The sequence below is a fragment of the Tissierella pigra genome (assembly GCF_018917845.1).
Classification (GTDB): domain Bacteria; phylum Bacillota; class Clostridia; order Tissierellales; family Tissierellaceae; genus Tissierella; species Tissierella pigra.
In genome coordinates, this window is the sequence record NZ_JAHLPJ010000001.1 from 3,342,262 (window position 1) to 3,399,932 (window position 57,671).

Below are 57,671 nucleotides of genomic sequence, written 5' to 3' on the forward strand. Positions count from 1 at the left end.
AAAGTAGCTGCCGCGTTGGTGCTTCCTCCTGCTAAACCTGCTGATACTGGTATTCTCTTATTTATATTTATATAAACTCCCCTATTTATTCCAGTTTTCTCCTTAATCTTTTCCCAAGACTTATATACCAGATTTCTAGAATCTAGTGGTACATCTCTATGGTTACTTTCTAGTTTTATACCTTCTTTTATATCCTTTATGGTCAATATATCACTTAAATCTATTTGCTGCATTATGGTACTTAATTCATGGTAGTTATCTTCTCTTTTATATAATACATCTAAACCTAAGTTTATTTTCCCATAAGATTCTATTTTTATCTCTTTCATATAGGTTACTCCTTAAAAATTTTCACCTCTATATTATACCATAGTTTTTAAGATATTTTAAAGGTTTAAATTTAGAAGGATATATCCACCGTCTTTTCAATGATAATCTTTTCTCCTGCTATTATATTGTTTGGATTAATATTATCATTTGCCTGAAGTATTTCTTCTATGGTTGTGTTATATCTCTTTGCTATGTTCCATAGCTTATCATTTCTTTGTACTATATATATTGTTATACTAGGTCGGTTTTTCTTATCTATTATTTCTCCTGTTTCCTCCAGAGATTTGATTAAGGATAAGGACCTCATTCTATTGATTTTAATATTATGTTTGACAGAAGCTTCTACTACGAACATATCTTTAGATATATTTGCCTTAATAGTTTCTAAATCAAGACTAACTTCTGCTACAAGGTCTGGATTCTTTTCTTCTAAAGATAAGTAATATTTATATGGTACTTCTTCCCTTAAAGTATTTATATCTTCTGTTGTATCATCTAAGTAGATTCCTTGTACCATAAGGATACCTTCTATTATAAACTCTTCATCTACAAATCTACTATCTATAACTGAAGGATAAGCCGTTAGGTCATAGATTTCTCTTATTCTATAAGAGGATAAATCCTTAACTATATTTTCCTTATGGATTATATTCTTTATATTTTCTACTAAATTTACTTCTTCTTTTTCAATATTTATTTTTTCCCTAGTAGAATAAGCATCTACTATTAGTTTCTTTTCATTTTCTGAATAAGCTAATCCTGATACTCTAATTTTTGCCTCTAAATCTAATACTTTTAATTCCCCTTCATCATTTTCTAGTACCTCATATCCACCCTCTACTACTTCTATAAGAATTTCTCCCTTAGAATCAGATAAGGCTCCTGGAATCTCTAGGAAATGATTAAATGGCATTTCCTCTTCTATTGTGGCAATTTGACCCTCTCCATAATATACTACCCTAGCATTTACCATACCTGATATGATTATCCTATCTTCTGCAACAGTAGCTTCTTCTTCATATGCCTGAATAGATAATTTAAGTATTTCCTCTATGGCTGGTTTATCTTCCATTAATTCAAATGCTTCCTTTACAAAAGCATAAGCTGTTTCTCTGCCTTGAATTTCTTTGTATTTAATTGTTTCTTTCAAAGTTTGAAGATTTTCTTTTTCTTCTATATCTTTGATTATTTCTATATTATTTACTTCTTCTACTTTTCCTTCTAAACTAACTAATGCTTTTAATGATACCTTTCTTTCATCTAATAGTTCATGTTCAATATATTCTATATTTGTCTTTATGGTTGCTGACATATCTTCTGTTATTCCTTCAATTTCTATTTCTTCTCTAAAGTCTGCATTGGAGTCTACAGTATGTATCCTCTTTTCTTCTTCACCTGATTTATATACTACTTTAAACTTCACTACTCCTGATACCACTAGCCTATCTCTAATTACCTTTGTACTAAGTATTTCTACGACTCCATCTGTCCAAAGTATACTTTCTAAATCTGGTCTTGATGGGTTTAGGTATATTTCTGTTTCTACTAAGGCTTGGGTATCTTCTTTTCCTCGTAGTTCTTCAATTCTTAAAATATCTTTTATTAACTCTATAGACATATTATCCCCCCTAATTTTTTCCTATAACTATCCTATGAGAATATATATGCTTTAATGTCCAAAATAATGAATAAAAAGATGTTACTATTAACAATCAATAAGAAAAATAATAAAAATCCACGCTCACGGTTTCGGACACGAATAATTCTATAGCTCATTCCAGCTAAAAATCCTACAGTTTGCAAACTCGCTACGCTCAAACAGTGCAAACTGTTTAACGGATTTCTAGCTTACATTCGCTAAGAATTAAATCGCGTCCTGCAAATGTTCCCTTAGTATTTTTATTATTTTTCAGTGTACCTATGAATAGCAACAAAAAATAACTGTACAAATTACTGTACAGTTATTTTTAAGATATTTTCACTTTTTCTTGAGTCTCTGAGTAAACAGTTACTTCTACTGTTCCTGTCAATACATCAGTATAGGTATATGATACTTTTCTTGAGCTATCGTATTCATTACAAATCCTTACTACAAATAAGTTAGGATATGCTGCTTCTAATATTCCATCTCTAACTACTGTTCTTTTTCTACCTTTATTTGCTCTTAATTTTACCTTTTTACCAACGCATTTTTCGATGTCCTTACGAATTCTAATTAGTATGTTCTTTTCCAATATAGCAAACCACCTTCCATTAGTTCCTCCTTAAAAAAGGGCAGAAAGAAGTGTTTGGGACACTCATGTCTATATGATACCATATTATATGGTTTTTGTCAAATAAATAAATTATTATACTATAACTTCATATAAATTGTCAATTGGAAAAGCAAAAAATCTTTTATTAATTTTTGTTTGATATGGAATTTAACTTCAATAAATCATTTTCCGTAAGTTGTATGTGTTCCATCATTAGGTTAACTGCCTTTTCAGGATTTCTCTCTTTTATGGCATCTAACACATTTCTATGTTGTTCAACGAAATAATATGTTTTTAAATAATCATCATGTTCCTTGTATATTTCTCTTATGGACTTTATAAAGGGCTGCATAAGGTTAGAAACTGACTCTGATATTATTTGAAACATTACATTATTCATCATCCCTATTAGCTTCCCGTGAAATTCTATATCTAGTTGTGATTGTTCCTCTTCATCTGCTGCATTTTCCATTTTGTTAACAATGGCTTCTAATTCCTCTATTTGATCTTCTGTCGCTTTTATTGCAGCAGTTCTTACGGCCTGAATTTCTAAGGAATGTCTTAGTTCCAATATATCTTCTATTGTTCCATTATTTAATTTATATGCAATAGATATGGATTTCAAAATAGTTGAATTTACATTGTTAGATATATAACTTCCCTCACCTTGTTTAGATTCAATAAGACCCAAAACTTCTAATGCCTTTAGGGCTTCTCTTAGGGATGATCTACTTACACCTAGTTTAGTTGTTAATTCTCTTTCTGGTGGTAATTTGTCTCCCTTTTGAAAAGTGCCATCTAAAATAAGTTCTTGGATTTGTTCTACTATTTGTTCATAATTTTTCTTTGTATTTACCGATTCAAACAAGGTCAGCACTCCTTCTTTTATAAAGTATCGTTACATTTTTGTCTATATTTATTATATGATTTATATGCCCTAGTATCAAGGATTAATTAATTTTATTATGACTTAAATACTTTTCAATCTTTTCTTTATCTATTTCTGAAGGTTTTGTAATTAAAGACATTGGTATAAATACTAAGGCTGAAACCAATAGTCCAGGCCATAATGGATCTATATTAAATACAGATCCTAAATTAAAGCTACTACCTAAAAACCATAATACAACTGTAATTAAAGATAATGTCATACTCCAAAAAGCAGATTTACTATTTGCCTTTTCCCAGAAAAATATTCCTATTGTAGGTAAAAATAATCCTGCTGAGTTTATGGTAAAGGCTAGATAAAGTATATTTACTATATCCATCATTTTTATTGCCATAATTGTACTTAACGCCCCAATTAACATAGAACTAATGGTTCCAAGTTTTAACAAATGTTTTTCTGAAGCCTCGGGATTAATATATCTCTGATAAATATCTCTAGTGATATTTGCAGATGCAGTTAAAGTAGATATATCACTGGTTGACATTAAGGCTGATATAATTCCTATTAACATTATTCCCTTTACACCAGTGGGAAGCACTTCGCTTACTATGGTAGCCAATATTGCACTAGTATCTCCTATATTTGGGAATATGATTCTACCTGCCATTCCTATATAAGTTGAAACTATGGCTATAAAAGCTGTTCCTATGATTGCAAGTAATGTACCATTTCTAGCTGTTTTTTCATCCTTTGCAGCAAAACATCTAGTATAACTGTCCATACTTGTAAAGAATGTTAAAGTAATTGATACTATAAATCCTAAAATTGTACTAGTTCCCCATGCTCCTAATTTAAAAAATGTTGGTGGCATTTGGGCCTGAAAACTAGCTATACTTCCTGAAGCATTATATATAAAAGGTATGACAATAACTAATGAGCCTAGAATCAATGTAGTTTGAGCCACATCAGTGTATGTGACTGCTAAAAGTCCACCTGTTGCAGTATATATACTAACTATAACAGCAGATAATATTATACAAAATGTAATATTCCATCCAGTAAAGGTATAGAGTATACCTCCTGCTGCCACCAATTGTCCAGCATTATATGCTATATTTGCCAATATAGTAGTAATTATGGAAACCATTCTACATCTACTATTATATCTATCTTCTATTAAATCTGGATAAGTTATATGACTAAACTTATCTCCTACTTTCTTTATCAATTTAGTAAATGTCAGCCCAAATATAGCAAAGCCTACACACATAGCACCTACATACCAAACAGCTGTAATACCTAATTCATAGGCATTGGCTGCTGTAGCAATAACTGCTGCTCCACCTACCCATGATGATAGCCATAGACACATCATTGAAATAGTTCCAGTTTTCTTTCCTCCAAGATAAAAATCTTCCATATTATTTTGCTTTTTACTTGCATAAAATCCTAAATAAAGCATAAAAATCAGATAAGCAATTATTAATATTATATCTATTATATTCATATCCGTTCCTCCCATAAGGATTTTCTCATTAGAATTAAGGCTCCAAGTAATGGAGCCTTATATTTTAGTTTATTTTTATTTTCTTACACCATTTACTATACTAAGCTTGTCATACTGACCTTTTAGGTAATAGTCAATATTCTTAGCAGATAGTTTTTGGATTTCATATTGTGATGTTTGAGAGTAGTAAGCTACGTGAGGTGTAATTATAACATTGTCTCTTCCAACTAATTTAGACTGTTGTAGGTTTGGAGCTTCTTCCTCTAGTACATCAAGTCCTGCTCCTCTAACTAATCCTTCATCTAAGGCTTTAGCCAAACACTCTTCGTCTATAATAGCTCCCCTACCTGCATTTATAATTAAAGGTCTCTTCTTCATCATATTATACCTTTCCATAGTGAAGTATCCCTTAGTCTCCTCTGTGAGAGGTGCATGGATAGATACAATGTCTGATCTTTCTAGTAATTCCTCCATAGTAACTACTTCTACATTTAACTGTTTAGCAAGTTCCATGTTCATATATGGGTCTGATGCAATAATCTTCATTCCAAAGGCATTTGCTCTCTTTGCAACTTCCCTTGCTATGTTTCCAAATCCAAATAGCCCTAATGTCTGTTCACTGAGTCTAGTAATTTCAGGACAAAGGTCATATCTCCACTCTTTATCTTCCTGTACATTTTTATCAAATTCTTTTATTCTTCTATCCAATGTTAAAATTAAAGCCATAGTATGGTCTGCTACTTCTGGTGTACAGTAATGAGGATTATTGATTACTGCTATGCCTCTTTCAGCTGCTGCCTCAATATCTACACTATTGAAACCTATAGCTGCTTGAGATATTATCTTTAACTTTGGTAAAGCATCCATTACTTTGGCTGTAAAAGGTTCATATGCAGATATTACTGCATCTACATCCTGAAGGTTTTTTATAAGGTCTTCTTCTGTAGGAGAATGTTTTATTTCGAGAGTCGCTCCTTCAGGAATAAATTTTTCTTCTATTTCTGCTGTTTCTTGGGGATGAGTCAAAACTATTTTATACATTTATCTCTTCCTTCCCATTTTATTATTCTTTTACGATGATTAAAGAGTCTGCTACAGATAGTCCTTCTCCCTTTTCATATAGGAATACTGGATTTATATCTATTTCTGCTACAGTATTTTTGTTTTCTATTGCAAAATTTGATACTTTAACGATTAAATCTACTAAGGCTTCTATATCTAATTTATTGCTGCCCCTATATCCTGTCAGAAGTGGATAACCTTTTAGGCATTTTACCATTTCCAGAGCTTCTTTATGATTTAATGGTGCTGGATATAATGAAACATCTTTAAATATTTCTACAAACACTCCACCTAATCCACAAAGAATCATAGGGCCATATAATGAATCGTTATTTACTCCTATTATAAGTTCAGTACCCTTTGGCAACATCTCCTGCATTAATATTCCGTTTATCTTTGCAGTGGAATTATATTTTGTTACACTATCCATTATTTCATCATATGCTTTTTTGACATCTTCTTCTGAATTAATATTCAGTTTAACCCCACCTGCATCTGATTTGTGAGGAATATCTGCTGATTCGATTTTCATTACTAAAGGATAACCAATTTCACTTGCCATTTTTATAGCTTCTTCCTTATCTTTTGCAATATCTTCCTTTGGTACTGGTATTCCCACCTTACCTAACATAATTTTACTTTCATGTTCTGATAAAAACCTTCTAGTTTCCTTTTTATCATCGGTTGGTAAGCCTATATCCAATGTATGTTCATCTGGATTATACTCTATAAACTCACTGAATTTCTTCAATATTTCCATAGCATAAACAACTGGCGGTAAAATAGAAACTCCTGCTTTTTCCAGTCTTTCTGCATATTCAGGATTTCTTGTATTTTCAACGTAAGGAATCATTACCATAGGCTTTGTATTACCCTCTTTAACTACCTTTTCTATTCCTTCTGTCATATAGTATATACAAGGGTCTGCTATATTTAGCAGTAGAGTATATCCTATTAAAACCATATCTATATTAGGATCATCCATTACTGCCCTCAAAGCTCCTGCATACTTTTCACTATCATAGGATAAGCTCGCTGTCATATCCAGTGGATTGTTTGGAGTTGCATAGCTTGGCAACATTTCTGTTAGTTTTTTCATTGTATTATCTGTAAAGTCAGGATAATTTATTCCCTTTAAAGAACCTATATCTGCTGTAATTATGGTTTCTCCACCAGAAAGATTCATAGCTGCAAATCTTGCACTCTTTGGATATTCTTTTATGGTAGATAATAAATGGGTCATGGATAATAATTCTTCCATATCATTTACCCTTATTACCCCAAACTTCTTAAATAACGCATCATAAGTCTTATCAGATCCAGATAAACTTCCTGTATGAGATGCAGATATTGCTGAACCTTTTTCTGATCTACCAGTTTTTAAAATTACAATTGGTTTTCTTTTTAATGCAGCTTTTTTAAGAGCATTTACAAATATTTCTGGTTTTGAAACTCCCTCTAAATATGCCGCTACAACTTTTGTCTCTTCATCATCTACTAAGAAGTCTAAGTATTCTTCTACCTTTACTAAAGAACTATTTCCAGAAGAGATTACATAGGAAAATTTCCCCTTTGGGTTGTCCATTAGCGAAAGTGCTAATTGTCCACTTTGAGATACTAATCCTACTGTGCCTTTTCTGTCTCTTTTTTCTGCCACAAATGCAAAGCTATAAACATCATCTATATAGTTAATAAATCCACCACAGTTTGGTCCAAGAAGAGCAATTCCTAGTTCCTTACAAAGGTCTATTAGCTTTCTTTCTTCTTCTCTTCCTTCTTCTGTTCCAGTTTCAGAATATCCACTGGCATATACTACAGCTCCCTTACATCCTTTTTTATGGGAGTCTTTTAATATATCTAAAACTGTAGATTGTGGTGTACAAATAATTACCATGTCAATATTATCTGGTATATCACCTACTGATTTATAGCATTTTTGTCCAAATACTTCTTCCCTCTTAGGATTTACAAAATAATATTTAGACAAATCACTGAAGTCCATTATATTTTTACAAGTATCTCCTCCGAAGGAGCCTTCCCTTTCACTAGCTCCTACCAAGGCGATTTTTTTTGGTTTTAAAAGGTTAGATACATTCATTAATCTTCCTCCTAGTTTTCTACTGAATTATATCCCATTTCAAAGCAAACTTGATTTGCTGGATTTACTTTTCCTTTATCTGCAAAGAAATTTTCAATTCCTTTAGCAAAAGTGTCTTTATCAAGAAGATTTGTTGCTTTTATAAAAGCACCTAAAATTGCAATATTTACTCCTCTAGGATTATTTGCTTCATGGGCAATATCATTTGCTGGTACTTCAACTACTTTTATATCGTCTCTATATTGTCTATCTTTTACCATAGAGGAATTTACTATTAAGATTCCATCTGGTTTCATATTTTTTTCAAACTTGTCTATGGAAGGTCCATTCATGGCAATAAGTACATCTATGTTCTTAACAAAAGGACTGGCAATTTCATCGTCACTAATTTTTACTCCACAGTTAGCCGTTCCTCCACGCATTTCTGAACCATAGGATGGAATCCAAGTAACATTTTTACCATTATCCATGGCAACCTTTGCTAAAATCAATCCTGCTGTTAAAACTCCTTGACCTCCGAAGCCCGCTGATATAATTTCCATCATTACTTTGTTCCCTCCTTATCAATATACTCACCTGTATTGAAAAGCTCTTTAACTACACCATCTATTCTTTCAGAACAAGCTACAGGTGCCATACCTAAGTTAGTTGGGCAAGGTGAAAGTATTTCTACTAGACAAAACCCTTCATTATTCATATGCTTTTCAAAAGCCTTTTTTATATATTTTTTTGTTCTTCTAATATCTCCTAGGTTAGATACTGAACCTCTTGCTAAATATGGTATATCTAAGCTTCCCATAACTTTTACTACATCAAAGGGTTGTCCTGTTTTTGAAACATCTCTTCCCTTAGGAGAAGTTGTAGTTTTTTGTCCTTCTAGAGATGTAGGTGCCATTTGTCCACCTGTCATTCCGAAAACTCCATTATTTATAATTATTGTTACTACATTATCGTTTCTTAGAGCCGCGTGCATGGTTTCTGCAATACCTATGGAATAAGCTGCTCCATCTCCCAGATATGCAAGTACTGGATTCTCTCTTCTAATCTTTTTTACACCTGTTGCAGTAGCTATAGGTCTTCCATGAGCTGCTATTACGGTGTCAAATTTCCATGTATCTATGTGTAGAGAAGAACAAGCCACATCTACTACTGTTAATAGTTTTTCGGTTAATCCCATTTCTTCCATTACTTCTCCAATTAAACGTGAAACAATTCCATGTCCACATCCTGGGCAAAATGATGTCTGTGCAAAGGATATTGATTCTGGTGCTCTTAATTCCATTATTATACCTCCCCACCTGATAATATTTTATTTACTTTTGCAATAATAACTTCTGTTTCAGGTACATCTTTAACTGTTGTATATTTATATACTGGATACTTATTACCTGTAGCTAATATTACATCATCTACCATTTGTCCTAAAATGTTCATTTCCACTGTCATTAGTGCCTTACATGAATCTGATAATTCTTCGAAAGCTTTTATAGGATATGGCCATAAGCTAATAGGTCTTATTAATCCTAGTTTTATTCCTTGACTTCTTGCAACTTTTACTGCCTCTTTACATACTCTAGAGCTGATTCCGTAGGAAACTAGTACAACTTCTGCATCTTCTACTTCCATTGATTCCCATCTTTGCTCATTCTCTTCCATTTCTTTATATTTGTTTGCTAAAAACTCATCATAATTATCCATATAATATAAAAGGTTAGTGATTTTCTTTTGTTCTTCACCCTTTTTACAACCTTTCATGGACCAATGAAATTTATCTATATCATGTTCTTCCATTTCAGGTAAAGCTACTTTTTCCATCATTTGACCAATGGCTGCATCTGAACCAATAATTACTGGATGTCTATATTTTTCTGCTAAGTCGAATGCCAAGTGAGTTAAGTCAACATTTTCCTGAACAGAATTAGGTGCCAATACTATGGTTCTATAGTCTCCATGTCCCCCACCTCTAGTTAATTGCCAGTAGTCTCCTTGACTTTGTCCAATATCACCTAATCCATTTCCATATCTCATAACATCTACTAGTACTGCTGGAAGATCTGCTGCTACAAGATAAGATATTCCTTCTTGAAAAAGACTAAATCCTGGACCTGATGAACTTCCTATTACTCTAGCTCCAGCTGCTGAAGCACCAAGCATCATATTTATTCCGCCTAGTTCAGATTCAGTCTGTACAAATTCTCCACCTATTTCATCCATTCTCCATGATAAATACTCTAATATTTCGGTTTGTGGTGTAATAGGATAACCACTATAAAATCTACAACCTGCTCTTATGGCAGCTTCTGCTAATGCTTCATTACCTTTCATCAATACATATTCCATAATCTTACCTCCTATCATTTTGTTCCTAGTCTATATTGAGTAAAGCCTTATTCTATTGTATAAACAGTATCTGGGCATACAGTATAACAAGCTCCGCAACCTATACATTTTTCTTCATCTACCTGAGTTGGTGAGTAACCTTTTTTATTTACTATGTCCATTATGGATATAGCGTCTTTAGGACACGCCTTGATACAATAGTAGCATCCTTTACATTTCTCAGGATTTGTTTTAGCTTTTGCTGTATTTTTTATTGCTGTTGCCATGTTAATTCCTCCCATATAAATTATTTTGTTAATATTTATTTTGCATTTGCTTTGTACTTATTAGATAATTTTACGGCTACTAAAGCCACTAATAAGGACACAATTGTTACTCCTATGGTAAATATAAATATACGACTATATCCTGCATCTCCATAAATGTCTAACCACTTACCAAATAAAGTATATACGAACATATCAGGTAAATAACCAATTACTGTAATAATAGCTAAAGCTGTTCCAGTAACTGCTGCTGGTACTTGTAATTCTGATATAACCGCATATAAAGGTCCTTTAGCCATATATAAAGCGATGGCATTCAGAAGCATTACAGCTATTATTAAAATATTGTTTCCTCCTGGAATAATTAAAAGCATAGCCATGGATATTGCACATAATCCTAAAGAAACTACTTGACCTTTACTAGCTGATTTAAATACATTATCTGAAATATATCCACCTAATGGTCCACCAATAAATCTAGTTCCATAGTTTCTAATGGTTCCTATACTTGCTGCCAATGTTAATGATAAACCTAGTACACCTGTACTATATGGAGTTAAATAGCTTAACCCTGCAATAAATGTAACTTGTCCAAACATCATAATTGCTACAATCCATACTGCTGGATATTTTAATACACCAAAGTAATCCTTAATACCAACTTTTTCAGTTGTAGTAGTTTTTTCTTCAGCATAAGTAAGTTTTTCATCATATAAAAATATAATTAATATTCCTGCTATTACACATAAAACACCCATAGTTGCTACAGCACCTTTAAATCCTAGTAGAAGGTTATCTGCAAATAATGATAATACATAAATCATAATAAAGTTAATTAATAATGATGCTATACCATTCATAGCTTCGAAGATTCCGAACATTCTGCCTTGTTCTTCTTCACTACCTAATAAACGAATTCCCTTTAAAAGTGCAGGCCAGAATGCAAATCCACCTGTTATTGCTGCAACAAACCATACTAATTTAACCATTGTAAAGTTTTTATAAGTCATCATAAGTAAGAAACATATTGCTGCATTACCAAATGTAGATGCTAGTAAAACTGTTTTTGGTTTAAATTTATCTGCTATCCATCCTCCTGGTAGGTATGACAATGTACAAGCCATGGCATAGATTGATAATAATGAACCAAGTTGAGCATTAGTAACTCCCATAGCTGCAATCATTTGGTCATAAAATGTACGGCTCATATATGGCAGTGTATACATAAAACCATAGGTAAGACCTAATGCAAATAACAGTAATATTCTTTTAACTTTTTTATTCATGTTTATCCTCCTAATTTCACATTTTAATCTTTAGATTTTTATTTGAGAATAAAATACAGTACTACATTTATCCCCCCTTGATTTAATTGTTTTAATTTTTTGATAATATATTTGATAATCATATTATAATATGGTCATACCAATTATGCAAGTATTGTTATTTTTCTTTCATACTTTATTGTATTTAAACAAAATATTTCTTTTTTTAATGCCATAATATGGACACAATTTTCTATTCCTTATGATATAATATACTCATAGTTATACGAAGGAGGAGTTATTGTGAAAGGTACTATAGTTTCTGCTTGGGTTGATACTTGCAGAGAATTGTATGGAGAAAAAATAACAAATGAAGCACTGGAACATTTTAATATAAGTTCTAATAAAATATTTTCTCCTATAGAGGATATAGAAGATAAAGTGGCTCGAGGAATTATTGAATATATTGCAGCAAAACTGAATAAGTCTCCTGATGAAGTATGGAGAACCATGGGAAATCACAATATCATCACATACTCCAAAGTTTATCCCGCATTCTTTAGATATAAAAACTTATATTCATTTCTCCAAGCAATGTATGATATTCATGTTGTAGTTACCAAAAGGGTTAAGGGAGCAAATCCTCCTATTTTGGGAATTAAGCCTGTAGACAAATTTTCAGCACATATGACTTATTCTTCATCTAGAGGAATGTTTGCTTATTTTCAAGGTATGTTAGAGGGTGCTAGTAAGTATTTTAAAGAAGATATTATTATTGAAACTGTAGAAAAGACGGAAGATTTTCTTAAAATATCTATTAAGTTTCCTAAAGAGATTTACTATAAAAAGAAATATATGCTTAATAAAATATTGTCTCTAGGATTTATAAAAAATATGGAAGGAAAAATTGCCATAGCTTCCTTTATATTTTTAGGTATTCCAGTAAGTCTTATATCTAAATTTGTAGATTCTAACATTACTATACCTTTGACTTTAGCTTTATCAATCTTAATTCCATTTTTTATATCTAAAGGGCTTTTTAGACCTCTAAAATCTATTTATAACTCCCTAGAGGAAATTATAAATAAGGATTTGTCCATGATCCACGATATATCTACATCTGACTTCTTTGAAGATATTAATCTCAAGTTAAAAGAATTAAAGGAATCTATTAAGAAGGATTTTGTTGGATATAAAAGTACTACAGATGAACTAAATGTCTTTGCTGATAAGTTCGCCGATATTTCATCTAATATGAGCTTTACTTCTGGTGAAATATCAAATGTAGTAGAACAAGTTGCAACTGGTTCTATTAATCAAGCTGAAGAAACAGAACAAACTGCATATAGTTTAAATAACTCTATTATTTCACTAAATGAAGTAGTAGATAAAGAAAATAGTGGAAAAGACCAACTTGAATCTGCTGTAATTCAAATCAATAAAGGGTTTAGTGACTTAAAGTCTACTTCTGATAGCTTAAATAATATATTGCTTCAGTTTTCCCATGTAAAGTCTAAGGGTCAAGATTTGCAAAATAGGGCCAATGAAGTCAAAAATATTGTTGAAGCTGTAGAAAGTATTGCAGAGCAAACTAATTTACTGGCTTTAAATGCTAGTATAGAAGCATCACGGGCTGGAGAATATGGTCGAGGATTTACTGTTGTTGCAATGGAAATCAGAAAACTTGCAGAAGGTTCAAAGGATGCTGTTCAAACTATAAATGATAATTTAGAATCCTTTGTCCAAGATATTGCTGAGTTCGTTGTTTCTATATCTGACCAGTTTAGTATTCTTGAAAACGAAAATATCAAATTAAATACTGTTGCTGCGGAAAACCAATCTGCTGTAAATTCTGTGGCTAAGGTATCTCAGCTAATTACTGAACTTACAAAGGAACTTACGATTGAAACTGATAGTATAAACTCCCTTTTCCACGGTATAGAGTCATTGGCAGCAATTGCAGAAGAAAACTCTGCATCATCACAAGAAGTATCTGCAAATGTTCACGCATATACTGAAGAAATTAAAAAGATGACAGAAAGTATATATGAGTTTAAGAAAGTTAGTATGGAGTTTAGTAAGGAACTGGAAAAATACGTTGTTTAAGGACTTCGTCCTTAAACAGTGAATAGTGAATAACTAATATAAGCAGGGTACCAAAATTGTGGTTTTCAATTTTGTGTACATCGCTTAGTTTGTTCATCTAGTGAATAGTTAGGGAAGTTTCCAATTCATTGGAAACCAATTAAATTAAAAAATACTTCGCTTTGCGAAGTATTTTTTCACTATTCACTATTTTTCGGTTACCCAAAAAATATTCTTGCCACATAAACTGCTGAAACTAATCCAACCAGGTCTGCTATTAATCCTGCTGATAGTGCGTGTCTATATTTTTTTATGGATACTGAACCAAAGTATACTGCTAAAATATAAAATGTGGTTTCACTGGAGCCCATCATTACTGCTGCCGTTCTTCCAATTAAGGACTCCGGTCCATGATTTTTTATTAGTTCACTCATGATTCCTTGAGCACCACTTCCTGATAAGGGCCTCATAAATATCATAGGAACTACTTCTCCCGGGATTTTAAATAGTTCTATAAGTGGACTAAATAGCTTAATCAGCATATCCATAGCTCCCGATTCCCTAAAGACTCCAATTGCCACAAGCATGGCTACAAAAGAAGGTATAATTCTTATTGCCGTAGTAATTCCATCTTTTGCCCCTTCCATAAAGGATTCATAAACCTTAATATTTCTAATAATACCATAAAGTATAATTCCAACAATCATAAAAGGAATGGCAAGTTTAGATAAAATCTCCATTATTTCAATGAACATTCAACTTTTCCTCCTTTACCTTTTACCTTTTTTATTTGATATTTAGGCAGTCTTTGAAGTGTTTTTGCGGCAATTATGGCTGTAATTGTGGATATTGTAGTGGCTACTATGGTAGGACCTACTATTTCTGTTGGATTGGCCGCACCTGCTGATGAAAGTATTGCTATGGTTGAAGCAGGTATTAAAGTTACAGAAGATGTATTTATGGCAAGAAATGTAACCATTGCATCTGTTGCTGTATCCTTTCGTCTATTTAATTTTTGCAATTCTTCCATTGCCTTTAGTCCAAAGGGAGTTGCTGCATTGCCTAACCCCAAAATATTAGCAGATATATTCATTATCATAGCTCCCATGGCTGGATGATCAGCTGGTACATCTGGAAATAAAAGTATCATTATTGGTTTTAAAAGCTTTGATACTCCTCTTATAAGTCCAGAGTCCTCTGCTATTTTCATAATTCCAAGCCATAAAGCCATTACTCCAATAAGTCCTATGGCTAATTCTACAGCTCCTTTAGCATTCTGTATGGCACTTGCAGTAACATTATCTAAATTTCCAGTAATAGCTCCAACTATAAACCCAATAATAATTAGAGCTGCCCAAATAGCATTAATCATATAAACACCTCTTTTTTAGCGAATAACTAATAGTTAAGGTCTCCCCTACTATCTCTTCATTATTCACTATATTCTCTAGTGCTTATCCATTATTCAAAAAAACAAAAAAGACTTAAGATTTTCTTTTGGAAAATCTTAAGTCACTCTTCAATCTTCACTGTCTTTATATTCCAAGTAGTGATTTTGCGATGCTGAAGTATACTATCAGTGCCAATGCGTCTACTATAGTTGTAATAAGTGGTCCTGCCATTATGGCTGGATCAAGTTTTAATTTTTTTGCTATTAGTGGTAATATTCCACCTACTATTTTTGATGCTATAACTGTAATTACTACAGTTAATGAAACTGTCAAAGCTACTTTCATTTCTACTTTTTCCAATAATATAATCCTTAAAAAATTAATTACAGCAAGAACTACTCCCACTATAGCACTTATTCTTAGTTCTTTCCATAATACTTTCCACCAGTCATGGGTAGTTATTTCACCTGTTGCTAATCCCCTTATTATTAAAGTAGAGGACTGACTTCCTGAATTTCCTCCAGTGTCCATTAACATGGGAATAAATGTACTAAGCACTACTATAGATGACAGTACATCTTCAAATTTACCCATTATCCTTCCAGTAAATGTAGCAGAAATCATAAGTATTAAAAGCCAAGGTAATCTGTTTTTAGCCAATGTCATGACTCCAGCATCTAAATAAGCTTCTTCTGATGGAGACATAGCAGCCATTATTTGGAAGTCCTCTGTTGCTTCTTGTTCCATAATATCCATAATATCATCAACAGTAATAATTCCAGTAAGTCTATTTTCGTTATCCACTACAGGAAGTGCTAAAAACCCATATTTTATAAATACGTTTGCTACGCTTTCTTGGTCATCATGGGTATATACTTTTATTACTTCATCTTCCATTATATCTTCTATAATTTTATCTTCATCTGATGTGACTAAAGTTCTTAGGGAAACAAAACCCTCTAAAGTTCTTTTTTGATCTGTTACATAACAGGTATATACAGTTTCTTTATTTAAACCTATTTCTTTTATATGAGTTAAAGCTTCTTTTACAGTTAAACCTTTTCTTAACTCAACATATTCTATGGTCATTATACTTCCTGCAGAATCTACAGGATATTTTAAAAATTGATTTATTAATTTTCTTTCCTCTTCTTTTGCTGATTTTAGAATCTTTTTTACAATATTTGCAGGCATTTCTTCAATTAAGTCTATCATATCATCAAAAAATAGTTCATCTACAATATATTCTACTTCTTTGTCTGTTATGGAATTTATTATACCTAGTTGCTGTTCTGTAGAGAAGTGGGCAAATACTTCTACTGCTAAATCTTTAGGTAGCATTCTAAAAATCAAGAGAGTTAAATGTGCATCTAGGGGATCCAATAGCTCCGCCACATCTACCTCATTCATTTCTGATAATTCATTTTTTATTTGTGCATATTTTTTTCCTTCTATTAATTCTAATAGTTTTCTTTCATCCATGTTCTCCCTCCAATTAGAGAACCATAGTTTGTGATAAAAATGGTTCTCTTATTATTTTCTTTACTTTTCTTTTAATTATACTGGGTAAAGGCCCAGAATCCATTTTCATCACCAACCTTTCTTAGTGAATAGTTAATAGCTGTCTGTTAGTCACTAATTATAAACTTTAACTTTTTTTATTATATCACACTTTTCTTATCCACCCAAATAAAAAAGATAGGGCAAACCTATCTTTTTTATTTAAACTATTCAATATTTACTAATTAACATCCACCAGAAGCCCTATCTGGAATTACTGTAAATCCTCTTCTTAGCCAATCATCACTATAATCTACTGTAAATTTTCCATAGTTCTCTTCTAATCCTTCTTCTATTAGAAAATTGAAATTACTAGCTGATACCTTTAAATCTCCATCTTTATGCTCATCCAGAGCTATAGCAAATGATGGACCACCTCAGCCATAACCAGCTACATAAATTCTTAAAGGTTTATCTGTTCCTTTAGATTCTATAACTTTAGTCAATTCTTCTGATGCCTTTGGAGTTACATCTATAATCATTTTTATTTCCTCCTTAATTTAATTTCTCAATCCATTATATACCCCCATCGGGTATTTGTAAACATGAATTTATAAAGTTTATCTATAAAGATATGTTTACTAATAGATTACCCTTATTATTGATTTTTAAAAATATAAAATCAAATATATTTTAGACTAAAGACATTTTGCCATTCTAACAAAAAGGACACAAAAATAGAGGAACAAAGTTCCTCTATTTTTAAATTTAAAAGTTTCTTTTAATTCCTAATTCATAATTTGCGTAAACATTACATTGCTCTTCCTGGGATTATAGCATCTACTATACCTATTACCAAAGCACCTATTATAGCACCCCAGACTGATATATGGAATCCAGGTATTATAAACTTGGTAACATAGAGAATAAGTGCAGCTACTAAAAATCCTGATAAACCCCTGCCAAATGGAGAAGCACTTACACCAGTAAACTTTTGAATTAAATGATCCAGTACACCAATGACTATTGATGCTAGTATCAAACTCCATATTCCATCTATTGTAAATCCTGGAGTAAAGTAAGCTGCTATACCTACAACTATTGCTGTTACTAAAACTCTTATTATCATTTCCCCTACATTAAAATTATCTTCTCTTTCTCTATCTCTTTCTGGATTTCTATTTTTATCGTCCATAAACTCACCTCCTGATATAGTATTCTCCATAAACAATTTTTTTTATACAAAAAAATATTAAATAATTTTTATATTTTGTGAAATGATATATTTATACTGGAAAGGGTATAAAATATATGCTACTATATTAGTAGAGATTAAGTAAGGAGGTTGATAGACATGGAAATTACAAAAGATATGCTTATTGGTGAATTAATTAGAAAAAAACCAGAGGCAGTAGAAACTCTTATGAGATTTGGTATGGGTTGTGTAGGTTGTCCATCTAGCCAAATGGAAAGCTTAGAAGAAGCTGCTATGGTACATGGTTTAGATTTAAATAAATTAATGGCTGCTTTAAATGAATAATAGCATAATATAATTAAAAAGGAAGCGATTTTTCAACAAATCGACTTCCTTTTTTACCACTATTTGGCTAGTAATTCGTCAATCTTTTCCTTATCAAAACCAACAATTTCTTCACCATCTATGACCAAAACGGGAACACCCATATGACCCATAGACATTAATTCTTTTCTAGCATCTTTATCTGTTTGAACATTTTTTTCAACATAATCTATGCCTTTTTCTTTTAAATAATCTTTAGCTGAAACACAATACGGACACGTGTTACTAGTGTAAACTGTTACATTTGCCATTTAAATCCCTCCTAAGCTTTTACTAATTTATACTATCTTTAGATGTATATTCCTTGACGTTAGTATTTTACCCATAGTTTTTGATAATAATCACGTAATATAAATTAGTCTATTAGTTTGACAATAATATTGTAAAATAATATAATATAGTACTGGTGAGTTTCATATGAATATAGTATTTAATATTTATAAATTAAGGATGATAGTATGATAAAAAATTATATGGAAATATTAGTTGATGAAGTATTTAACGAGTTAAAAGGTTCTAATGAAATATGCAAAGATATAGTCTGTAAACATGATATAAAAGCTATTGCTTTAAATAATTTGCCCCCTGTTTATTTTAAGTATAATTCAACAGATGGAGAAAAGAAAGCTTTTTTATTAGACCGTCAAAGGAGAATATCTGTATTAGCAAAAGTTGCTGAAGCTGCAGATTTAGTATGTTCATCTTGTACAAAAAATAGTAAATAAACCTACAACTATAGAGGTTGTAGGTTTATTTATGTTTAACGTGGTCTAGACCCTGTTTAAATAGTCCCAATACATGGTCATCATCTAAGGAATAAATAACTAACTTTCCTTCTTTTTTAAACTTAACTAGCTTCATATCTCTTAATATTCTTAGTTGATGAGATATGGCTGATTGAGTCATATCTAATATATTTGCTATATCACATACGCATAAGGAGGATTTTGATAAAATATAGATTATTTTAAGCCGAGTAGGGTCTGATAAAGCCTTAAATGTATTGGAAAGAATATCTATCTCTTTTTCTCCTAGCAAATCCTCTTTTAGTTTTTCTAAAGATACATCATCTGTATAGTGAGTTATACATATTAATTTGTCTTTAGTTTCATCCATTTCTTATCACTCCTATTTTAATCTATAGGTATCATTGGTATAGGAGACTCCACTGGCTTTCCAGTCATAGGATCTATGTGTATTATCCAATATCCCTCTCCACTTTCACCTTCATACCAAGTATTGAATCCTCTTTCTCCAGCATAAGGATGTTCCTCTTTTACAAATTTTCCTGGTATACCATATACAAAGTATTTTACATTTTCTCCTTCGTTATATAGTCCGAATAAATAATGTCCATATTTATCCATCAATTCATTACAGGTAGCAATACTTTCCTTATAAACTTCTTTATTATTGCCACCAACAATATAAGAAAAATATGGAAGAAATGACCTATATTCATTTTCTTTATCTAATTCAACTATCCACCAATTATAATCCTTTAAATTATACTTAAAAGGCTCTATATATGGGAAAAATCTTAATATGCTCAATACATAATTAGTTGTCTGATTTTTTTGGTTCAATTTTTTTATATAATCTAAAGTCTTATAGTCAGGTTCAAAATCATCTTCAGGGTCTTCCTCCAATTCCAACACTGATTCATCTTGATTTTCTTCTATTTCTATTTCTTCTGACTCCACAGCAGTTGCAATTGCTTCTTCTTTTGGTTCTTTTGCAGGTATATCGTATTCTGGATTATATTCTTGTTCCTTTGCCGGTACATCATATATTGGGTCATATTCTTGTTCCTTTGCTGGTATATCATACATTGGGTCATATTCCTGTTCTTTTGCTGGTACATCATACATTGGGTCATATTCTGGTTCTTTTGCTGGTACATCATATATTGAGTCATATTCCTGTTCTACAACTTCATTGTCCGTTTCTTCACCTGTGTCATGGACTTCCATTACTTCAATTTCCTTAATTTCTTCTACTTCTTCTACTTCTTCTACTTCTTGAATATCTTTGATTTCTTCAACTTCATCTATTTGTTCTTTTTCTACTTTTACCGCTTCTACTGGTTCTTCTTTAGACTCTATAATGGGATTAAAAGGCATTTTATCTATGTACCTTTGAATAGTCCCATCCTCTTTGTCTAAATATCCACCTAACAGTACTTTACCGTCTCTCACAATTAAGATACCAGATACCTTTTCCAGTAAAAGATTCTCCTTCTCTAAATCTCGCTGTAAAAATACATATTCTCCCTTACCTTTCCCAGATTCATCAGTAAATATTTTACCTAAGTTCCAAATATTGTTGTTATTATTACTGTTCAAGATAAATACTACATTATAAGCCGTATCTTTTTCTGCATTTTCAATATTTACAGTAACTATTCCCCTAAGACCTTTTATTTCTAGTTTACAATGTCCCTTTGGGTTTCCTCCTAAATTTGAAAACTCTTTCTTTAGTATTATAAACTTTCTGGTATATGCTAACGACATAAAACAACCCCCTTTTCATACTATATTTAATTATATGTCTAATGGGGGTAATGTTTTACTAATCTTTATAAAATCTTCTACAGAAAGACTTTCTGCTCGTATATTCTCATCAATATTCAAGGTTTTTAACGTATTTTTTATGTCTTCTTTAGCAATGTCAAATCCATAGGTAGATAGAGCATTGACTAGAGTCTTTCTTCTTTTGCTAAATGATGCCTTAACTACCTTGAAAAACTTTTCTTTATCTACATCTGGCAATTCTTTTTTTATATCTAGTTTTATTACTGCTGAATCTATCTTTGGCTGAGGCATAAATACAGTCTTAGGTACTTTGACTATTATTTTAGGTTTACTGTAAAAATTTACAAATATGGAAAGTGAACCATATTCCTTTCCTCCTGGGCCTGATTCCATTCTTTCTGCCACTTCTTTTTGAACCATTACTATTATAGCATCTAAGTTTAAATTATCCTCTATGAGCTTCCCAATTATAGGTGTAGTAACATAATAAGGCAAATTTGCTACTACCTTTACTGGACCACCATTTAATTTTTCGTTGATTAACTTTTCCATATCAACTTTTAAAACATCTTCATGGACTATTTCCACATTTTTATATTTCCCAATGGTTTCATCTAATATTGGCAACAAAGTATTATCTATTTCAATAGCAACTACTTTCTTTGCCCTCAAAGCCAATTCCTCCGTTAAAGTTCCTATACCTGGACCTATTTCTATTATATAGTCATCTGGAGTAATTTCTCCTGCATCTGCTATTTTTCTTACAATATTACCATCCATTAAAAAGTTTTGCCCCAAACTCTTTGAAAACTTAAATCCATGTTTTGATAAAATCTTTTTTACATAGGCTGGAGAATAAAGTCTTTTTTCTTCCATTTATTTTTCAATCCTTTCCAAAGCCTGTTCAAATTCTTCTCTAGTTATACCAAAATTATTTAATCTATTTAAGAATTGCTTAGAGTTAGCATATCCAATTCCTAAGATATTTCCTAGTTCTTCTCTTTTCTCTCTTGAACCTTCTCCACCTGCTAATCCAAGAGCTATTATTTCTTCTTTTGTAAATTCTTCTTTTCGTTCTACATTACTAGGTCTAGACTTTAGAATTGCTTCAAGTATATCTTCTTTATTGGCATTTTCTACTCCAATATCATTTTTCTTTAAAGCCTTTCCTTGAGGTAAAAATGCGTGTTTACAATTTTTTATATGCTTGGACAAATCTTTTCTTATTTGTTCTCCAGCATAATCTGGGTCTGTAAGTATAATTATTCCAGTTTTCTCTGCTATACTTTTTAAATTTCTTATAAACTCCTTATTATATCCAAATCCTCCTGTAGCAATTACCTCAGCATCTACGGCAGCTTTTACAGCAGTTATATCATCTCTACCTTCAACAACTATAACTTCCTTTATCAATAAACCAACCCCTTAATGCAATTGCGTTGCAAATTTTGAATTATGAATTATGAATTAAAAGATTAATGGACTGCGTTTACTTAAATATTCACAATTCACAATTGGACTTATTTAAGATTTAAAAAATCTTAAATAAATCCTTTGTATTTCTATTTGTAGTCCTTTCCAATTCCTCGTAGGTTATACCTCTTAATTCGGCAATAGTACCTGCAACATATCTAACATACACAGGCTCGTTTCTTTTTCCTCTATAAGGTTCTGGAGTTAAATAGGGACAATCTGTTTCTATTAAAAGTTTATCTAGAGGTATATTCTTTGCCACCTCTTTGCTTACTTTAGCATTCTTAAATGTAACAGGACCTCCCAAGGATATATAAAATCCCATTTTTATATATTCCATTGCCATTTCTACACTTCCAGAATAACAATGAAGTACTCCTCTTAGACTTCCATCCTGTGCTTCTTTTAGTATATCAAAGGTTTCTTGTGCCGCATCCCTAGTATGGATGACAACTGGTAAATTTAATTCTTTAGCAAGGTTCAGTTGTTCTATGAACCACTTTCTCTGTATATCTCTTGGTGAGTTATCATAATAGTAGTCCAACCCTATTTCTCCTATGGCAACGACCTTATCTCTTTTAGCAAAAGTTCTTAGGACCTCAATAGTTGAATTATCAACTTCCTTAGCTGAATGAGGATGTACACCTATAGCTGCATATATATTATCATACTTTTCAGCTAAGGAAACAGAGGAAATACTTGTTTGTAAGTCTGCCCCTATATTTATAACTATTTCTACTCCATTATCCTCTAAAGAATTAATTAACTTATCCCTATCATTATCAAATCTTGGATCATCTAAATGTGCATGACTATCTATTAACATTTTATTCTCCTTTTACGATATAGTAGCTCCTGATTGTAAGTCTTCCAATGTGGATACTAAGCTTAGTTTTCCTGTACTATCTTCAGCTGCAAGAATCATTCCTTTTGATTCTACTCCTCTTAATTTGACAGGTTTCAAGTTTGTAACTACTACTACTTTTTTTCCTATTAGATCTTCTGGTTTATAGTATTGTTTTATACCTGATACAACCTGACGCTGTTCATCACCTAATTTTAACTGAAATACATATAGCTTATCAGCCTTTGGATGATCTTCACAGGATATAACCTCTGCCACCTTTAGCTTTATTTTATCAAATTCATCTATTGTTATTTCTTCTACTTTTTCTTCTTCAACTAGCTTTTCTTCCACCTTATTAACCTTCTTTCCTTTAGTTCTCATGTTTATAAGTTCCTCGTTGGCAGCATTTAACTTTACCAATTCTTTTTCTATATCAAGTCTAGGAAATATTATATTTCCTCTTTCTACTTTAGTACCTACTTTTATTTTACCCCATTCTTTTGAATCTTCCCATATAGTTTCATCATTTAATCCCAACTGTTTTCTTATTTCATAGGAAGTCTTTTCCATAAATGGTTTAATTAATATTGAAGTGATTCTCAGACTTTCTGTTAGATTATATAATACTGTGTCCAATCTTTCCTTATTATCTTTAGCCAATATCCATGGTCCAGTTTCATCTATATACTTATTTGTTCTTCTAATTAATTTCCATATTTCTTCTAAGGCATTGGAGAAACTAAGTTCATCCATATATTTTTCCACATTAGCAGCTGCATTTATTCCAACTTCCCTTAAAGATATATCAAATTCTTCTTCTCCATTTGGACTAGGTATAAGCCCTTCATTATATTTCTCTACCATAGTTACTGTTCTGCTTACTAGGTTTCCTAAGTCATTTGCTAAATCTGAATTAAGCCTTTGTAAAAACTTCTCTCTATGGAAAGATCCATCTTGCCCAAATGAAAATTCTCTTAGAAGAAAATATTTAAAAGCATCTATTCCATATAGCTCAATAATTGGTTCTGGATATATTACATTTCCCTTTGATTTAGACATTTTATCATCTTCAAATAATATCCAACCATGACCAAATACTTTCTTTGGTAGTTCTAAATCCATTGCCATTAAAAGTGCAGGCCAAATTATAGTATGGAATCTCACTATTTCTTTACCTACTAAATGAACATCAGCAGGCCAAAATTCTCTAAACTTTTCGTCATTATCACTTCCATAACCTAAAGCTGTAATATAGCAGGACAAAGCATCTATCCATACATATACTACGTGTTTAGGATCAAATGGAACTTTTATACCCCAATCAAAACTAGTTCTTGATACACACAAATCCTCTAGTCCATCTTTTAAGAAGTTGTTTATCATTTCGTTTTTTCTAGATTCCGGTTGAATGAAGGTTGGATTTTCTTCATAGAACTTTAAAAGTTTATCTCTATATTGAGAAAGCTTAAAGAAATATGCTTCTTCTTCAGCTAAATGAACTTCTCTATTACAGTCTGGACATTTTCCATCTACTAATTGTGACTCTGCCCAAAATGATTCACATGGAGTACAATAATGCCCTGCATATTTTGATTTATATATTTTTCCACTTTCATATAGTTTTGTAAAAATATCTTGTACTGTTTTTTCATGATGAGGATCTGTAGTTCTTATGAAAGTATCATAATCTATTTCTAAAGTCTTCCACAGTTCTTTTATATCTGCAACTATTTTATCTACATATTCCTTTGGTGTTATACCATTTTCTTTTGCCTTTTCTTGAATTTTTTGTCCATGTTCATCTGACCCTGTTACAAAGTATACATCATATCCTTGCATCTTTTTAAATTTCTTTATGGCATCAGATGCAACAGTAGTATAAGTATGTCCTATATGCAAATTGTCAGATGGATAATAAATTGGGGTAGTTAAATAATATTTTTTCATATATAAACCTCCTTTTAATTTCATCGTATTTTGTGTTAAATCCTATGACGTAGTCTCGAAACTCAAATTCATTTGCTCGCTACGCTCACATGAATTTGGTTCTCGTTACGTTTGACCTACCTACAGTTCACTCACTACGTTCGTTTACTGGGTTAGGTCATAAAAAAAGCCTTCGCCTCCATATAGAGACGAAGGTATTCTTCGTGGTACCACTCTAATTTATCTCAATCTTGCGATTTAAGAACTCACTAGGTTAAAAAACCTTGCAGTATAACGCCTGCTTCCGTTACAGCCTAAAATTTTCGGCTGTAAAGTTCCGGGGCCATCTTCAGAATAATCTTAATCACTGGCTTTCACCTAACCCAGCTCTCTATAGAATAATCTTAGTCCTACTCTTCCCTTCTATACCTTTAACATGAGCTTATTCAACAGTCAATTTTAATATCTAATTTATCTTTAGTATATCTTTCCTTATTTGATAATATATTATACTCTAACAGAAATATTTAGTCAACTAAATAATAGATATTACAGTATTAGTTAAAATATTTATAATCCTTGTTTCTTGATTGCATAAGAAACATTTAATTTCCAATCTATTTAAGAGGCCCACTAACATCTATTGTATATGAACCTATTCCCGAATATTTATATACATAGAGATAATATCTGCCTATTGCTGCATCATAAGAACCTGTTAATCTTCCACCTGTAGTTGAAGTAGGGTATGCTACATAGTTTATAGTATCTGATGCTTCATAAAGCATCCAGCTAATTCCTAAATCCCTATCTGGTAGTACATTGATATGAACTTTTCCATTGGAGATTACATCAAAATAGTATATATCTTCATTATCATCACCGTGAAACTCTGATAAAACTGTAAGTTCACTGGCTATAGGTCCATTTGCATTATCAAATATATCATTTGGCTCAGTCTCAGATGTGATACCATCACTAGGATCAATTTCAGGTTCATTAATTATTACCTGTGCTTCATCCGTATTTCTTTCTCCTTTATCATCTACTACTGTCAAAGTTGCTGTAAATATACCTGCTGTTGAATAGGTATAGTATGGATTTGCTTCTGTGCTTGTATTGCCATCTCCAAAGTCCCATAGATATGATATTATAGTCCCATCACTATCTTTAGAACCCATGCTACTAAAGCTTATCTCCTCACCTTTTACTGCAATGTATGGTCCATTTGCTTCTGCTATTGGAGGATTGTTTACTTCTATTGTGCCATCACCTGTAAGTATTCCATGAAATACTACATCAAATTCTGCTTCATCTGACGAATTCACTTTATAATTTGTAAAGTAGCATACTACAGTTTCATATCCACTCCATGGATATGATGCAAGTGTGTTTAAAGATTCATTCGCCATTGAATTCATATATTCCCAATCTGCTATAGTTCCTTGAGATTCTTCTTTTGTATATGTCCCACGTAATGTAAACGTTTTAAAAAATTCTGATTGTGATTGGGTTATTGTTATATTTGTCAAATCTACAACTGAAGTTATATCTGAGTATATTGACTCCAGGTCTTTTCTTGTATGAGTTTCTAAGTAGTCATCGGCTACAAGGGGAACATAGTAACTATCTATATTATCTACTAAATATTGCATTTGGTTTTGATATTCTGTGTTTAAGCGATTATCATCACTATATTGATTTATTAAGTTATCATATTCCCTTACATTATTTGTCTTTACAGCATTATTTAAACTGTTAAACATATCCTTATTCTTTTCATACATATAATTATAAACAGCAAAACCATAGGTATAAAAAGTAAAACCACTATCATATGATGAATTTAAAGTTTTAGATAAGGAATATCTGTCTTCCACTCTTCCAATATTGGATACCATAGTTTTTCTTGGAACAATCCCATCAGTACGAGTAGCACCAGCAAACCATTCAGCTCCACCTTCTTCAAACCATGTTAATCTTTCATTATCATAAATCTCCGATTCCCCCCACATACCAGGTACTAAATATCTGCCTTGCAAATAGTGAGTAAATTCATGGCGGAATAACTCTTCTAATGTATATATGCTGTCTTGAGGAGTTCTTTCATAGGTATAAAAGGATCCCCAGCTTTCTATATACATACCACCATTATTAGTATCTAGTCCAAACAAATATCTATTCATACCATACTCATAAGGACTATTGTAAATATAGCATGTCAATACTTCATCAGTGTTATTGGCTTCAAGGGGAGCATCACTTCCTATGGCTCTATAAAATTGTGCTCTAACTTCATGTGAAGCCCAATATAGCCTTTTAACTTTATCAATTGTAACATCATCTCCAGCATATATGATTAATTTATCATCGTCAAAAGTATATTTTTTAGGCAGGTATTTATTTATTCCATCTTGTGTGATTTCTTTAATATCTATTGTTCTGCCATAATAATCTAATCCATCATAATTATCTACTATGGATGAAGCAGCTTGAAAATACGGTTCCTCTAAATACGGATAGAGGCTCATTGCCTGTGTAAGGACTCTATTTCCTTCACTTGAATTACTATGAACCTTCCCTAATGTTCCCATCCAGTATAGCCCATTATTTATAAGCCATCCATTATCTGAATTAAAATTTCCTAATAATGCTATATTGGATACTTGTGTTATAAAATCATCAATTCTGCCATACCAAATAGTTTGTGATGGTATAACCCCATTATAAAGCTCTTCATTAATGTCATATTCTATACCACCACCTAAGTTATAAATAGCTGTTCCTTTTGCATTATCATTTATATAGATATTTATATTTGATTGAAATTGTTGAAATATAGGAACAGTACGGTTGATTATATCTACATTGGTTGACCCATTCCACATAAGAAGACCTATGGAAGATACTAAATCATCCTGCTGTGCTGTACCTAGTTTGAAGTTAACATTATTCATAACTGAAACTATTGCAGGTAAACATTTATCATGATAATTTCTACTATTAAGCTCACTTAATTGACTATTATAAAATCCTAAATAAAAACCTGCTCTAACTACTTCACAAAGCGTGGGAATACCTTTGTTATCTGTACTTGTATATTGTCTTCCACGAACCTCTATTGCCTCAATAAGCGCTTTCATACGATTTTCATTAGAATAAAATTCATAGGCATCTTGGCTATATTGAAATAAATCTGCAATATCACTGTATTTAAGAGTAACTAGAAGATTTACTAAATCAGTATAGTTTAATGTCTTTAGATAAGACATTGAATAGGAACTTTCCTCTGCAGCAAATAATCTTATATCATTGGAATTTTGGTCAATAGATTCCCACTGTGGCGGTTCAGGTGATTTAATTGCTAATAAATCATCTGTAACTTCTCTTGAAAATACACTACTTTCTTTCTTTTCTCTATTTTCTATTTTTCCTATAGGTAATTGATTTGATATTGATGAAACATTTGGATTATTATTTACTGCTAAAACTAAACCACTTAAACCATTGCTTAACAATAAAGCAATAATACAAAACAAGCATATAGCTTTATGCAATTTGTGCCTGATTTTTTTTTGATCTTTACCAGTTGTTTTTTTCATAATATAATCCTCTCCTTTAGAACAATTTTATTTTATAAATAATTCTTGATAAAAATACAATATTCACCTCCTTGATAATATAGTTAAAATTCAATTGCTATATTTTCCTCCCTACTGATTCCACAAGATAATATTCATGACTTTTGTATAATCTCTTTATCTACTAAACTTGCCAATAATCTTGATATTATCTAGCTTTGATTCAGATTGGGAGTATGAAAGTATTAATCTTTAAACCTTTAAATATTTCAATATTCCGAACATTCTCCTCGTACATAAAATCCATAATGCTATGCCCCTTAATCTAATAATATAGGAAAGATAATATAAAATGATAGAAATTACAACATCTATATTACAATATGAGATGTATACTGTTTTCAGTAAACTATGAGCCAACTTATTTAGAGAGACTATGTAGTAAGAATTGAGTATAAAAGATACAATTAAATATTGCAAACTTTATGCCACTTTTTTACTTTAATTAAATACAATGATATCAATAATATTTATTCATTAAAATTAAAAACAAATAAGAAAAAGTATTAAATTTAATACTTTTTCTTATTTGTTTTTAAAATCAGTATGAAATTTCAGACCTAATCTACCGATTTGTATTATTATCGTTCTTTTAATCCAGCAATATAATTTTTAAAATTAGATTTAAGTTCTTCTATACTATCTCCGCCAAATTTTTTCTTTATTTCATTAGCCAATACATATGCCAACATATTTTCTGCTACAATACTAGCTGATGGTACAGCACAAACATCTGACCTTTCAAATTGAGCATAAACCTGTTCTTTTGTCTCTATATCTATAGTCTTTAAAGGTTTCTTTAGGGTAGGTATAGGTTTCATAACTGCTCTAAACACTATATTTTCTCCATTGGAAACTCCTCCTTCAATTCCACCTGCATTATTGGTTTTCCTATGGTATCCATTGACATCATAGTAGATTTCATCGTGTACTTTTGAACCAAATCTATTAGATGTATTAAATCCCAGACCAAATTCAATTCCCTTTATTCCAGGAATACTCATTATGCTATAGGCAATCTTTCCATCTAATCTTTTATCCCAACTAGTATAACTTCCTAACCCTACAGGAATATTCATCCCTATTACCTCTATGACTCCACCTATGGTATCTCCTTCTTTTTTTATATTATTTATTTTATCCATCATAAGCTTTTCAGCTTCTTTATCTAGGACCCTCACAATAGATTCATCTGATTTCAACAATTCTTCTTTGCTTATATCATTATAAATATCTTTTGAAATCTTAATATCTCCAATTTGAACTACATGGCTATATATGCCTATATTAAATTCTTTTAGTAACAATTTGCATATTCCACCTAAGGCAACCCTCATGGCTGTTTCTCTGGCACTAGCCCTTTCTAATGTATTTCTACCACCTTTTTGATTATATTTCAATGTACCTCCTAAATCTCCATGACCTGGTCTAGGCCTCATTATCTCTGTTAATTCAATGTTAGTTCCTCTGTTTTTAATCATAATTGATATTGGATTTCCTGTAGTATAGCAATTATTTATCCCAGATAAAACTATTATTTCATCTTTCTCTATAGTCATTCTTTCACTTCTTCCATATCCTTTTTGTCTTCTTTTAAGCTCATGATTTATATATTCTATATCAAAATATAAATTTGCTGGAAGTCCTTCTATTATTCCCTGCAAACTGTCACCATGAGATTCTCCCGATGTTAAAATCCTAATCATTCAGACCCTCCTATAAAATTAAATAAATTAATATTTAAAACAAAGAATTTTATTTTATTACAATATTTTATTTTCAACTTTTGCAATAAGCTTTAAAGATTCCATAAGTTTTTGAAATCTACCTGTGGTTATAGACTGCTCCCCATCACATCTAGCATTTAAAGGGTCATTATGAACTTCAATGATTAATCCATCTGCTCCTACTGCTATAGCAGCCTTTGATAGGGGTTCTACTAACCACCACAAGCCAGTGCCATGGCTAGGATCTACTATGACTGGAAGATGACTTAGCTTCTTCAGTATAGGAACTGCACTTAGGTCTAAAGTGTTCCTTGTATATCTTTCAAAAGTCCTAATTCCCCTTTCACATAAAATTACATTTTCATTTCCTTCCAACATAATATATTCAGCAGCCATTAAAAACTCCTCAATAGTAGCTGACATTCCTCTCTTTAAAAGCACTGGTTTTTTTATCTTTCCAACTTCTTTTAGAAGAGGGTAATTCTGCATATTTCTTGCTCCAATTTGGATAACATCTACATCTTCTAAGAACATATCTAAATATTCCAAAGACATGAGCTCTGTCACAATAGGAAGTCCTGTTTTTTCCTTGGCTATTTTTAATAACTCTAATCCATTTTCACCTAATCCCTGAAAGCTATAAGGTGAAGTCCTTGGCTTAAAAACTCCCCCTCTTAAAAAAGTTGCACCTGATGCCTTCACTCTTTCTGCTATATTAACTATTTGTTCTTCACTTTCTACAGAACAAGGTCCAGCTATTATTGTTATATTATTACTGCCTATGCTATTTTCACCAATATTTATTGTTGAGTTAATAGGATGTAAATTTCTATTAACCTTGTTAAGACCTATTTCCATAAGCTTCCCCCTATTCATCAATTGCCTCTTTTAAACTTTTCACAAATTCATAAACTCTTCTTTCAATATCTTCTGATTCTAAACCTTTCTCTATTTCTTTAACAATTGCACTTCCAACTATTAATCCATCAGCTAAGCTCTTTAAATTTCTTACACTTTCTGCATCAGATATGCCAAAACCTATGGCTAAAGGAATCTTTGAATACTTCCTCACTTCTTTAATAAAATTCTCTAATCCTTCATCAAAATGCTCTCTTATTCCTGTAACTCCTTTAGAAGAAATGCAATAAATAAATCCTTTCCCTTCTTTAACTATTGATTCTATCCTGCTATGAGAGGTTGGAGCAACTAAGGCTATCAAATCAATATGATAATCCTTCATCTTTTCATTTAATATTTTCCTCTCTTCCAAAGGAAGATCTGGGATGATCAAACCATCTATTCCACATTTTTTACATTTATTTAAAAATCTTTCTACTCCATAAGAAAAAACCGTATTGTAATATACTAAGAAAACCAAAGGAATTTCCGTTTCTATTCTTAATGTTGAAACCATTGAAAAAATAGATTTCATATTAATATTTTGGCTTAAAGCCCTTGATGAAGCTCTTTGTATAACAGGTCCGTCTGCTAGGGGGTCTGAGTATGGAATTCCTAGTTCAACAATATCAGCTCCTGCCTTTTCCATTTCCAAAACTAATTCTATGGTTTTATCCAAAGAAGGGTCTCCCAAAGTAATATAAGTTATTAAAGCTTTTCTATTTTCTTCTGTAATTTGGTCAAATTTCTTTTTTATTCTACTGTCCATCTTCCAGTTCCTCCAGCACATTAAATAATGTATCCATGTCTTTATCTCCTCTTCCAGATAAATTCACTACAATAATATCTTCTTTATTTGTTTCTCTAGCTAATTTCATTAAATAGGCTATAGCATGAGCACTTTCTAAAGCAGGTATAATTCCTTCTATCTTAGTTAGGTATCGAAAAGCTTCTATTGCCTCCCTATCATTAATGGCTACATATTTAACTCTGTTAATAAAATGAAAATATGCGTGTTCTGGTCCAATTCCCGGATAATCAAGACCTGCCGATATTGAATGCACTGGTTTAATCTGACCATTTTCATCCTGCAGCAGATAAGTCATCATTCCATGTATGATTCCTAATCTGCCTTTTGAAATACTAGCTGCATGATAGTCTGTCTCTATTCCTTTTCCTCCTGCTTCAACACCATACATTTCTACTTTTTCCTCAATAAAAGGGTAGAATAAACCCATTGCATTACTTCCTCCACCTACACAAGCTATTAAATAATCTGGAACTCTACCTTCCTTTTCCATAATTTGCTCCTTCACTTCATCTCCTATAATCCTTTGAAAATCTCTCACCATTTTAGGATAAGGATGAGGCCCTACTACTGATCCAATTACATAAAAAGTATCTTCTGGATTAGCAACCCAATGTCTAATAGCTTCATTAGTAGCATCCTTCAAGGTTTTTGTACCTGAAGTTACAGAGTTTATTTTAGCTCCCAACATATTCATCTTCAAAACATTTAATCCTTGCCTTTTTATATCCTCCTCACCCATAAACACTTCACAAGGAATATCAAACATTGCACAGATAGTAGCTGTGGCTACTCCATGTTGCCCTGCACCTGTTTCTGCAATTATTCTCTTTTTCCCCATTTTTTTAGCAAGTAGTATCTGACCGATTACATTATTTATCTTGTGGGCTCCCGTATGGTTTAAGTCCTCCCTCTTTAGATAAATCTTGCCTCCACCTAGTTTTTTTGTTAGATTTTTTGCATAATATAGTGGAGTAGGTCTTCCCGAATACTCTTTACAATAATACATATATTCCTTTTTAAAACTATCATCATCTTTTATATTAACAAATGCTTTTTCAAGTTCTATCAATGGATTCATTAAAGTTTCTGGCACAAATTGCCCTCCAAATTGTCCAAATTTTGTATTCATATAGATTATCCCCTTACTTTTTTTATAAAATCTTTTATCTTTCCGTAGTCCTTATATCCATCTGTCTCTACTCCAGAGCTTACATCTACTACTGTAGGTCTAACTATCTGTATAGCATTTTTAATGTTTTCCGAACATAATCCCCCTGCTAAAACTATAGATTTAGTTTTAGTAATCTCTTTAGCTAATTCCCAATTAAACTTTTTTCCTGTCCCTCCAACTTCTCCTTCTATCCAAGTATCCAAAAGATATTTATCAACATTATATTTTTCTAATAAGCCTAGACTTTTTTCATCTTTTATAAGAAAGGATTTCCATACTTCATTTTCAAAGCAATTACAATAACTAGGACTTTCATCTCCATGGAATTGAAGTACATCAAGATTACAAAGTTTTTCTATTTCTTTTACTTCTCTTATGGAATGATTTAGAAATATACCAACCTTTTTTATATCTTTATTTAAGCTGTTAGCTAATCTCCTTGCCATATAAAAATCAATTTGTCTTTTACTTTTTGCAAATACAAATCCTATATATTCTGGTTTTAATTTGTTCACATAATCTACATCTTCATATCTTCTCAATCCACAGATCTTTATTTCTACCAAATCATTCACCTCTTAATTCCTTTATCTTATTTTCAATAGATTTAGATTTCATAAAGCTTTCCCCAATTAAAACACCATCCAACCCTATGGACTTTAGATACTCCATATCTTTTCTATTAGAAATACCACTTTCACTAATGACTACTTTGTCCTTTGGTATATAGCCTATTAATTTTTCTGTAGTTTCTATAGTTACTTCAAAGGTCTTTAAATTTCTATTGTTAATCCCTATTATTTCTGTCCCTGTCTCTAATACTTTTCCTAACTCCTCTAAGTTATGGACTTCCACTAAACACTGAAGGTTAATGTCTTTAGCTATTTTTTGGAACTCTATTAATTCTCTTTTTGTTAGGAGAGCCCCAATAAGCAAAATAGCATCTGCCCCTAATTCCTTGGATTGATATATTTGATATGAATCAATTATAAAATCCTTTCTAAGAATAGGTATTTTTGTCTCTTTTTTTATTAAGGATAAATATTCATCTTTTCCTAAGAAGAAATTTTCTTCAGTCAAAACTGAAATAGCATTTATTTGGTTTTTTTCATAAATTCTACCTATTGATATAGGATCAAAATCTTCCCTAATAACCCCCTTTGAAGGAGAAGCTTTTTTGACTTCTCCTATTATATTTAATTTTTTATTTTTTCCTATGGCTCCTTTAAAATCCCTAGTATCTAAATCTCTAATTCGTTTTTGCAAATTTTCAATAGATATAATTGACTTTTCTATTTCTACTTTTTTTCTTTTCAAAGAAACAATTTTTTCTAATATCACTTCTTCATCTCCTGACTAAATTTAATCAATTGATTTAATTTTTCTAATGCAAGTCCCTTATCTATTATTTCCTTTGACTTCTCTATTCCATCTTCCAAGGAATCTACTTCTTTTCCTACATACATGGCTGCCCCTGCATTTAATAAGACCATATCACGTTTAGGTCCTTTCTCGCCTTTTAATATATCTAGTAAAATCTCTGCATTCTCTTCTGGATTTCCACCTTGGATTTTTTCAATTTGATTAAAGGGTATTCCATAATCCTTAGGGTCTAAATAATATTCATAGATTTCACCATTTTTTAGTTCAGACACCTTAGTCTTTGTAGTAATAGTAATTTCATCTAATCCGTCTAGTCCATGAACTACCATACATCTTTCCAATCCTAGGTTTTTCAACGATTGTGCCATAATAGTCGTAAGGTCTTCATCAAACACACCTAGGACTTGCCCTTTAGGGTTTGCAGGATTTGTTAAGGGTCCCAAAATGTTAAATATAGTTCTTATTCCTAATTCCTTACGGGGATGTATGGCATATTTCATACTCTGATGAAAATTTGGGGCAAATATAAATCCTATTTGCAGTTCGTCTATAGATCTTTTAATATCTATAGGAGACAGATTAATATTTACTCCTAGACTTTCCAACACATCTGCACTTCCACATTTACTAGACATAGATCTATTTCCATGTTTTACAATAGTCACTGATGCAGCAGCTGCTACAAAAGCTGCTGCTGTCGATATATTAAATGTGTTACTTTTATCTCCTCCAGTTCCACAAGTATCTACTGTATAATTACTATTTGTTTCAATCTTTATAGCTTTTTCCCTCATAGCCTTAGCAGCACCAGTGATTTCTTCTAAGGTCTCTCCCTTCATACGAAGAGCAGTAAGAAATCCACCTATTTGAGAGGCAGTAGCCCTACCTTCCATTATGATATTCATTACATCACTCATCTCATCTTCCCTTAAGTCTTTATAATTTATAACTTTATCTATTGCTAGCCGCATAATTTACTCCCCCTTCCTAATACACTCCACAAGTGCTTTTGCTTTCTTTAAGGTTTCTTCATATTCACTTTCAGGATTGGAATCTGAAACGATTCCTGCACCAGTTTGTATATACGCTATATTATCCATAAAGACTATAGTCCTTATGGCAATACAAGCATCCATGTTGCCATCAAACCCCAAATATCCAATAGCCCCTGCATATATTCCTCTTTTTCTATTTTCTAGCTTTTCTATAATCTCTAATGCTCTTAATTTTGGTGCTCCAGATACAGTTCCTGCTGGAGCACAAACTTTTATAACATCATAATTACTTAAATTTTTTTTGATTTTTCCTGTTAAATGTGAAACTATGTGCATTACATGAGAATATTTTTGTATCTCCATAAATCGGCTAACTTCAACAGTTCCATCTTCTGATATTTTGTTCATATCTTCTTTAGACAAGTCTACTAACATCAAATGTTCCTTTTGCTCCTTTTGATCTTCTAATAAATCTTTTGCGTAGAATTCATCTTCATCTAAATCTTTTCCTCTAGGTCTAGTGCCTGCAATAGGGCAAGTTTCTACCTTATCCCTGTTTATCTTCACTAAAGTCTCTGGAGAAGAACCAACTATATGATAAAATCCAAAATTTATATAATACATATATGGAGAAGGATTTAAAACCCTCAGTTTTCTATAAGCTTCAAAAGGATCAATTTTTGTATGAAAATCAAATCTTTGAGATAGAACTACTTGCAATAACTCCCCATTTTTTATATATTCCTTAGCTTCTAAAACCTTTTCTATAAAACTTTCCTTTGTTTCATTACTAATATAATAAACTTCTTCTAAATGTCTCTGTGTCTCTTTCGCCGTATAAGTCTTGATTTCTAGTATTTCTTCTTTTATTTTCTCTATCTCTAATACTCCTTCTTCATAGATTTTTTTTAAGGATTCTCCTATTTCTAGAATTACAATAATCTTTATCTTTTGTCTTATATGATCATAAATGATGATATTTTTATGCAGTAACAGGTGTAAGTCTGGGGTTTTTATGCTCTCTTTATTTGTACTTGCTACTCCATTGATGTCTTTTATTAAATCATAACCAATAAATCCTACAGCTCCACCTATAAAATCCTCTGGACTTTCTATTGGAGCTATTTTATATTTGTCTATAATCTCTTGTACAATACTAAGAGCATCTCCCTCTTTTTTTATTGTCTCATTTCCTTTAATTATTGTGACTTCATTACCATAAGCCATAATTTCCATAAAAGGATTTCTTCCCATATAAGAATATCTCCCCCACTTAATTCCTCCTTCAACGCTTTCCAATAGAAAGGTCTTTTTACGTTTGCACAACTTACTAAATAAAGAAATAGGTGTTTCCATATCACCATCTATTTCCGATGAAATAGAAACTATTTTTCTTTCTTTACTTAATCTTTTAAATTCTTCATAATCTGGATACATAGTATAATCCCCCTTTTCTTGGCACAAAAAAGCACTTCGTCCTTATATAAGGACGAAGTGCTTAACACCCCGTGTTGCCACCTTTTTTAGGTAATCTTATATCCTAGGTAATAAAACAAAAAAACATTTCAATCCTAATGTTTAGGACGAAATGTTACACCTCGCTATGCCACCTAATATAGATAGTTGACTACCTCACTCTGAAGATACGGAAATAATAATATTTCGATATCCCGTCTTTATAACGTAAGACACTCGGCTAATGATACTCTCCTAAGATTTCACACCGCTTCTCATGGAACCATTCAGCAGACCATCCGTATCGGGCTTCCACCGTCCCCGACTCTCTAAATCTTCAAGTATTGCTTACTTTTTCCAATCAATGAATTCTTTAACTTTTAAAGATTGTAATATAAAAAAGTTTTTTTGTCAATATTTAATTTTATGAATATTTTTCCAATTATTGTATATCATATCTAATATAACTAATCACATAGTTTATTTTTCAGAATAATATGTATATTATCTCAAAAATTTGACAAACCAAATCTTTTTGATTACAATACTAGAATAGTGAAATTATAGGAGGTATATTATGGAAAATTATCCAGTCAATAAGACTTGGAAATTTATAGTCTTGACTGCCCTCGCTATAGCTGTAACTGTATCTTTAGGGTTTTATGTGTACCAAGGTAATATTAGAAACATTACCTTACTAATGGAAGATGAAGTTATAGAAGTAACTTCAAATGCCAAAACAGTGGAAGACCTTCTCCAAAAGGAGGATATATCCATTGCTAAAAATGCCTATATCAATGTAGATTTAGACACAGAAATTGAAGACAATATGAATATAATTATAAAGAATCCTAAGTCATATACTGTTTCTACCTATGTTGGAGAGTTAGATATTGTTTCTTACTACTCTACTGTTGGTGAAGTATTAGATGACAAAGGCATTGCATTAGGTGAAAAGGACTATACGTATCCTGGACTACATGAAAAAATATATAGTGGAGAGAAAATTGAATTATTTCATGTTGAAGAAGTAATGGAAACTGCTGAAGTTCCTATTCCTTTTGAAAAAACTGTAAATAAAAACCATAACTTAGATTATGGAACAGTACAAACTGTCCAAAAAGGTAAAAATGGTCTCAAAAAAACTTACTATAAAAATGAATATGTAAATGGTGAGTTAAAATCAAAAGAATTAGTAAAAGAAGAAATAGTCACTGAACCTGTTTCTGAAATTATAGAAAAAGGTACAAACAATTTAATAGTTACCTCTAGAGGTAACACTAGCTATAGAAAAGCTGTGACTATGACAGCTACTGCATATGATTTATCCTTTGAAAGTTGTGGAAAACGTCCAGGGGATAAATATTATGGCCTTACAGCTTCTGGTACAAAAGTTAGGCCTGGAGTAGTTGCTGTTGACCCTAAAGTAATACCACTTGGCACGAAACTTTATGTTAAGAGCCTTGATGGGACTAAAGATTACGGTTTTGCTGTAGCAGAAGATACAGGTGGTGCAATAAAGGGAAATAAAATTGATCTTTTCTTTCATAATAGCAAAGATGTCTATAAATTTGGAAGAAGAAAGGTTAAAGTATATATATTAAATTAAAATAGACTCTAAGGAGTCTATTTTAATTTATTTCATCCCATTGGACTTTAAGAACATCTTCTATAAATACTCTTACTAAGTAAGGATCAAATTGGGTTCCTGCATTCTTTTTAAATTCTTTTACTATTTTATCTCGAGGTAATGCCTTTCTATAAACTCTATCTGATGCCATTGCATCATAGGAATCAACTATGGCTATAATTCTAGATATTAAAGGTATCTCTTCTCCCTTTAGTCCCTTTGGATAGCCTTGTCCGTCATATCGTTCATGATGACTTAAGGTATATTCTGCTATTTCTGATAGCTCAGTCACTGTACTAAGTATTCTATATCCAATTTCAGGATGTTTCTTCATTTCTTCCCATTCAGCTTCACTAAGTACTCCAGGTTTATCTAGCACAGATTTATTAACTGCAATCTTTCCTATATCATGAAGCAATCCAACCTTTTCTACTTTTTTCAACATATCTTCTTTCATGCCTAAAGACTTACATAATTCTTGAGCCATTTTTGATACCCTTTGAGAATGTTCTTCCTCATTTTTGCTTAACTCATATAATGCACTTATAATAGTATCTATTGTTTTGCTTCTCATGCTAGGTCCTTCAAACAACTTATTCTTATACATATTATCTTCAGACATTTTAAATATTTCAGAAGTACTAATATCCATAGTATGTTTAGTTCCAATACCAAAGGATACGGATATTTCTATATTGGATAATTTCTTATCTTCTAACTTAGTATTTGCATTTAATTCTTTTAATCTATTTACAACTTCTTCTGCATCTCTTTCGTCAGTTTCTGGTAAAATAATTACAAATTCATCACCACTAATCCTTGCTACTATATCACCTTTTCTGCAGCCATTTGTTATATTATTTCCTACAGCCTTTAGTAACTCGTCTCCAGCTGAATGTCCAAAAGAATCGTTTATAAGCTTCAATCCATTTACATCACCCATTATAATTGTAAGGGGTAAGTTTTCAATACTATCCAGTCTAAGTAGTTCTTCTTCAAAAAACCTTCTATTATACAGACCTGTTAGCTGGTCCTTATAAGATAGTCTTATTAATTCATTTTCCATTTTCTTCTTTGCTGTTACATCTCTGACTATAGACAATACTTCTTTTTGATTAATCTTGGCTATTCTCACTTCATAATCATATTTAACATTTGACATATTCAAAGTATATTCAAAAGTTTCTAAAGTGTTGTTCTCTAGTACATATTTTATCTTTTCCATGGTGATATTAGATATTTCTGGAGGAAATATTTCATAAACTGACTTACCTAAAAACTCTTCTATTGGTAAATATAATCTACTGTTATTTGATGTTTCTACTTCTATAAACCGTCCTTCACTATTTATTATGAATAATATATCAGGCAATGCTTCTATTATGGCTTTATTCTTTGCTAAAACTTGTTTTAACTCACTTTCAGATTTTACTAAACTCATATACTGAGCCCTTAACTCTTCTTCCATAGCTGCTAATTGTCCATAGGATGCCTCTAATTCTTCAGTCTGAGCTATTATCTCTTCATTATCTTGTTCTATCTGCTCAAAAAATTCTTGTGCTTTATTCAGCACAAAATTAATTGTCTCTCTTAGTTCTACAAAAGGCTCATTTTGATTTATTGACATACGATATCCAAGATTCTTTTCAATATTTATAGCTCCAATATCTTTGTCCAATTTATATATAGGAATAAGAATATTAACTCTTTGCAAATATATAAAAGAACCAAAAATAACTATAGATATTATAATTATTATAATGGACATTCTAATAATAGCATTATCATTTCCTCTAAATTCCTCTAAAGACATGAAATTTCCAATAACCCAATCAGTGTTTTCTATTGATTGGTAAGATAAATAACCTAGTACTCCATCTAGTTCTATCTCTATTCTTCCAGTCTTATTATTTATAATGCCTTCATATATATTATCTCCTATGGAGTTGATATTTACAAAATCTTGATTGGATTCATACTTATATTTTGGATGTGCCAATAAATTGCCAAAGCCATCTATTAAAAAAGAATAGCCCAACCCTTTAATCTTAGTATCCTGAACTATTTCTATAATTCCTTCCATACTAATATCAGCAGCTACAACTCCCAATAGATTTCCACTGCTATTGTACACAGGTTTTGATATTCCTATTATCAATTGGTTATCTACTGCATCCATATATATATTTGTAAATACAAGGCTATTTTCTTTTACTGCATTTATATACCAGTCTCTTTTTCTTGCATCATAATCATTAGGTGGTATCCAATCACTTGAAATTATAAAGTTATTATTTATATCTCCAAAATATATCTGTTTAATGGAAGGCTGAATCTTTACAATTCTATGGAAATAATTATATATTTCATCTCCATTCCATTCTTCTGTTGACAAATGTTCTACAGCTTCAATAATATGTTTACTGTGATATTTTAAATTATCCTCTATTTGATAACCCAAATGTTCTATAGATTCTTCCATATTGGACTCTTTAGTCTCTATTATGATTTTATTTAAATATGAATATTGGGTTATTAGTCCTATAACAACAACTACAGTCAATAATAGTGCAAATAAATAAAATCTTTTTTGGATAGTTTTCATTATACCACCTCGACAATTTAATATATACTTATATCTTATTTGACATATTACTTATACCCAGTATTATAACATCTTTTCCCTTTTTAGACACTTTCTTCTAAATATTTCAAATTTTCCATTAAAAAATTTTAGTTAAGTTTATTGGTCTGGTATACATGAAAAAATCTCCTATTTATTATAAAAAAATTGTTTCTTATAAGAAACAATTTTTTCAGTATTATATATTAAATCTATCTGTTAGCTACAGTAACTCAATTATTATTTTATTAAGTTCTTCAATAAAACTAAATATACTTTCTATGAAATTTATATCTTTGTCCTATATCTAGCTTATAATTTTATATCTGTAACCAAATATAGTCTCCTCTTTTTTTATATATTCCTTCTCTACCATTTGTTTTAATCTATCTTCTAAGGAATCCAAGGTAAAGGTAATACCTGTTTCCTTTTCAATTTCCATAATTATGTCTAAAAGTTCTGTATCGTTTATAGGCAGCTTAGATTTTATTACATTTAAAAACTTTTCATCATCTTCTTTTCCCTTATTTTTTAACTCATCAAAGGGATTCTCAGTATGGGGGCTGGAGCTTATAGCTGCTCTAATCCTAGCAAATATAGTCCTTCCCATGGAAGCAGAAGAAATAAATACATCTCCTGTTCTCAAGTAAGGAAGTCGTCTAGTCTCTTCTACTGTAAGGTCAGTTTCTTCCTTTATTGTTTGTATATCAGATGCCCTAACAGTTCTAAATATAAACTTAGTATTTAACTGTGCAGTTATGGTTTCATCTAATAAGGTAGGTCTTTGAGTGGCTAAAATTAAGAATGCACCATATTTTCTACCTTCTTGAGATATTTCTTTTAGTATAGATTTAGATGGAGAGTCATATCCCTTAGGTGCAAAATTATGAGCCTCATCTGTAACTACTATAAATGGTGGAAAGTATTCTGAGTGAATCTTCTTATATAAGGCATCCTTATAATCTCTTCTTTTATGATATAAACTATTTAATAAATAAGTACTAAATACTTGAAGAATTCTAGTATTCCCTTGAATAACCATTAGTTTTCCTCTTTGAAGACCATCTTCTATTTCACGGACATCTTTAGAAAATATACCTTCATTATCTAATCTTTTTAGTCTCCAGATTATTCCCTTTACTGAATTATAAGGACAGGTCTTATCATAGGATAAATAAAGCTCTTTTCTCTTTTCCCAAGCCTTTTTTTCCTCTTGATGATCTGCATAGTTGATTCTATTATCTATTCTATCTATGGAGCCTTCCTCTTGAGCTTCTGTTAACATTTGAAGCTTATTATAGAAACTGCTGAAAGAATCCTTTCTCTTAAATAATACATCTACTACATTGTTCATAGAATCTGTAAGGTGTGAGGCAGCATCCAGTAAGTTTTTCAAGTCTTGGCTAGATAAATCTTCAAATTTAACACCTACATGAAACCCTACTTGCAGGCATTTGAACTTATCCTTAAAGTCTATTGTGTTGTCTTCTAAATAACCAGCCCTTTCACTGAAATCCATTTCAAAGTGAGGGTCCAATACTATAGTAGGAATATTTTGCTTCATCAATTCCTCAAGAACTACCCTAAGTCCAAAGGATTTCCCTGAACCTGAACCACCAAATACCCCTATATGAGGATAATGGTGCATAGATTTTACATCTAATATATATGGTATCTCCCTTTGAGGACACAATCCTTTTTCTTCAAAGGTGTATAAAAGATTTTTATATTCTTCGTCCATATCTATAGCCATATCATCTGTATTTTTAATGACACCTAAAACTAAACCATCTTCTTTCTTAGTCTTTATCATTAAATCCTTTACTTCATGAAATTCTGGAAGTCTAACATCTGCTCCTGTTTGTACTGGATATAGAGCCTCATTTAAAAGTCTCACCTTGGCTATATAAATGGTTTCCTCATCAATATTATATCCCAAGGTTTTTAAAGATTCCAATACAGAAGAATCTACAAAATCTCCTGCTATATTTAAGGGAATATATCTATTGAAAGCCTTGGCTTCAACAACTTCCCCCATTAAATCATTTTGATAAGGGTCTTCTATAATTAAAAATTCATTTATTCTAAAATTCCTAGTCTTAGATCCTATAAATACTTCCTGCTGAGTAGTAATACCGACTATTTGCATATCTGTCCTCCTTAGTGCAACTATGTTGCAAATTTTGAATGTTGAATTGTGAATTTTGAATTAAAGGATTAGTGAACTGCGTTCACTGACTTTGTTTTTCCCAACATCGTAAGGCGTATTAATTCATAGTTCACAATTAGAAATTAATTCCCTTGAAATTAATTTCTTTTTGCTCTTTCTGATACAAAAAACCTTTCGTATAAATCCCTGTTCATATATCTTTCCATAAGCCCCTTCATTATGGCATCAGATATTTGAACTTCTTTGTCTACTATATCTAACCAAAGAGGTACACCTCTGCTATTTTCTGGTGTTAAAGTGAATACCAGCCTTCCCATTTCCTCTAAATATTCTTTCTGGCTATCTATTATATCCATACCTATTACTGTAGGTTGAAGAGATGATCTCATAAAAATGGAAGAATAGCCTTCCTTATTCTTTTTATTTACTTCATCATTTATAATTATCATTTCACCATATTGAAGTTGTCCAAAAAGTAATTCTCTATCATAAACTTCTACATTTATGTTAGAATATACTTCCTTTAGTTTATCTCCTATGATGGAAGTCTTTATATCTTTTATAACTCCCACTAATAATACTCCTTGATTTTCACATTCGTCCCTAAGATTTATCCAGGAGTCATAGGAATATATATTATATCTGATTAAGGAGCCATCCATAAGTATTGCATAAGGCTTATATTTTCTTACGGCTTCAAGGGCAACTTCTACTTCTATATTTGCTAATAACTTATTCCTCTGCTCTGCTATTTCCTTTTCATCTTCTGCCAATATATTGTTTTCTTTTTCTGAAAATAAAGGTGTATATAAATCTGATTTGAATATAGCTTTATTATTAATTATAGTAGATTTTGCTAGTCCTTGAAATATATCTACAAAATGAGGATAAGCACCACCCATACGATTAGTGGAACCATCTACTCCTACGATACCACCTTTAGCCTCATACAAAGCTAGATATTTATTGTCTAATTTCTTTAAAGAAGTAATCTTTCCTATATATTCTTCTATAAATCTCCTTAAGAATAATTTATCGATTGAAAGGACTTCCCTATATCTTTCTTCCATGGAATTATTAAGATTCACTATTTTTTCTTTTAAATCATTATGTATATTATAAATAAAAATCACCCCCGTAGTTTAGTGAATAGCTAATAACTATTCACTCTTCACTGATTTTAACTGATATTCTATATACTTCATTCTTTGCCACACCATATTCATGGGCTACTTTTTTCACGGCTTCTTTCTTAGTCATTCCTTCTTCTATATATTTTTTAAGTATAGACTCTATGTCCAATTCTTTCTCTGCTTCTTCCTCTTTATTGCCTTCTAAAACAAGTACAAACTCTCCTCTAATATTGGAAGCTTTGAAATATTCTAAGGCTTCTTCTATAGTCCCTCTAAAGGTTTCTTCATATTTCTTTGTAAGCTCTCTTGATATGGAGACTTTTCTTTCTCCCAAGATACTTAACATATCTTCCAATAAATTTAATATTCTATGTGGGGATTCATATATTATAGTTGTGTATTTATATTCTTTAATCTTTTTTAATTCCTGCACTCTCTCGTTTTTCTTAGAGGATAAAAATCCTTCAAAGGTAAATTTATGAGTTGATAAACCTGATACTACCAATGCAGTAATAGAAGCTGTAGCCCCTGGAAGGACTATTACTTCAATTCCTTCTTCTATGGCTTGCCTTACAAGAACTTCTCCAGGATCTGATATACCAGGCATTCCTGCATCAGATACTAAGGCTATATTTGTACCATTCTTTAACTTCTCTATTAAAGTTATACCCTTTTCTTTTATATTATGTTCATGATAAGAGGTAAGAGGTTTCTTTATATCATAATGATTAAGCAACTTTATAGTATGTCTTGTATCTTCTGCTGCAATTACATCAACTTCTTGTAATATATTTATGGTTCTAAAGGTAATATCCTCTAAATTTCCAATAGGTGTAGGACATATATATAATTTTCCTGATTCCATTTTTTTCTCCTTATTTTTGCATATTCAATAATTTTTGTTATTACTCATAGCTATCTTGAAAAATAATAAAAATACTAAAGGAACATTTGCAGGACACAATTTAATTCTTAGTGAATGTAAGATGAAAATCCGTTAAGCAGTTTGCACTGTTTGAGCGTAGCGAGTTTGCAAACTGTAGGATTTTTAGCTGGAATGAGCTATAGAATTATTTGTGTCCGAAACAGTGAGTGTGGATTTTTATTATTTTTATTATCCACTGTTAATAGTAACTAATTTTTATTTCTGATACTCGGTTCCATAAATTGTAGTTATTTCTTCTGTATAACTGCCATCATCATTATATACTATAAGTGGGTCATAGAATTTCAAATCTGGCTTTCCACCTTTTACTGCTTCTATTAATATTAAATTTGGTTTTTTATTTAACTTTGGTTGAACAAATCTTATGTACTTTGGTTCTAGTTTATATTCTCTAAGTAGATAAATTATATCCACCAGTCTATCAGGCCTATGAACCATATAAAACTTTCCTAGAGGCTTCAATAAGTATTCTGTTACTTCTATTATATCTCTCAAATTACAAGCCAATTCATGGCGAGATATGGCAAAGTTTTCGTCATGATTTACTAATGCTCCTCCTGATTTCATATAAGGTGGATTTGATGTTACTATATCAACTGTATTCTTACTAAATATATTTGGTAAATCTTTTAAATCCATATTTAAAATCTTTATATTTTCCTCTAATTTGTTTAATTCTATACTTCTATTAGCCATTTCTGCCACTTCATTTTGAATCTCTACACCATAGATTATATCCACTTTATCCTTTCCATATATCCTAAGGGGAATGATTCCTGTTCCAGTACCTAAATCCACTACTATACCCTTTCCTTTGGCAAAATTAGATAAAAATATGGCATCTGTACCATAGGAAAATCTTTCTTTATTTTGTATTATCTTAAAATTAGTACCTGGAACTATATCTATTCTTTCCTTTTCCTTTAACATAAATTTCTCCTTTTAAATAATATGGGTAACTTCAATTTAAAACTAGTACCAAGAGGTTGTTATTAAAAAAGACCCTTAAGGGTCTTTTTTTAATAAGTACTATTCTGGTTTTGGCGCATCTACTGGACAAACGTTAGCACAAGCACCACAATCAATACATTTTTCTGGGTCTATTACATATATATCGCCCGCTGATATAGCGTCAACTGGACATTCTGGTTGACAAGCTCCACATGCAATACAATCATCGTGAATTCTATATGACAATTGATTCACCCCCTTTTGGCTTATGTTTATCTACGCTTCCATTTTAACAGATTTTAACTAAGAATAAAAGAGATTTTAAAATTATTTATTATTTACTTAATCTTCCAACTTTCTTATGTCTATATCCTCATCTGCCAATTCTATGACTTCTTCTCTTTCCCTTATATATGCTGGATCTACCTCACCAGTATTTTTAATATCCTTCACTAAAAAATAAAGAAGATCTTCTGTATTATCCTTTAGTTTTACTTTTGCTTTTACCTTTTCAAGTAGTGTATATGTCTCTACTACTGTTCCCTTCCCTTCAGGGGTAATTATTATATCTCCAACATGAGGCATCTTTTGTAAAAGTTCTTCATACACATTATGCTCATATTTTAAACAACACATAAGTCTACCACAAAGTCCCGAAATCTTAGTTGGATTTAAAGATAGGCTTTGTTCTTTAGCCATTTTTATAGATACTGGTTCAAACTCTCCTAAGAATTGTCCACAACATAGCACCTTCCCGCAAGGTCCTATACCACCTATCATTTTGGCCTCATCTCTTACTCCTATTTGTCTAAGTTCTATTCTAGTCCTAAATATAGCTGCTAAATCCTTTACAAGTTCCCTAAAGTCTACTCTGCCGTCTGCCGTAAAATAAAATATAACTTTGTTATTATCAAAAGTATATTCTACATCTACTAGTTTCATAGATAATTTGTGTTCTTCTACTTTTTGCTGACATATGATTAAGGCTTCCTTTGCCTTTCTCTTATTTTCCCTATGGGTGTCAAAATCCTCATCTAAAGCTACTCTTATGACCTTTTTTAAGGGTGCTACTATTTCTTCCTCTGTAATCTCCTTTGGTCCTGTTACTACATGTCCGAACTCTATTCCTCTGGCTGTTTCTACCACTACAAAATCATTAAATCTTACATCTATATCATCAGGGTCAAAATAATAAATCTTCCCCGCCTTCTTAAACCTTACTCCTACTACCTTTACCATATTTATAATTCCTCCTATATACTAAGAAGCATAGTTTCTATAGATAAATTAAAATTAACATTTCTTTTTATGTTCATTTTAGTATCTTCTATCCTATATATTATATCATTAATTCTATGTAAATCTATATAGGTTTCTTTAGACAATATTTCGACTTTATCTTTATTTACCAATAAAGATATATCACCTATTTCCTTATAAATAGCTAAATCTCTAAACCAATAGAGAAAAATGTCTAAAATTTCTTCAATATTTTGTTTATCTTCATTAAATAAGTCTATGGAGGTAAGTGCCTTTATTTTATCCCCCTTTAACAAATTGTCAATAAGTTTTATAATCTCTTCTCTCCTCTGAAAGAATTCTTCCGAATCTACTAATTCTCGCGAACGTTCTAAAGACCCATTTGTAAAACTTGCAATAAAATTTGCTTTATCTTCGTCTATTTCATAATCTTTTATTAATAAATCCTTTATCTTATGTATTTCTAATGGATAAAACCTAAATATTTGACATCTTGATAATATTGTAGGTATAAGTTTACTTGTACTACTTGTGATTAGAATAATATTAATATACTCTGGAGGCTCTTCCAAAGTTTTCAATAGAGCATTTTGGGTTTCTAGTTTCATCATATGACAATCTTCGATTATAATAACTTTTCTTTTGCTTTCAAAGGGAGCGCTAGACATGGAAGATATGAGTTTATCTATATTTTCCTTTCTTATAATTCCTTTGTCTGGAGATAATATTTTAAAGTCTGGATGATTCATTGTATCAAATTTTATACAAGAACTACATTTGTTGCAAGGTTTATCTATTTCATCTTTACATAAAAGGGATTTAGAAAAGGCTAGGGCAACATTCTTTTTCCCTAAGCCTTTTTCTCCTTCAAATAAATAACAATGACTTACAGTTTTATTTTCAATTGATTTTTGTAAAGCTTCTATTTGTTTTTCATGACCTATTATTTCATTAAAATCCATATTATACCCCAACTTATATCTTCATATATTTGTCTATGTCCATTACAAATAGATTAGCTCCCCCAAGGGTTATTTCCGTGTTACCGTCCTTAATTTTCTTTGTTGCACATTCTTTCTTGATTAAATCTATAACATCTTCTACTTCATTATCTTCTACCCCAATGAAAAGTGTTGTGTTTCCTGATTTAAGAAAACCACCAGTTGAGGAAAGTTTTGTAGCTCTTATTTTATTATCCATTAGAGCCTTTACAACTTTTGTAATATAATCATCTTGTACTATAGCAATAATAAGTTTCATTTTCCTCACCCCTAAATTTTAATATGTCTTTCTATGTCAAGAATAAATACGGTTGCTCCACCAACCTTTACATCTATTGGATATGGTATATAGGTGTCTCCTGGCATAGCTACTGTAAGAAGTGATGTAGTAAGTTCCCTAGTCTTGCAGTTATCCTCTACTATCTTTAGTACAGGAGGAACATCTTCATCTTCTACTCCTACTAAAAGAGTTGTATTACCTGACTTTAAAAAACCACCTGTAGATGATAATTTAGTAACTCTGTATTCTTGTTCTGTCAAATCATCAATTAAAGCTCCTGCATCTTGATCTTGAACTATACATATTATTAGTTTCATATTATCACTCCCCTTTTTTAGTTAACAATTCTTCTATTTTTTGAATACTTTCCTCCAATACTTCTTCAATAGTTTTAGTTGCATCTATTATTTTAATATTTTCAGGATATAATTTTAAAAGTTCCATATAACCTTCATAGACTTTTTTGTGAAATTCATTGCCTTCCCGTTCCAGTCTATCAGGAGAATCTTCAAGAAATTTTCTACTTAAAGTCACCTCTGGGTCTATATGGAAAAATAGGATTAAATCTGGATTTAATCCTTTAATCCCAAAATCATTAATAGCCTTTACTTCTTTTATACCTAAACCTCTTCCTACTCCCTGATAAGCTAAACTAGATAATAAGAATCTATCGCAAATCACAAGCTTTCCTTCTTCCAAAGAAGGTCTTATTTTTTCATGAATATGCTGAGCCCTTGAGGCTGCATATAACAAAGCCTCTGTTTCTCTGCCCATATTGATATTTTTCTCATCTAAGACAATATGACGAATCTCTTCTCCTATTTGAGTCCCACCTGGTTCCCTTGTTACTATAAAATCTATTCCTTTATTCCTAAGGTAATCACTTATTAATTTTATTATTGTAGATTTACCTGAACCATCTGGTCCCTCTAAGGTTATAAAAAGTCCCTTCACCTATTATCTCTCCTAATTATTCCATTTTATTCAACAACTACTAGTCTATCTTTATTATACCCCATAAGTCCCACTATTTCTATACCGTTTTCCATCAAGAAAGTGATTTGGTCGTATAGTTCCCTAGTTATTTCTTCTCCTGGAACTATTAAAGGTACTCCTGGAGGATATGGAATAATAGATGTAGCAGAAATCCTTCCTATACTATCTTTTAATTCCCTTTGTTTCTTTTCTCCATGATAAGCCTCATATATAGGTTTTACTATTTTAGGTTCTGGCATATTGATACTAACTGGATATATATCCTCTAAAGGAGCACTTTTTGCTAAATCTTCTACAGCAGATATTAACTTTTCATAGTCCTCATCTTCATTCATTAGAGATGTAAGAGCTAAAGCATAATAATAATCAGTCATTTCAAGTCTTATATTATACTTTTCATATAATTGCTTCTTTACTTTTGCACCTTTCATTCCTTCTATTCTAAATAGTATCTTTGTATTATCTTTTGCAAAGATGGTTTTATCGCTTTCATCTCCTGTAAATACAAAAACTCTGTCTATTGCATTGAGCCTTTTTATGGTTTCTTCACATTTATCTATGTTCCACTCTAATTTCTTCTTAGCTTCTTCTGTATCCATATATGCTACTGCTATTTCATTAGAGGCAGTAAATAAATAGGATGGGGAAGTAGTAGTATATAGTTGGAATCTATCTTTAAGTTTATTTAAATCTACCCTATCTGACCCTATATGAATCATCGAAGTCTGTGTAAAACTTGGTAAAGTCTTGTGAGTACTATGAATTACTATATCTGCACCACACTCTAATGCCGATTTAGGAAGCCTATTTGAGAATGTCATATGAGGTCCATGGGCCTCATCTACCATTAATATTCTATTATGTTTATGGACCACATTTGCTATTTCTTCTAGGTCTGAGCATACTCCATAATAGTTTGGATAAGTTAAGACTACTACTTTTATTTCCTTATCATCAGTCAAAATCTCATCTATTTCCTTTGGGTCTATACCTGTCATTACATGATATTCTTCATTATAATTTGGATACATATAAATTGGATTTAGTCTATTTAAAATCATGGCATTATATACTGCCTTGTGACAATTCCTTTGCACTAATATTTTATTTCCCGGCTTCGTTATAGTAGCCAAGGCTATATAAATACTTCCAGTAGAACCATTTACTCCATAGTGAGTAGATTTTGCTCCAAATAACTTGGCTGCTAACTCTTCACTTTCTTGGATAATTCCCCTTGGGTCAAGAAGATTGTCCATTCCATAGGTCTCGGTTGTATCTATTTTAGGTATATATTCTCCCCAATTAATCAGTGAATTTTTTCCTTTATGCCCTGGCATATGGAAAAATACACTATCCTCTTCCATCAATTTTTTTAGTGCGTCAAATACGGGAGTTTTCATTCCCAAACATCATCCTCCTAATCAAAATAAATTTTCTTAACTATTATATATCACTTTTTAAGATATATAAACTATAATTTTAAAAAAACCCTGTATTAATTTACAGGGTTCAATTGATGTTTTTCAGATATGTAATATCCTAACAATATTCTAATGAAGTTCTTATAAAAATCATATCTTTCATCAAATACAGATATATTTCTCATTTCATCTATACAATCTTTACATACAGTTTGACTAAGTAGTTTCATCCCTGTTTTTTCATTGCCACATATTATACAATACATAAGCTCACCCCTTAATTTATTTCCATTAGGATTATTGCCTTAATACTATATTTTATTCATAAAATCTGTTTTCGTGCTTGGCAAGGGCTAAGTATTCTTATTTTAAATTTGTATTGTACTGGCATTTTTTGAATTTTAGGGTTTTCTACTTACCTATTTCCCCCATAATTACTATAAAATCACCTTGCTCTATTTTTGATGTCATATTCTCTAAAACCACTAAATCATCGTATTGCTGTTTATCAATCCTTATATTATACATACTTCTTCCTCCTATTTTATGACTTCCATTATTTCATACATATAGTCTGATAAAGTTGATGATAACATTAGATATATCACAAGACCTAAAACAGTTCCTATGGCAAGGGTAGATATATTTAAATAACTAAAAGCCTTCTTCATATCTGCACTATCTGCTCCCATATTGTAATAAGCTTTTATATTATTCCTTTGAGTCAATTCATCATCTGATTTTTTAGCACCATAGATTATGAGTAACAATATTAAGTAACATAATAATGTTGTTCTCATCATTATTTTAGATACCATTGTACTTAATTCTCCTAAATCATTTAGTCTCATTTTTCCATTATTAACACTAAAATAAGCAACATCTCCAGTTTCCTTATATTCCTCAAGTTTTTCTATTGTTTCCATCTTTTTTTCTTCGTTATCAAATACCATCATAATATTATAAAAACCTTCAGAATCTATACCCCTTCTAAAAAATGATAAGTGATTTTTTACCTTTTCAAACCGTTCTTCTCTTGGTAACAAATATACAGTATTCATATCATTTGAAAATATATTTGTTATACCAGAAATTGGATATACTGCTTTTATATTTGAATTTAGTTCCTCAGGTATAAGCTGACAATAGGAATTGGTATCAAGGTTTAATTTTTTTGCTACAGAATTAGAAACTATCATATCAAATCCAAATTTTTCATCGTTTAGTTCTTCTGATGGTTCCTCATAATATGAGTATTTTTCAACATAGTCTCCCCATGTATCGACTAATCTTGATAAGGTCCCAATTTTAGGCTCATTAAAAAACTTATCCACTTCTCCATAAAAAACAGCTGCATTGACTACCATTGATTTAACAATTAAATCTTCTCCATTATTTTCTGAATAAATATGAGCTAATAGACTTTCTCTGTTTACAGTCAAAACCCCTGTAGATTCAGCACCTTCTATTATATCTGTGACAACTTTAGCCTTTGCATTTGCATATATGTCATATTTAAATACATTTGAATTTAAGTATATATCTTTCATAGTATTGATATTTCCATTGATTATAAATAATGAACTTCCTATTACTAGGACAATTAATGATAATAAAATATATTTGGATATATTTAAAGATAATATTCTCTTAAAGTAGAATATTTTATCTATTATAATATTGGTTTTATGATTTTTTATATTGATTACCTTGTTTCTTCTACCTAGTATTCCATATATACTATAACCTATAGTAATTGAGCCAATATAAAATAATATGGGAATCCACATATATTTTATTATATACTTGTTAAACTGGAAAATATCGTTTAAGAATACTAGTTTAATTTCAAATATTAATTTCAACAATAAGTTAAATATTAACCATACAGATATACCTAAAACAGTAAGTAAACTTTCATGAAATAAAGTAGACAATCCTATTCTCTTTCTCTCTATTCCTATTGTATTTAAACTTTTTCTATAGGAAGAAAGATATTTGTTTTGCAGATATATTAAATATATAATGGAAGTAAATATAAGCACCAATATAGATATAAATTCAAAGGTTACAAAGAACCTTGTGGTTCTATTTGATAAATCAGAATTATTAAGAACCTTATATGTAAGCTCTGATTTTATAAAATAAGGCATGTAGTTATCTACATATATATTTAATCTAGCCCTTAAATCTATTTCCTTATGAGTATCAAATTCATCAAAATATATACTATATTTTTTATATATATTTCTATTGTTATCATAGGTGTTTATGTACTTCTTATTTAATTCTTGGAAATCATCATCACTTACTATTAAAGTATCACTATACATAAATTCTTTATTGCTATCTTCTGCCTTATCTCCATTTCCCAATATATTTAAAAACCTCTTAGTAAGTCCATTGTTTTTATATATAGATACTATTTTATACTGTAAAACATCATTCATAACCTTTTCTTCATTTAATAGTCCTTCATATATTACATACTCTATTGGTACTTCTATGGTTTTTCCCATTGCTTTTCTTATGGAACCAAAGTTATTGTATGCGTAGTACTCTGATACTGCCACCTCTCCCTTTGACAGATTATATATTTCCTTACCCTTTGCCATTTTAAAATTAGTATCTTTTACATTTTCTATGTAGTATCCATCTATCATTCTAGCAGGCACATCTCTAAATACAGTGGTAAATACATCTCTAGTTTTATAACTTTCTACTTTATATCTAGTATATATATCATTATGTAAAAGCTGTCTGTCAAATCCTTCTGGAAAGTTATATAGGGTTTTATATGGAACATAAAAATTTGTTAAATCTACTCCTTCCTCTTGAAGTTTATCCATTAAAACTTCATTTCCATGGAATACAGGTATGTATATCTGCAATAATATAAAAGTCAAAAAAAGGATAAACACTTTAAAAAACTTAATCCTTTTAGAATAATGGGAATTAATTTTATAAAGTTCTTTCAATATATTCACTCCCTATTGTAGATAGTAAAATGTATTTTTATATTAAATAGATTTAATATTATATATATGGCTATAGCTTGTCTCTATAATATAGTTTTATTCTATCATCACTTTAGATTGTTATCAATTTATTGTTTTCGACATATTTCGCATATTCTGATGTATCTAATATGTATATTCATAGTAAAAAAGCATATTAAAAAAGAGTTCAGAAATCGATCACTTTCTAAACTCCTTTTCTTTTATTAAGAGCTATTTATTTTGAAACAGCCCCTCAATTGATGTTTTTCAGATTTGTATTGTACTGACATCTTTTGAATTTTAGGGTTTTCTACTTACCTAATTAGTTTGCCAACATCTGTTCGTAATGTTTTTCCACTACTTCTATTATATTTTTCAACTTAACACTTTGGGATAGTCCTCTTAAATCTATTTCTGTCTCAAATTTGCCATCATATAAATATAACATCTTATCTGCATAGGAAGCTATTTGTGGACTATGGGTAATCATAACTATTGTATATCCTTCCTTATGAATATCTCTAAAGATTTCCATTATCTCTCTTGAAGCTCTAGCATCTAATGAAGCCGTTGGTTCATCTGCTAATATTATATTTCTATTTCCTGCCAATGCTCTTGCTATGGCTACTCTTTGCTTTTGTCCTCCACTTAATTTGGCTATTTCTTTATTCTTTAATTCCAATATATTTAATTTTTCAAGTAATTGGTTGATTTCATCATCTTTTACCTGGGGATTTATTAATTTTATGTTTTCATATACACTTAAAAAATCTATTAGTTGAAAATCTTGAAATATCATTCCAAGCTGTTCTCTTCTAATCTTTGTAAGAGAAGCTATGTCTTCTTTATGTAAAGCCACATCATTTAAATATACTTCTCCTTCGTACCCTTGTAGTATTCCAGATATTATATTCAAAAATGTTGTTTTACCACATCCACTTTCTCCCATGATTACTATAAAATCACCTTGCTCTATTTTTGATGTCATATTCTCTAAAACCACTAAATCATCATATTGCTGTTTATCAATCCTTATATTATACATACTTCTTCCTCCTATTTTATGACTTCCATTATTTCATACATATGGTCTGATAAAGTTGATGATAACATTAGATATATCACAAGACCTAAAACAGTTCCTATGGCAAGGGTAGATATATTTAAATAACTAAAAGCCTTCTTCATATCTGCACTATCTGCTCCCATATTGTAATAAGCTTTTATATTATTCCTTTGAGTCAATTCATCATCTGATTTTTTAGCACCATAGATTATGAGTAACAATATTAAGTAACATAATAATGTTGTTCTCATCATTATTTTAGATACCATTGTACTTAATTCTCCTAAATCATTTAGTCTCATTTTTCCATTATTAACACTAAAATAAGCAACATCTCCAGTTTCCTTATATTCCTCAAGTTTTTCTATTGTTTCCATCTTTTTTTCTTCGTTATCAAATACCATCATAATATTATAAAAACCTTCAGAATCTATACCCCTTCTAAAAAATGATAGGTGATTTTTTACCATTTTAAATCGTTCTTCTCCTGGTAACAAATATACAGTATTCATATCATTTGAAAATATATTTGTTATGCCAGAAATTGGATATACTGCTGGTACACTTGAATTTAGCTCCTCAGGTATAAGCTGACAATAGGAATTGGTATCAAGGTTTAATTTTTTTGCTATGGAATTAGAAATTACAACATCAAATCCAAATTGTTCATCTTTTACCTTTTCTAAATAGTCTTCATTATAACGGAATTTTAAGTATGGATATTTTTCAATATAGTCTCCCCATGTATCAGTTGACCTTGATAAGGACCCAATTTTAGGCTCCTTAAAAAACTTATCCACTTCTCCATAAAACATAGCCACATTGACTACCATTGATTTAACAATTAAATCTTCTCCATTATTTTCTGAATAAATATGGGATAATAGACTTTCTCTGTTTACAGTCAAACCCCCTGTAGATTCAGCACCTTCTATTATATCTGTGACAACTTTAGCCTTTGCATTTGCATATACATCATATTTAAATACATTTGAATTTAAGTATATATCTTTCATAGTATTGATATTTCCATTGATTATAAATAATGAACTTCCTATTACTAGGACAATTAATGATAATAAAATATATTTGGATATATTTAAAGATAATATTCTCTTAAAGTAGAATATTTTATCTATTATAATATTGGTTTTATGATTTTTTATATTGATTACCTTGTTTCTTCTACCTAGTATTCCATAAATACTATAACCTATAGTAATTGAGCCAATATAAAATAATATGGGAATCCACATATATTTTATTATATACTTGTTAAACTGGAAAATATCGTTTAAGAATACTAGTTTAATTCCAAATATTAATTTCAACAATAAGTTAAATATTAACCATACAGATATACCTAAAACAGTAAGTAAAATTTCATGAAATAAAGTAGACAACCTTATTTCCCTTCTCTCTATGCCTATTGTATTTAAACTTTTTCTATAGGAAGAAAGATATTTGTTTTGCAGATATATTAAATATATAATGGAAGCAAATATAAGCACCAATATGGATATAAATTCAAAGGTTACAAAGAACTTTGTGGTTCTATTTGATAAATCTGAATTATTAAGAACCTTATATGTAAGCTCTGATTTTATAAAATAAGGCATGTAGTTATCTACATATATATTTAATCTAGCCCTTAAATCTATTTCCTTATGAGTATCAAATTCATCAAAATATATACTATATTTTTTATATATATTTTTATTGTTATCATAGGTGTCTATGTACTTCTTATTTAATTCTTGGAAATCAT

The 57,671-nt window shown here is 30.9% G+C and carries 53 protein-coding genes and 1 other annotated feature (2 of these 54 only partly in view); of the genes, 4 read left to right on the plus strand and 49 right to left on the minus strand.

The window, feature by feature from the left end; all coding sequences use genetic code 11:
- The 12 genes from ispE to KQI41_RS16345 all read right to left on the minus strand — a co-directional run.
- On the minus strand, positions 1 to 329 hold the 5' portion of the coding sequence (gene ispE, locus KQI41_RS16290) for a 4-(cytidine 5'-diphospho)-2-C-methyl-D-erythritol kinase (RefSeq protein ID WP_216585729.1). Its footprint begins 526 nt before the window's first position; 329 of the gene's 855 nt are visible here — the first part of the coding sequence; the start codon lies at positions 327 to 329; its stop codon lies beyond the left edge, outside the window.
- A gap of 71 nt (positions 330 to 400) precedes the next feature.
- Entirely contained in the window at positions 401 to 1,948 is a 1,548-nt protein-coding gene (locus KQI41_RS16295; RefSeq protein WP_216585730.1) for a DUF3794 and LysM peptidoglycan-binding domain-containing protein, read from the minus strand.
- A 349-nt stretch (positions 1,949 to 2,297) separates the two neighbouring features.
- On the minus strand, positions 2,298 to 2,564 hold the full coding sequence (locus tag KQI41_RS16300) for a Veg family protein (RefSeq protein ID WP_154439018.1): 267 nt from the start codon (positions 2,562 to 2,564) through the stop codon (positions 2,298 to 2,300).
- A 166-nt stretch (positions 2,565 to 2,730) separates the two neighbouring features.
- Complete coding sequence (locus tag KQI41_RS16305) at positions 2,731 to 3,453, minus strand: FadR/GntR family transcriptional regulator (RefSeq protein ID WP_195837909.1); 723 nt, start codon at positions 3,451 to 3,453, stop codon at positions 2,731 to 2,733.
- Between the two features lie 82 nt (positions 3,454 to 3,535).
- Entirely contained in the window at positions 3,536 to 4,981 is a 1,446-nt protein-coding gene (locus KQI41_RS16310; protein WP_216585731.1) for a sodium:solute symporter family protein, read from the minus strand.
- A 75-nt stretch (positions 4,982 to 5,056) separates the two neighbouring features.
- Positions 5,057 to 6,022 (minus strand): C-terminal binding protein, encoded by a 966-nt coding sequence (locus KQI41_RS16315; RefSeq protein ID WP_216585732.1) that lies wholly within the window; start codon positions 6,020 to 6,022, stop codon positions 5,057 to 5,059.
- 22 nt (positions 6,023 to 6,044) lie between these two features.
- On the minus strand, positions 6,045 to 8,141 hold the full coding sequence (locus tag KQI41_RS16320) for an acetate--CoA ligase family protein (protein ID WP_216585733.1): 2,097 nt from the start codon (positions 8,139 to 8,141) through the stop codon (positions 6,045 to 6,047).
- Between the two features lie 11 nt (positions 8,142 to 8,152).
- The gene (locus KQI41_RS16325) at positions 8,153 to 8,686 is read right to left on the minus strand and encodes a 2-oxoacid:ferredoxin oxidoreductase subunit gamma family protein (protein ID WP_216585734.1); all 534 of its coding nucleotides are present in this window, start codon (positions 8,684 to 8,686) and stop codon (positions 8,153 to 8,155) included.
- Positions 8,686 to 9,423, minus strand: coding sequence for a thiamine pyrophosphate-dependent enzyme (locus KQI41_RS16330; RefSeq protein ID WP_216585735.1), 738 nt, complete (start codon positions 9,421 to 9,423; stop codon positions 8,686 to 8,688). Before KQI41_RS16330 ends, KQI41_RS16325 begins: the two co-directional genes overlap by 1 nt.
- Before the next feature lie 2 nt (positions 9,424 to 9,425).
- On the minus strand, positions 9,426 to 10,481 hold the full coding sequence (gene vorB / locus KQI41_RS16335; RefSeq protein ID WP_216585736.1) for a 3-methyl-2-oxobutanoate dehydrogenase subunit VorB: 1,056 nt from the start codon (positions 10,479 to 10,481) through the stop codon (positions 9,426 to 9,428).
- 47 nt (positions 10,482 to 10,528) lie between these two features.
- Complete coding sequence (locus KQI41_RS16340) at positions 10,529 to 10,747, minus strand: 4Fe-4S binding protein (RefSeq protein WP_154439010.1); 219 nt, start codon at positions 10,745 to 10,747, stop codon at positions 10,529 to 10,531.
- Between the two features lie 35 nt (positions 10,748 to 10,782).
- Positions 10,783 to 12,033 carry an MFS transporter gene (locus KQI41_RS16345; RefSeq protein ID WP_216585737.1) on the minus strand — a complete coding sequence of 417 codons (1,251 nt, stop codon included), beginning with the start codon at positions 12,031 to 12,033 and terminating at the stop codon, positions 10,783 to 10,785.
- A gap of 282 nt (positions 12,034 to 12,315) precedes the next feature.
- Between KQI41_RS16345 and KQI41_RS19335 the strand changes: the two genes are divergently transcribed.
- Positions 12,316 to 14,118 (plus strand): heme NO-binding domain-containing protein, encoded by a 1,803-nt coding sequence (locus KQI41_RS19335; RefSeq protein WP_216585738.1) that lies wholly within the window; start codon positions 12,316 to 12,318, stop codon positions 14,116 to 14,118.
- A 197-nt stretch (positions 14,119 to 14,315) separates the two neighbouring features.
- Here the strand turns inward: KQI41_RS19335 and KQI41_RS16355 are convergent, their stop codons facing one another.
- The 5 genes from KQI41_RS16355 to KQI41_RS16370 form a co-directional block, all read right to left on the minus strand.
- On the minus strand, positions 14,316 to 14,852 hold the full coding sequence (locus KQI41_RS16355) for a spore maturation protein (RefSeq protein WP_154439008.1): 537 nt from the start codon (positions 14,850 to 14,852) through the stop codon (positions 14,316 to 14,318).
- A complete protein-coding gene (locus KQI41_RS16360; protein WP_216585739.1) occupies positions 14,837 to 15,469 on the minus strand; it encodes a nucleoside recognition domain-containing protein in 633 nt (210 codons plus the stop codon). The genes KQI41_RS16355 and KQI41_RS16360 overlap by 16 nt, the downstream gene beginning before the upstream one ends.
- Before the next feature lie 163 nt (positions 15,470 to 15,632).
- On the minus strand, positions 15,633 to 16,970 hold the full coding sequence (gene mgtE / locus KQI41_RS16365) for a magnesium transporter (RefSeq protein WP_154439006.1): 1,338 nt from the start codon (positions 16,968 to 16,970) through the stop codon (positions 15,633 to 15,635).
- A 263-nt stretch (positions 16,971 to 17,233) separates the two neighbouring features.
- Positions 17,234 to 17,530, minus strand: coding sequence for a HesB-like (seleno)protein (locus KQI41_RS19340; protein ID WP_342366200.1), 297 nt, complete (start codon positions 17,528 to 17,530; stop codon positions 17,234 to 17,236).
- A 269-nt stretch (positions 17,531 to 17,799) separates the two neighbouring features.
- On the minus strand, positions 17,800 to 18,183 hold the full coding sequence (locus tag KQI41_RS16370) for a phage holin family protein (RefSeq protein ID WP_154439005.1): 384 nt from the start codon (positions 18,181 to 18,183) through the stop codon (positions 17,800 to 17,802).
- Positions 18,184 to 18,342: 159 nt separating this feature from the next.
- Here KQI41_RS16370 and KQI41_RS16375 point away from each other — a divergent pair, with 159 nt between their 5' ends.
- Complete coding sequence (locus KQI41_RS16375) at positions 18,343 to 18,528, plus strand: DUF1858 domain-containing protein (RefSeq protein WP_154439004.1); 186 nt, start codon at positions 18,343 to 18,345, stop codon at positions 18,526 to 18,528.
- A 59-nt stretch (positions 18,529 to 18,587) separates the two neighbouring features.
- Here KQI41_RS16375 and KQI41_RS16380 read toward each other — a convergent pair whose 3' ends face one another.
- Positions 18,588 to 18,818, minus strand: a complete 231-nt coding sequence (locus KQI41_RS16380; protein ID WP_154439003.1) for a glutaredoxin family protein — start codon at positions 18,816 to 18,818, stop codon at positions 18,588 to 18,590.
- 207 nt (positions 18,819 to 19,025) lie between these two features.
- Here KQI41_RS16380 and KQI41_RS16385 point away from each other — a divergent pair, with 207 nt between their 5' ends.
- The gene (locus KQI41_RS16385) at positions 19,026 to 19,292 is read left to right on the plus strand and encodes a late competence development ComFB family protein (protein ID WP_154439002.1); all 267 of its coding nucleotides are present in this window, start codon (positions 19,026 to 19,028) and stop codon (positions 19,290 to 19,292) included.
- Positions 19,293 to 19,317: 25 nt separating this feature from the next.
- On the opposite strand, the gene KQI41_RS16390 is transcribed toward KQI41_RS16385, so the two are convergent.
- The 15 genes from KQI41_RS16390 to trpE form a co-directional block, all read right to left on the minus strand.
- Positions 19,318 to 19,683: an ArsR/SmtB family transcription factor gene (locus tag KQI41_RS16390; protein ID WP_154439001.1), complete on the minus strand. Its 366-nt coding sequence runs from the start codon at positions 19,681 to 19,683 to the stop codon at positions 19,318 to 19,320.
- A gap of 17 nt (positions 19,684 to 19,700) precedes the next feature.
- Positions 19,701 to 21,080 carry a hypothetical protein gene (locus KQI41_RS16395; protein WP_216585740.1) on the minus strand — a complete coding sequence of 460 codons (1,380 nt, stop codon included), beginning with the start codon at positions 21,078 to 21,080 and terminating at the stop codon, positions 19,701 to 19,703.
- Between the two features lie 30 nt (positions 21,081 to 21,110).
- On the minus strand, positions 21,111 to 21,977 hold the full coding sequence (rsmA, locus tag KQI41_RS16400; protein ID WP_216585741.1) for a 16S rRNA (adenine(1518)-N(6)/adenine(1519)-N(6))-dimethyltransferase RsmA: 867 nt from the start codon (positions 21,975 to 21,977) through the stop codon (positions 21,111 to 21,113).
- Positions 21,978 to 22,514: a ribonuclease M5 gene (gene rnmV, locus KQI41_RS16405; protein WP_154438998.1), complete on the minus strand. Its 537-nt coding sequence runs from the start codon at positions 22,512 to 22,514 to the stop codon at positions 21,978 to 21,980.
- A 118-nt stretch (positions 22,515 to 22,632) separates the two neighbouring features.
- Complete coding sequence (locus tag KQI41_RS16410; protein ID WP_216585742.1) at positions 22,633 to 23,400, minus strand: TatD family hydrolase; 768 nt, start codon at positions 23,398 to 23,400, stop codon at positions 22,633 to 22,635.
- A gap of 12 nt (positions 23,401 to 23,412) precedes the next feature.
- On the minus strand, positions 23,413 to 25,368 hold the full coding sequence (metG, locus tag KQI41_RS16415; protein ID WP_216585743.1) for a methionine--tRNA ligase: 1,956 nt from the start codon (positions 25,366 to 25,368) through the stop codon (positions 23,413 to 23,415).
- Positions 25,369 to 25,549: 181 nt separating this feature from the next.
- Positions 25,550 to 25,782 (minus strand) — a binding site (T-box leader).
- A gap of 182 nt (positions 25,783 to 25,964) precedes the next feature.
- The gene (locus tag KQI41_RS16420; RefSeq protein WP_216585744.1) at positions 25,965 to 28,949 is read right to left on the minus strand and encodes a collagenase; all 2,985 of its coding nucleotides are present in this window, start codon (positions 28,947 to 28,949) and stop codon (positions 25,965 to 25,967) included.
- A 620-nt stretch (positions 28,950 to 29,569) separates the two neighbouring features.
- Positions 29,570 to 30,694 carry a chorismate synthase gene (aroC, locus tag KQI41_RS16425; RefSeq protein ID WP_154438994.1) on the minus strand — a complete coding sequence of 375 codons (1,125 nt, stop codon included), beginning with the start codon at positions 30,692 to 30,694 and terminating at the stop codon, positions 29,570 to 29,572.
- A 57-nt stretch (positions 30,695 to 30,751) separates the two neighbouring features.
- The gene (gene aroF, locus KQI41_RS16430) at positions 30,752 to 31,573 is read right to left on the minus strand and encodes a 3-deoxy-7-phosphoheptulonate synthase (protein ID WP_229768478.1); all 822 of its coding nucleotides are present in this window, start codon (positions 31,571 to 31,573) and stop codon (positions 30,752 to 30,754) included.
- A gap of 10 nt (positions 31,574 to 31,583) precedes the next feature.
- On the minus strand, positions 31,584 to 32,381 hold the full coding sequence (gene trpA, locus KQI41_RS16435) for a tryptophan synthase subunit alpha (protein ID WP_154438992.1): 798 nt from the start codon (positions 32,379 to 32,381) through the stop codon (positions 31,584 to 31,586).
- A complete protein-coding gene (gene trpB / locus KQI41_RS16440; protein ID WP_154438991.1) occupies positions 32,371 to 33,552 on the minus strand; it encodes a tryptophan synthase subunit beta in 1,182 nt (393 codons plus the stop codon). The genes trpA and trpB overlap by 11 nt, the downstream gene beginning before the upstream one ends.
- Before the next feature lie 5 nt (positions 33,553 to 33,557).
- Complete coding sequence (locus tag KQI41_RS16445; protein WP_154438990.1) at positions 33,558 to 34,160, minus strand: phosphoribosylanthranilate isomerase; 603 nt, start codon at positions 34,158 to 34,160, stop codon at positions 33,558 to 33,560.
- A 1-nt stretch (position 34,161) separates the two neighbouring features.
- Complete coding sequence (trpC, locus tag KQI41_RS16450; RefSeq protein ID WP_216585745.1) at positions 34,162 to 34,935, minus strand: indole-3-glycerol phosphate synthase TrpC; 774 nt, start codon at positions 34,933 to 34,935, stop codon at positions 34,162 to 34,164.
- Complete coding sequence (gene trpD, locus KQI41_RS16455) at positions 34,932 to 35,948, minus strand: anthranilate phosphoribosyltransferase (protein ID WP_154438989.1); 1,017 nt, start codon at positions 35,946 to 35,948, stop codon at positions 34,932 to 34,934. Before trpD ends, trpC begins: the two co-directional genes overlap by 4 nt.
- 3 nt (positions 35,949 to 35,951) lie before the next feature.
- Positions 35,952 to 37,409, minus strand: coding sequence for an anthranilate synthase component I (trpE, locus tag KQI41_RS16460; RefSeq protein WP_154438988.1), 1,458 nt, complete (start codon positions 37,407 to 37,409; stop codon positions 35,952 to 35,954).
- A gap of 595 nt (positions 37,410 to 38,004) precedes the next feature.
- On the opposite strand from trpE, the gene KQI41_RS16465 reads away from it, so the two are divergent.
- Positions 38,005 to 39,036, plus strand: a complete 1,032-nt coding sequence (locus KQI41_RS16465; protein WP_154438987.1) for a resuscitation-promoting factor — start codon at positions 38,005 to 38,007, stop codon at positions 39,034 to 39,036.
- A 22-nt stretch (positions 39,037 to 39,058) separates the two neighbouring features.
- Here KQI41_RS16465 and KQI41_RS16470 read toward each other — a convergent pair whose 3' ends face one another.
- The 16 genes from KQI41_RS16470 to KQI41_RS16545 form a co-directional block, all read right to left on the minus strand.
- Positions 39,059 to 41,662, minus strand: coding sequence for an HD domain-containing phosphohydrolase (locus tag KQI41_RS16470; RefSeq protein WP_154438986.1), 2,604 nt, complete (start codon positions 41,660 to 41,662; stop codon positions 39,059 to 39,061).
- A 325-nt stretch (positions 41,663 to 41,987) separates the two neighbouring features.
- Positions 41,988 to 43,829, minus strand: a complete 1,842-nt coding sequence (locus KQI41_RS16475) for an ATP-binding protein (RefSeq protein WP_154438985.1) — start codon at positions 43,827 to 43,829, stop codon at positions 41,988 to 41,990.
- 158 nt (positions 43,830 to 43,987) lie between these two features.
- Positions 43,988 to 44,938, minus strand: a complete 951-nt coding sequence (locus tag KQI41_RS16480) for a DNA double-strand break repair nuclease NurA (RefSeq protein WP_326828294.1) — start codon at positions 44,936 to 44,938, stop codon at positions 43,988 to 43,990.
- A gap of 76 nt (positions 44,939 to 45,014) precedes the next feature.
- Entirely contained in the window at positions 45,015 to 45,848 is an 834-nt protein-coding gene (rsmI, locus tag KQI41_RS16485; RefSeq protein WP_154438984.1) for a 16S rRNA (cytidine(1402)-2'-O)-methyltransferase, read from the minus strand.
- A gap of 276 nt (positions 45,849 to 46,124) precedes the next feature.
- The gene (locus KQI41_RS16490) at positions 46,125 to 46,859 is read right to left on the minus strand and encodes a tRNA1(Val) (adenine(37)-N6)-methyltransferase (protein ID WP_154438983.1); all 735 of its coding nucleotides are present in this window, start codon (positions 46,857 to 46,859) and stop codon (positions 46,125 to 46,127) included.
- A gap of 99 nt (positions 46,860 to 46,958) precedes the next feature.
- Entirely contained in the window at positions 46,959 to 47,126 is a 168-nt protein-coding gene (locus tag KQI41_RS16495; protein ID WP_154438982.1) for a DUF362 domain-containing protein, read from the minus strand.
- A gap of 96 nt (positions 47,127 to 47,222) precedes the next feature.
- Complete coding sequence (locus KQI41_RS16500) at positions 47,223 to 48,119, minus strand: PSP1 domain-containing protein (protein WP_154438981.1); 897 nt, start codon at positions 48,117 to 48,119, stop codon at positions 47,223 to 47,225.
- 14 nt (positions 48,120 to 48,133) lie between these two features.
- The gene (gene holB / locus KQI41_RS16505) at positions 48,134 to 49,102 is read right to left on the minus strand and encodes a DNA polymerase III subunit delta' (RefSeq protein ID WP_154438980.1); all 969 of its coding nucleotides are present in this window, start codon (positions 49,100 to 49,102) and stop codon (positions 48,134 to 48,136) included.
- A gap of 13 nt (positions 49,103 to 49,115) precedes the next feature.
- Positions 49,116 to 49,400, minus strand: a complete 285-nt coding sequence (locus KQI41_RS16510; protein ID WP_154438979.1) for a cyclic-di-AMP receptor — start codon at positions 49,398 to 49,400, stop codon at positions 49,116 to 49,118.
- Between the two features lie 11 nt (positions 49,401 to 49,411).
- Positions 49,412 to 49,738 (minus strand): cyclic-di-AMP receptor, encoded by a 327-nt coding sequence (locus tag KQI41_RS16515; RefSeq protein WP_154438978.1) that lies wholly within the window; start codon positions 49,736 to 49,738, stop codon positions 49,412 to 49,414.
- 4 nt (positions 49,739 to 49,742) lie between these two features.
- The gene (gene tmk / locus KQI41_RS16520) at positions 49,743 to 50,375 is read right to left on the minus strand and encodes a dTMP kinase (RefSeq protein ID WP_216585746.1); all 633 of its coding nucleotides are present in this window, start codon (positions 50,373 to 50,375) and stop codon (positions 49,743 to 49,745) included.
- Between the two features lie 26 nt (positions 50,376 to 50,401).
- Positions 50,402 to 51,817, minus strand: a complete 1,416-nt coding sequence (locus KQI41_RS16525) for an aminotransferase class I/II-fold pyridoxal phosphate-dependent enzyme (RefSeq protein WP_154439053.1) — start codon at positions 51,815 to 51,817, stop codon at positions 50,402 to 50,404.
- 95 nt (positions 51,818 to 51,912) lie between these two features.
- Positions 51,913 to 52,104 (minus strand): sigma factor G inhibitor Gin, encoded by a 192-nt coding sequence (locus KQI41_RS16530; protein WP_154438977.1) that lies wholly within the window; start codon positions 52,102 to 52,104, stop codon positions 51,913 to 51,915.
- A 273-nt stretch (positions 52,105 to 52,377) separates the two neighbouring features.
- A complete protein-coding gene (locus tag KQI41_RS16535) occupies positions 52,378 to 54,816 on the minus strand; it encodes a hypothetical protein (RefSeq protein ID WP_216585747.1) in 2,439 nt (812 codons plus the stop codon).
- A 343-nt stretch (positions 54,817 to 55,159) separates the two neighbouring features.
- The gene (locus KQI41_RS16540) at positions 55,160 to 55,882 is read right to left on the minus strand and encodes an ABC transporter ATP-binding protein (RefSeq protein ID WP_154443130.1); all 723 of its coding nucleotides are present in this window, start codon (positions 55,880 to 55,882) and stop codon (positions 55,160 to 55,162) included.
- Between the two features lie 11 nt (positions 55,883 to 55,893).
- A protein-coding gene (locus KQI41_RS16545) for a hypothetical protein (protein ID WP_216585748.1) crosses the window boundary here: on the minus strand, positions 55,894 to 57,671 show its 3' portion. The gene runs 676 nt beyond the window's last position; the window shows 1,778 of its 2,454 coding nt (coding positions 677-2,454); its start codon lies beyond the right edge, outside the window; it ends in the stop codon at positions 55,894 to 55,896.

Coding starts and splice junctions, on each gene's coding strand:
- KQI41_RS16295 (WP_216585730.1), bottom strand. CDS start 1,948: ATGTCTATAGAGTTAATAAAAGATATTTTAAGAATTGAAGAACTACGA.
- KQI41_RS16310 (WP_216585731.1), bottom strand. CDS start 4,981: ATGAATATAATAGATATAATATTAATAATTGCTTATCTGATTTTTATG.
- KQI41_RS16315 (WP_216585732.1), bottom strand. CDS start 6,022: ATGTATAAAATAGTTTTGACTCATCCCCAAGAAACAGCAGAAATAGAA.
- KQI41_RS16320 (WP_216585733.1), bottom strand. CDS start 8,141: ATGAATGTATCTAACCTTTTAAAACCAAAAAAAATCGCCTTGGTAGGA.
- KQI41_RS16325 (WP_216585734.1), bottom strand. CDS start 8,686: ATGATGGAAATTATATCAGCGGGCTTCGGAGGTCAAGGAGTTTTAACA.
- KQI41_RS16330 (WP_216585735.1), bottom strand. CDS start 9,423: ATGGAATTAAGAGCACCAGAATCAATATCCTTTGCACAGACATCATTT.
- vorB (WP_216585736.1), bottom strand. CDS start 10,481: ATGGAATATGTATTGATGAAAGGTAATGAAGCATTAGCAGAAGCTGCC.
- KQI41_RS16340 (WP_154439010.1), bottom strand. CDS start 10,747: ATGGCAACAGCAATAAAAAATACAGCAAAAGCTAAAACAAATCCTGAG.
- KQI41_RS16345 (WP_216585737.1), bottom strand. CDS start 12,033: ATGAATAAAAAAGTTAAAAGAATATTACTGTTATTTGCATTAGGTCTT.
- KQI41_RS16355 (WP_154439008.1), bottom strand. CDS start 14,852: ATGTTCATTGAAATAATGGAGATTTTATCTAAACTTGCCATTCCTTTT.
- KQI41_RS16360 (WP_216585739.1), bottom strand. CDS start 15,469: ATGATTAATGCTATTTGGGCAGCTCTAATTATTATTGGGTTTATAGTT.
- mgtE (WP_154439006.1), bottom strand. CDS start 16,970: ATGGATGAAAGAAAACTATTAGAATTAATAGAAGGAAAAAAATATGCA.
- KQI41_RS16370 (WP_154439005.1), bottom strand. CDS start 18,183: ATGGACGATAAAAATAGAAATCCAGAAAGAGATAGAGAAAGAGAAGAT.
- KQI41_RS16375 (WP_154439004.1), top strand. CDS start 18,343: ATGGAAATTACAAAAGATATGCTTATTGGTGAATTAATTAGAAAAAAA.
- KQI41_RS16380 (WP_154439003.1), bottom strand. CDS start 18,818: ATGGCAAATGTAACAGTTTACACTAGTAACACGTGTCCGTATTGTGTT.
- KQI41_RS16385 (WP_154439002.1), top strand. CDS start 19,026: ATGATAAAAAATTATATGGAAATATTAGTTGATGAAGTATTTAACGAG.
- KQI41_RS16390 (WP_154439001.1), bottom strand. CDS start 19,683: ATGGATGAAACTAAAGACAAATTAATATGTATAACTCACTATACAGAT.
- KQI41_RS16395 (WP_216585740.1), bottom strand. CDS start 21,080: ATGTCGTTAGCATATACCAGAAAGTTTATAATACTAAAGAAAGAGTTT.
- rsmA (WP_216585741.1), bottom strand. CDS start 21,977: ATGGAAGAAAAAAGACTTTATTCTCCAGCCTATGTAAAAAAGATTTTA.
- KQI41_RS16410 (WP_216585742.1), bottom strand. CDS start 23,400: ATGTTAATAGATAGTCATGCACATTTAGATGATCCAAGATTTGATAAT.
- metG (WP_216585743.1), bottom strand. CDS start 25,368: ATGAAAAAATATTATTTAACTACCCCAATTTATTATCCATCTGACAAT.
- KQI41_RS16420 (WP_216585744.1), bottom strand. CDS start 28,949: ATGAAAAAAACAACTGGTAAAGATCAAAAAAAAATCAGGCACAAATTG.
- aroC (WP_154438994.1), bottom strand. CDS start 30,694: ATGATTAGGATTTTAACATCGGGAGAATCTCATGGTGACAGTTTGCAG.
- aroF (WP_229768478.1), bottom strand. CDS start 31,573: ATGGAAATAGGTCTTAACAAGGTTAATAGAAATTTACATCCTATTAAC.
- trpA (WP_154438992.1), bottom strand. CDS start 32,381: ATGGACAGTAGAATAAAAAAGAAATTTGACCAAATTACAGAAGAAAAT.
- trpB (WP_154438991.1), bottom strand. CDS start 33,552: ATGAATACAAAATTTGGACAATTTGGAGGGCAATTTGTGCCAGAAACT.
- trpD (WP_154438989.1), bottom strand. CDS start 35,948: ATGCGGCTAGCAATAGATAAAGTTATAAATTATAAAGACTTAAGGGAA.
- trpE (WP_154438988.1), bottom strand. CDS start 37,409: ATGTATCCAGATTATGAAGAATTTAAAAGATTAAGTAAAGAAAGAAAA.
- KQI41_RS16465 (WP_154438987.1), top strand. CDS start 38,005: ATGGAAAATTATCCAGTCAATAAGACTTGGAAATTTATAGTCTTGACT.
- KQI41_RS16470 (WP_154438986.1), bottom strand. CDS start 41,662: ATGAAAACTATCCAAAAAAGATTTTATTTATTTGCACTATTATTGACT.
- KQI41_RS16475 (WP_154438985.1), bottom strand. CDS start 43,829: ATGCAAATAGTCGGTATTACTACTCAGCAGGAAGTATTTATAGGATCT.
- rsmI (WP_154438984.1), bottom strand. CDS start 45,848: ATGGAATCAGGAAAATTATATATATGTCCTACACCTATTGGAAATTTA.
- KQI41_RS16490 (WP_154438983.1), bottom strand. CDS start 46,859: ATGTTAAAGGAAAAGGAAAGAATAGATATAGTTCCAGGTACTAATTTT.
- KQI41_RS16500 (WP_154438981.1), bottom strand. CDS start 48,119: ATGGTAAAGGTAGTAGGAGTAAGGTTTAAGAAGGCGGGGAAGATTTAT.
- holB (WP_154438980.1), bottom strand. CDS start 49,102: ATGGATTTTAATGAAATAATAGGTCATGAAAAACAAATAGAAGCTTTA.
- KQI41_RS16510 (WP_154438979.1), bottom strand. CDS start 49,400: ATGAAACTTATTATTGCTATAGTACAAGATGATTATATTACAAAAGTT.
- KQI41_RS16515 (WP_154438978.1), bottom strand. CDS start 49,738: ATGAAACTAATAATATGTATAGTTCAAGATCAAGATGCAGGAGCTTTA.
- KQI41_RS16525 (WP_154439053.1), bottom strand. CDS start 51,817: ATGAAAACTCCCGTATTTGACGCACTAAAAAAATTGATGGAAGAGGAT.
- KQI41_RS16530 (WP_154438977.1), bottom strand. CDS start 52,104: ATGTATTGTATAATATGTGGCAATGAAAAAACAGGGATGAAACTACTT.
- KQI41_RS16540 (WP_154443130.1), bottom strand. CDS start 55,882: ATGTATAATATAAGGATTGATAAACAGCAATATGATGATTTAGTGGTT.